This is a genomic window from Janthinobacterium sp. 75, assembly GCF_004365495.1.
Classification (GTDB): domain Bacteria; phylum Pseudomonadota; class Gammaproteobacteria; order Burkholderiales; family Burkholderiaceae_D; genus Janthinobacterium.
In genome coordinates this window covers 3,878,445-3,935,924 of record NZ_SORD01000001.1, presented here as the reverse complement: position 1 = coordinate 3,935,924, position 57,480 = coordinate 3,878,445, and the positions used below count along the sequence as shown (strand labels likewise).

The following is a 57,480-nucleotide window of genomic DNA, read 5'->3' as shown; positions in this document are numbered from 1 at the left end:
GCTGACGGCGGCAATTTCAGCATGGACTTCCTCAAGCCGCGGCGCGACATTGCTCAGCAGGCGCTCGCCTGCTTCGGTCGGCGAAACACTCCTGGTCGTACGATTGAGCAGCCGCACGCCCAGCCGGGCTTCCAGATCCCGAATGATGTGACTGAGAGTGGATTGGGACATGCCCAGCTTGATGGCGGCACGGGTGAAACTGCGTTCGCGAGCGACCTCGAAAAATATAAGAATATCAATAATATTATCTCTGGCCATATGAGTCATTCCTGAAGCCGGCTGTTAAGGGTATCCCGTCGTGGTGCCTGGCAATGGATGATAGCAGTGGAATGAGCGATTTTTAATATAAATATACGTAGCATTCATGGCCTGGGCACATATACCTGTTCGAGATTTCGGTGCGCAGATGCGTTAGCCGCAACGTACGATGTCCGTCAACGCATGCAACGCGCCCCATACCTGACGAACTGGAGAAACAGACATGACCATAGATGATGTCGCACGCCGAGATTTCCTGAAGACTGCTGGCACAGGCATGGCCGTCCTGGGCAGCCTTTCCATTGCCGCCAGTTCCGCGTTCGCCGCCGATAACAATCCAGTACCGGACATGTCCAACAACGCTGACAACTTCTACAGGAGCGCCACAGTCACTGCGCGCAAGGTCAGTTTCAACAACCAGTACCAGATGCAGGTCGTCGGCGAGCTATTCACGCCCAAGGATCTCAACCGCAATGCCAGGCATCCCGCGATCATCATCGGCCACCCGATGGGCGCGGTAAAGGAGCAAAGCTCGAATCTGTACGCGCAAAAACTGGCCGAACAGGGCTTTGTCACCCTGGCCATCGATCAGTCATTCTGGGGCGAAAGCGCCGGCCAGCCGCGCAATGCTGTGGCGCCGGATATCTACTCGGAAGCCTTCAGCGCAGCGGTAGACTATCTTGGTACCCAGCCGTTCGCCGACAGGGAACGGATCGGCGTTCTCGGCATTTGCGGCAGTGGCAGTTTCGTCATCAGCGCCGCCAAGATTGATCCGCGCATGAAGGCGATTGCCACCGTCAGCATGTACGATATGGGCGCCGCCAACCGCAATGCCTTGCACCATTCGCAGACGCTGGAGCAACGCAAGCAGATCATTGCCGAGGCGGCGCAACAACGCTACGTGGAATTTACCGGCGGCGCCATCAGTTACACCGGCGGCACCGTGCACAAGCTCGATGGCAATACGCATCCCATCCAGCGCGAGTTCTACGACTTTTATCGCACCTCGCGCGGCGAGTTCACGTCGGCAGGTTCGCCGCGCGAATGGACGACGCACCCCACGCTGTCCAGCAACGTCAAGTTCATGAACTTTTATCCGTTCAACGACATCGAGACGATTTCGCCGCGTCCCTTGTTGTTCATCACGGGCGACCAGGCGCATTCCCGCGAGTTCAGCGACGATGCCTACCGGCTTTCGGCCCAGCCCAAGGAACTGGTGATCGTTCCAGGCGCCGGGCACGTCGATCTGTATGACCGGGTGAAACTCATCCCCTGGGAGAAGCTGAACGCGTTCTTCCACAAGAATCTGGCATAGGCGCATCCCATGACAGCACCAATAAGCAGCACGCCCCACGTTGGCGTGCAGGAAGGGCATGCTGATGTCAGCACTCAGGCAGCCATGTGGGGCGGGGTCTTCGCCATGACGCTGTGCGTTTTCGCGCTGATCGCCTCGGAGTTCATGCCCGTTAGCCTGTTGACGCCTATGGCCAGGGATCTCCGGGTCAGCGAAGGCCTGGCTGGACAGGGAATTGCCATATCGGGGGCATGCGCCGTGCTCACCAGCCTGTCGATTTCCGTCATGGCTGGCAGCATGAATCGCAAGATGCTCCTGCTGGGGCTGACCGCCCTGATGGCCGTCTCCGGGGCCGTTGTCGCGATGGCGCCGAACTATTTCCTGTATATGGTGGGACGTGCGCTGATCGGCGTGGTGGTGGGCGGTTTCTGGTCCTTGTCGGCGGCCACCGCGATGCGCCTTGTGCCATCCCATCAGGTGCCGCGTGCCCTGGCCATCTTCAATGGCGGCAATGCGCTGGCGACCGTCGTCGCCGCCCCCCTGGGCAGCTATCTCGGTTCCGTCATCGGATGGCGTGGCGCTTTCTTTTGCCTGGTGCCAGTGGCCTTGATTGCCTTTGTCTGGCAGTGGATCAGCCTGCCTTCCATGCCGCCCCAGGCTGCCTCGGCGGGTTCCCGCAACGTCTTCAGACTGCTTCGGGATCCGAAGGTTGCCCTGGGCATGCTGGCTGTCAGCACGTTTTTCATGGGCCAGTTCGCCTTGTTCACTTATTTGCGCCCATTCCTTGAAAACGTGACGCGGGTAGGCATCTCCACCTTGTCGCTGATTCTGCTGGCAATTGGCGTAGGCGGCTTTATCGGCACCACCGTCATCAGCAAGTTCCTGAAGTGGCATTTTTCCCGGACCTTGGTTGCCATTCCCATCGTGATGGCAATGATCGCCGTGGCGCTGACCATCTTTGGCAGCAAACTTGCTGCCGTGACGGTACTGCTGGGCATCTGGGGCGTTGTCGCAACCGCTGCGCCCGTGGGCTGGTGGTCCTGGCTGGCAACAACGCTGCCCCGGGATGCAGAGGCAGGTGGTGGCCTCATGGTTGCAGTCGTGCAACTCGCCATCGCCCTGGGTTCCACGATCGGCGGTTTCCTGTTCGACAAGAGTGGATACCAAAGCACGTTTATCGCCAGCGCGGCCGTACTGCTGCTAGCTGCCTTGCTGACCTCGCGCGCGCAAGCGCTGCGGGCAAGCTGAGCCATACATCAAGGAAGGAGCAAGCAATGGTCACACGCAAATTCGCGGTTCGCAACGGCGCTCGGCATCCAGTAGCCAGCATGAGCGAGTGCCGCCTGTCCGATCGCCTGCATGGACTGGGCCTGTTGCTTGGCTTGCTCTTCCTCGGCGCTTGCGAAGCCCGACAGCAATCTTCCTCCGGGTTCCGCCTCGGCTGAGGCTGCAGCCGCCCTGAAGCCCGATGAGTCGCGCATGTCGATGATCGTTGGAGAACGTCGCTTCGTCGTCACCTTGTCAGACAATGCGACTGGGCGAGCCTTTGCCCAGATGCTGCCGCTGACCCTGGATATGGCCGAACTCAACGAAAACGAGAAGCATGCAGATCTGCCAAAGCCGCTACCGGCTCACGCGACTAGAACGCAGATAATCTGCAATGGTGACCTCTTACAGTACGGTTCGAAGACCTTGGTTGTCTTCTATAAGGCATTTACTTCACCGTATTCCTACTCAAACGTTGGCCGCGTGGACGATCCGGATGGGCTGGCCCATGCACTGGGCCAGCACGGTGTGCGGGTCGAGCTTCTTCAATGTAAATGACCGCCCTCAAGGCTTGTTCAAAGACCGTTTTGGGGTGAAAGCAGACGCACAAATCCGTGACGCGGGCATAAGGCTGGCCGTCCTGTCGGCCGCCGGACTGACGCCCGCGTGGGCCGTTGAGGGATTCCTTGCACGGCGGCACCGATTTCGAAGAACGCGCAGCCGCCATGAGCGATGAGCAGACCTTCAACAAGCGTTCCTTTCGCGCCTTCCGTAGACACGCAGCAAGGTCTTGCCGGGCGCCCTCAGCCCGCCGGCTTCTTCTTTCCCTTCAATAAACTGCCCGCCGCATTTTCCTCGAAGCGCCCCGCCTCTTCTATATAGCCATGCACGGTGCCGTCGTGGCGCCAGCCGCCCTGGCGCTTGATGGCCTGGAAATCAGCGCCTGCCCGGTGCGCACTGGTGGCCATGCCGCGGCGCAGGCTGTGGCTCGATAGTTCCGGCACGTAATCGAGCGCCGCCAACCCGGCGCAGCTTGCCAAGATCGTATTGATGCTGCTCGCGTGTAATCCTTTCATGCTCACGTGGCCCCACTGATTGACGGGGCGCAAGAGCGGTCCTGTGCGGATATGCGCGGCGGCCAGCCAGGCGCGCAGGGCCGTGGCTGGGCAGCAAACGCCGTCGCCAAACGGGATCGCCTTGATGATGCCCTCCCCCAATTGGTCCGTTTTCGAGCGAGGCAAGGTGATCACCATGCCCTGCGGTTCCCAGCTCACGTCTTCCAGCATCAATCCCACCAATTCGCTGCGGCGAAACCCTCCAAAAAAGCCCAGTTGCAGCAGCGCGCTGTCGCGCAGGGCCTTGACGGTGCCCAGCGCGGCCAGTTTGGCGACAATTACTTCCAAATCTTCCAAAGGCAAAGCCTTGGCCTTCTTCTTCGGCTTGCCATGCAGGCGGGCGATGCCGGCCAGGGTCTTGCGCACGGTGGGCGTGGACGCGGGGTCGGCAAAGCCCTGGTACACATGCCATTGCGACAGAGCCGTCAAACGCAGGGCCAGGGTGCGCGCGTTCAGGCTATCCGCATAGGCCAGCAGGTAGCGGATGACGGTGGACTCGTCCGCAGGCAGCGCCCCGCCCCAGCCCTGGAAGTGGCGGATGGCAGAACGGTAGGTGCGGCGCGTATTGTCGGACGTGGCGGCCGCAATAAAAGCCTGGTGGCGCGCGGCAAGCTCGGCATCAATCAGGGTGCCGCGTAATGGCGCAGCGGCGACGGCGGCGCTTTTCGGTACGACAACACGGCGTTTCGGGAGGGGTAAATCAGGCATGGCGGCAGCGAAATCGTGGTTTTGTACTGTGAGGTACGCAGAATAGCATGCAAAACACCCACATAACACGCGATAAGCGACTTTATCGCAACTTATATTTCTAAAAAATATGCAAAATTTCTATCGTAATATAATGCAATATTACGTATCATGTAATACGTTACTAAATTTCGCTCATAGGTGGTTTTATGGCCCGCACCGGCATTTTGTACTCTGATGTTATGAAAGCAGCCCAAATCGTTGCTGCCGATGGGCGCAATCCCACGGTCGACAGCGTGCGCGAAGCACTGGGCAGCACGGGCAGCAAGAGCACCATCGCGCCCCTGCTGAAACGTTGGAAGGAAGAGTTCCAGGGCGCGGGCGCCGTGAAAACGGAGGCAGGCTTGCCGGCCGAACTGATGGAAGCGATGCGCGGCGTCTATGACAAGCAGCAGCGCGACGTGGCGCACCAGCTGGAAACGGGCATGCAGCAAAACCGCGCCGAACTCGATGCGGCGCTGGAAAAGCTGAAGAAGACGGAAAACGAAGGACTGAAACTGACGGAGGCGCGCGCCGCCCTCACCCAGGAGTTGCGCGCCACCCAGCATGCGCTTGCACAACTGAAGGAAGAACACCATTTTCGCGCTGTCACCCTGGCCACCTTGCACAGCGATAACGCGGGCCTGACGCAGCGCCTGGCCGACCGCAGCGAAGAAATCGCCGCCCTCAACCGCCAGCTGGCGCAAGTGCGCTCGCAGTTCGACCATTACCAGGAAGCGGCAGCCGCACAACGCAGCGAGGAACGGGCGGAGGCACAGCAACGGATCAGCCGGCTGGAACAGGACAACGCGCAGCTGCAACAGCGCCTGCAAGGCCAGCAAGCGACCCTGGTGCAGCAAGACATGCGCCTGGCGCAACTGCAGGCGGAACACGCGCATTTATCCAGCGTAGCGACCGCCGACCGCGAAGCGCTGGCCAGCGTGCGTCCCGAGCGCGACCAGTTCGAATTTCAATACTTGCAGGCGGCCGCGTCCGCCGACGCCTTGCTGGCCAAGCTCGACACGGCCTTGCTGGCGCTGAATGACGCCAAGGTCGCGCTCGCCGCGCAAGACCGGCAGCTCGACATGCTGGCGGAAAATACACAGGCATCGCAGCAGAAGATAGAAAGCCTGGCGCAGGAGCGCGATGGTTTGTTGCGCGAGAATGCCGGCATGGCGGCCAGGCTGGCCCTGCTCATGGATAGCAAGGAGAAACGTGATGGTTGAACCGGTTTGCGTGGCATGGGATATTGACGGTGCCAGCCCGGTCGGGCCTGGCCAGCGAACAATGACTGAAAGCGCAGCCAGGCGGCGTGCTGCGTGCAGGCGAAGTGCAGTGTTCACTTTGCGCCACGTCCAATCTGAAGCTAATCTGACGCGTCACTCTCGCTTTCGGATACAAGTGGCAGCCCCGTATTGGCCAGCAACTGCTACAGGCGGCGGTTCAGCACGCTGTCGATATCGTGGCTAGGCAGTTCAAGGTCGACCTTGCCGTCTTGCAGCCAGTAGCCGTCACCTCCCCGTTGCAGCGCATCCATGTCGAGCGTGCCCAGCGCTGGCGGGATGACGCCCGTGAGCATCGCTGCCACGTCATCCCACGCCGCATAGAAAAGTTTCAAATACCAGCCGTCGTCATGGGCAAAGGCGAGAAAGCGGCTGCGCAGGGCCGGCAGCGGCGTGAGGGCGCCGCGATGGTCGAGCATCGCGGCCACGTCCGCCTCAAGGGAAGCAGGCGGCTTGCCCTGGCCATCCTTGTGCCAATCGGCCCAGGCATGGCTGCCGCAGGCGTACAGGTCTTCGTGCGCCATGGCCGGCAGTTGCTGCCGCGCCAAGGTCTGGTAGCGGCCAGGTTTCCTGGGTGTCCCGGCGCTGCCCGTGCGCAGCACGATGCCGTCCGCCTTGCCGAGGGCGGGGATAAAGTCCTTGAACTCGATGCCCGAAGCAACCAGCATGCGTTCGGCCGGCTCGTGCCAGATATACAGATAATGTCTCAAGTAGAAGTCCGTTTTGGTTTTGGCGCCGTATTTGCGGCCACCGCGGCGCGTATCAGCGCCTTGAACGCCGCAGTGTCGAGGTGCTCGCCTTCGTGTATGTCGATGGCCCGGCGCGTGTTGCCGTCCAGGCTGGCATTGAACAGGCGGGCCGGATCGGGCAAGGCGGCGCCCTTGGCGAAGGTGAGCTTGACAGCCAGTTGATAGGTTTCGCCCGTGCAAATCATGCCCGCGTGCGACCAGACGGGCACGCCGCGCCATTTGACTTCTTCGACCACGTCAGGGTCCGCCTCGTGGATCAGTGCGCGCACGCTGGCCAGGGTCTTCCCGCGCCAGTCCGCCAGCGAGGCGATCTTCGCGTCGATCAGACTGGCGGCGGGTCCTGCGTTCGCGGCGTCATCGTCGGGCGGCTTGCCCGCTGCTGCTTTTTTCATGGCTGGTATCTCCTTCAATGCACGTACGCCTTAAGTGCCGTACAGGCCACGCAACTGACCAGGGAGGCAGGCGCTGGTCGAGCAAGGGCTGGTATTGCCCATCCGCCGAAAAGTCACGCGGATCGGCAGGCTGGTTCTGTATGCAGGCGGTGGCGACCGTGCGGCTGGCGGCGTGCAGCAGCCAATACAGACTGATGATACCCGGTGCCTGCGCGATACTGGCGTTATGCAATCCTGGCACTTCCACGCCATCGCGCGCGTCCGTTTCCAGAGGCAGCTGCTGCGGCGGCTTGCCCGTGGCGGCCATTTCCTGCATCTGCGCCACGATGGTCTCGCGGTCGGCGGCAAACTGGCCTTCGGCGCTGCGTTCGATCTTCAGGTTCGCGAAAAGCAAGCTGCTCTTGCGCCTTGACCTTGAACTCGCTGCGATTGATGCATTGTGCCAATGACGCCAAAGGATCTGCCTTGCGGCCTTGCGCCTGGACGCCCGGGGCGGCAAGCAAGGCGGGGATGGCAAGCACATGGCGGCGGTGCATGAAAGGCATCCATCATGGAGTCCAGGTGCCGCGAGCATAACTGTCCATATTACCAGAAGGCAAATGTTTAGTTGTCATCCTCTAAATACCCATGGGGATAGCTTCTTAATATGAACTTCACCTTGCCCGCGTAGCATTCAAACTGGCAAGGCTCTCATTGTGCAGCGCCTGCCATTTCCCGGCAAAACCATGAATGACATCGCTTTAACCTTGTGCCACGGCACCGCCGTGGCGCCACATCGCGCCAGCGGGCACCGCCTGAAAGCGGCGCTGGGCGCCCTCTTCTTCCCCCGCCAGCGCACACGCTGGCAAGCCTTCCTGGGCAGCATGCCCGGCTTGAACTCTCTGGCGCAGCTGCATCCCTGCTTGCGCTTCAAGATTTACCGCCCTTATGCCTCGCGCCAGCTTGCTTGCGCAGATCGCCTGGCCTTGCTGGAAGGGCATTACCGCTTCCTGTGGCAGGCGGGTGCGCGCACGCTGGTCGAGCGGGCCGCGCGCCTGCCCGTGGTGCTGGCCGCGTTCGAAGGCAAGGATGGGGCGCTGTACCGATTGCAGTTGACGGCCATCCACGACAGCTACCGCGAAGGCGAACTGTGCCTACGCTTGATACGCGACGGCGAGCCCCTGTACCTGGCCAGTTTTTTGTTCCTGCCGCGCGCCGATGGCGTTTCCTTGCAGCTGGGCGCGCTGCAAGGCTTGCGCTCGGAGGCGGGCAAGCTGGCCGTCAAGGAAGCCACGCGGGCGCTGCACGGTTGCCGTCCGAAAAACCTGATGGTGGCGGCCCTGCGCGATTTCGGAGATTTTTTTGCCTGCAATAACCTGTTTTTGATCTGCAATGACAACCGCATCGCCCTGAATGCGCGCCGGCGCCGCCGTATCGCCGCCGACTATGACCTGGTGTGGCAGGAATTGCACGCCTTGCGCATGCGCGACGGTAATTATCACTTGCCTTGCATCCCCTACCGGGCACCGGATCTGGCCGATGTGCCATCGAAAAAACGCGCCGATGCGCGCCGACGTGGCGAATTGTTGTTCGGCATGGCCGCCGACATGCGCGCGCAGCTAGCGGCCATGATCACCGCGCCATCTTGCCAAAACGGCCATCTTGTCAATGAAACTGTTATGCTGTATTCCCATCAATCACATACCTGACGGAATCGACGATGCTCCCACGCTTACGCACCCTGCTGCTACCCATGCTGTCCCTGTCCAGCGCCGCCACCCTGGCCGCCCCCGCCCTCGATGCCGCCGTGCGTCAACGGGCAGAAGCATTGGTGCGTGACGGCAAGCATGCGAGCCTGGTCATCGCCGTGATCGACGGCAAGGACAGCGCCGTGTACGGCTTCGGCCGCGCGCGGCCCGGCGACAAAGGCGTGCCCGATGCGGATACCGTGTATGAAATCGGCTCCGTGACGAAAACCATGACGGGCTTGCTGCTGGCCGACGCCATCGTGGCAGGCAAGGCGCAGCTGGAACAGCCGGTGGCCGAACTGCTACCAGCCTACGCCATCCCCGCGCTGGCGAGCCAGAAAATTACTGTAGGCCAACTGGCCACGCACTTTTCCGGCTTGCCCCGCCTGCCCGCCAATCTGGCGCCGGCGGACATGCGCAATCCCTACGGCGACTATGCCGAAGGCCAGTTGCGCACTTTTTTGGCCGGCCATGCGCTGGCGCGCGCGCCGGGCGCCGCGTATGAATACTCGAACCTGGCGTATGGCTTGCTGGGCACGGCATTGGCCACGCAAGCCAATATGTCTTACGAAGAACTGCTGCAAGCGCGTATTTTCCGTCCGCTGGGCATGGCCAGCAGCTCGGCAGTGACGACGCCCGCCCTGCGCGTGCGTCTGGCGCCGGGCCACCTTGCCGACGGCAAGCCGGCCGAGAACTGGGACTTCCAGGCCATCGCAGGGGCTGGCGCCGTGCGTTCCAGCGCCCGCGATATGATTGCCTACATGCAATCGTACATGCGGGCGACCAGTCCCGCGCAGCAACTGGCCGTGCAGCCGCGCCGGGTACTGGCCGGCGAAGGCGATGGCGATGGCGTGAAAAAGATCGGCCTGGCGTGGATGCTCGACCAGGTCAAGGGCCAGCCTTTTGCCTGGCATAACGGGCAGACGGGCGGCTATGCCAGCTTTGCCGGCTACACCCTGGATGGCAAGCGGGGCGTGGTGGTGCTGAGCAGCACGGCACGCGACGTCGATGGGCTGGGTGTGGGCGTGCTGCTACCCGGCAGCCTGCCGCCGCCAAATGCCCCGGCGCGGAAGGAAATCGCCATCGCCCCCGCCGAACTGGCCCAATATGCGGGCCAGTATGCGCTGGCGCCCACGTTTGTCCTCAGCGTGCGCCAGGGTCCGGACGGTTTGCTGGTGGGCGCCACGGGCCAGCCCGAAGCCCCCGTGTACGCCAGCGCGAAAGACACCTTCTTTTACAAGGTGGTCGAAGCGCAACTGGTATTCCAGCGCGACGCCCAGGGCGCCATCACGGGCGTCGTCCTGCACCAGAATGGCCAGGCGATGCCGGGCAAGCGAAAACCCTAAATATTGCCAAATCAGCAAAAGTGGCATAAAACTCAGGCGGCCTTCATGTTGGCGCCGTATCCTTCCCAGCGCATGCCAGCCACCTTATCCAGGCGCTGGCCTGTATTCGGCCCACCCTGGACAAGGTTCCCATGACACCCACTTTCGCCCTTCTCCCCCTTTGCCTCATCGGCAGCAGCGCCCTGGCCGCCCCCACCCTCGACGACGCCGTACGCCAGCGCGCGGAAGAACTCACGCGCACTGGCATGCACGCCAGCATTGTCATCGCCGTGATCGAGGGCAAGGATAGCGCCGTGTATGGCTTTGGCAGCGTGCATGCAGGCAAGAACGCCAAACCGGGTGCCGATACCGTCTACCAGATCGGTTCCGTCACCAAGACCATGACAGGCTTGCTGCTGGCCGACGCCGTCGTCGATGGCAAGGTCACGCTCGAGGAGCCGGTGGCGACATTATTGCCCGGCTATACGGTGCCTGCGTTCGAGGGCAAGACGATCAGCGTGCTCGACCTGGCCACGCATTACTCCGGGCTGCCACGCCTGCCCGACAACTTCGCGCCGAAAGACCCCGCCAATCCGTATGCAGATTACACGGACCCCAAACAGCGGCAGTTTCTCGCCGCCTACCATCTGCCGCGCGCCCCCGGCAGCGCCTTTGACTATTCGAATATAGGCTATGCCGTGCTGGGCACAGCCCTGGCTACGCAGGCGGGCAGCAGTTATGAAGCGCTGCTGCAGTCGCGCATCGCCGTGCCCTTGGGCATGCGCTCGACCTCGAACACGCCCACCCACGGCATGTTGGCGCGCCTGGCGCCCGGCCACCAGCTGTCGGGCGAACCGACGCCGGCCTGGGACTTGAACGTGGTGGCGCCGGCCGGCGGCGTGTATTCGAGCGCGCGCGACATGATCGCCTATCTGCAAGCCTACATGTTCAAGCCGCTGCGTCCGTATGCGCTGGCGATCAAGCCGCAGCGTCCGCTGGCGCCGGACAGCGACACAAAAATCGGCCTGGCCTGGCTGGTGGAGCAGCAACAGGGACAAAGCTACGCCTGGCACAGCGGGCAGACAGGCGGCTACACCAGCTATGCGGCATTTACCACGGATGGCAAGCGGGGGGTAGTAGTGCTGACGAACACGGCGCGCACCGTCGACACCCTGGGCTTGTCCGCCTTGCTGCCTGGCACGCCCTTGCCGCCCCTGAAAAAGCCGCAAGCCGCCATCGAGCTGCCGCGCGCAACGTTGGCTGAATACGTGGCCGACTATGTGCTTGAGCATTCCCCTGAGGAACATTTCACCTTGACGGTGAGTCAGGGCAAGCATGGGCTGGAAGCGGCCGGCACGGGCGTCGGCTCGGCGCCCCTGTTTGCCAGCGCAAAAGACCAGTTTTTCTTCCGCGCCATCGAGGCGGAGCTGACCTTTACGCGCGACGCCACGGGCAAGATCGTCAGCGCCGTGCTCAAGCAAGGCGGGCAGGACGTGGTCTTGGCGCGCAAACAGTAAAACTCAAGCTGCCGGGTCTTGCATGAATTGCTCGACCCGTTCAACAAACGCCGCCTTGCTGCGCGTGCGCCATTCCCCAAGGAACACCTCGCTGCCCTTGACGGCTTTGCCGTGGCGGTCATAGTCCACCTTGCCCATTTCCAGCACGAATTCACCGTCTGGATCGTCTTCCGGCTCGAAGTGCGAATTGAAGCAGTAGCCGCTATCGCGACGATGGCCCCACAGCAGCAGCGCGCTGCTGAACCACTGCATGGTGTCCGGGCTGGGTTCCACCTCGAACAGGGTATTGACGGTGATGTGCCAGCCACCGGGCACGCGCAGCGGCTGTAGCGGATAAGGGAAGTTTGCCTGTTTCATGTGGACGATGGCGCGCGGCGCGCCCGGTAAAAAGTGAGGAATTCTGCAGCCGGCAGCGCTTTGGCAAACAGCCAGCCCTGGCCGAATTCGACTTTGCGTTCCAGCAAATAATCGGCTTGCTGCTGCGTTTCTATGCCTTCGGCCACGATCAGCATGTTCAAGGTGCGGGCCATGGCGATGATGTGCGGCGTGACGCTGCTGGTGGCGGCGTCCGTGCCGATGGTGTCGACGAAGGATTTGTCGATTTTCAGGGCGTCGAGCGGCAGGTTTTGCAAGCTCGACAGGCTGGAGTATCCCGTGCCGAAGTCGTCGATGGCCACGGCGTGGCCGCGTGCTCTCGCCTTGTCGATGGTGGCGCGCGCCGCTTCCACGTTGATGAAGCCCCGCTCCGTTGCTTCCAGCCAGATCTGCTGCGCCTCGATGCCCGTGCCGGCCAGGGCACGCTCGAGCACGTCGAGCACCCTGCCCGTTTCGATATCGCTGGCGCACAGGTTGATGGCGATGTGCAGATCGCGGTCGGCCAGCAGCGCGGCGCGCATGTCGGCGATGACGCATGCGATGACCTGGTCGGTGATGGGCAGTATCAGCTCGCTTTCTTCGGCAACGGGGATGAACAGGTCAGGCCTGATCATGCTGCCATCGGGACGGCGCCAGCGTATCAGCGCTTCGGCGCCCACGCACACGCCCGTGTCGAGCGCGATGATGGGTTGATAGTGGACAAAGAATTCGCGCCGCTCGATGGCGATCTTCAGTTCTCCCATCAGCGACAAACGACGGCGCGACAGCCACACGACGATGCCGACGATGAAGGCGGCCATCAGCAGGCCCAGCGGCAAAAGCAGCAGCTGTTCGCGCCGCAGCCTGTCGTTCAGCTTGCTGCGCGGCTCGATCATGACGGCCGTCAAGCCGTCGCGGTACAGCATGGCATGGATGCTGCCGTCCTCGGTGGCGCCGCCCGCCCCTGGCTGGCCGGCGAGCAAGGCTTGCACCAGCGTGGGATCGGGATGGTGCAAGGTGTCGAGCACGCCACCCTTGCCGATGGCCACGGCCATCTGGATATCGCTGTCGACGATGACGTCGGAAAAGCGCACGGGGTCGATCAGCACTTTATAGGCGCGGTAAGTCAGCCCCACCATGCGCTTGCCGCCACTGACGACGGGGCGCAGATTGAAATCGAGGCCCATGCCATTGTCCAGGATGAAATCGGGGGGCGTGACGGCGATGTGCTCGTCCTCCATGCCCGTGGAGGTGCATTTAAGCAAACCATTCTCGATATAGCCGATATCGTCGATACTGCGCGTGGTGATGGTGATGCGGCGCAGTTGCTGGACATGCGCTTCCGAGCACGGCGCCAGGTCCAGCGCATCGGCGCTGCGCAGGGCCATGCTGGCCGAGGCGATCGAACGGTGGGCACGCTCGAGCGCGTAGCCGGCCAGCAGGCGCAGGCGTTCCTGCTCGCCTTGCTCGGCGCGCACGGACGACAGGTAGAAGGCCAGGCTCAAGGGAGCGGCCACGCCGATGACTGCGACCAGCACGCTGGTGATGATGATGCGTTTTCTGCGCATGCGATTGCCTGTGGTAGTTATATGATTGCCATGTATTTCCTGATGGCATCATATTACAAGCCGAGGCCGTGTACTTGAATATTGCTGAACAGTTACACTTTTCATACTTTCTGTACCGGCCGGGCCAGCACGAAGACCAGCGCCGCCACCACGGCCGCCAGCCCGCCAGCCAGGTAGAGCACGCTGGCAAAGCCATCGATAAAGGCGTGCCGGGCCGCTTCCTGCGCCACGGCCTGCATGGCGGGCGGTAGCTGGCCGAAAGCCTCGGCCGCGTTGCCGGCGACGATACGCCCGATCATCTCGGGCGAGGCCTTCAAGCCGTGCAACCACGCCAGCTTGTCGAACGAGGCAGCCGTGCGCATGGCCAGCACGGCGCCCAGCGCGCCCACGGCCAGGACGATGCCGACAAAGCGCGTGGTGGTGCTGATGCCGGACCCCATGCCCGTGCGCTCGCGGGGAATGCAGGCGAGGATGGCTTTTTGCGTCGTTCCATTGAGCAATCCTGCCCCCGCGCCCGTGACGACCATGCCGGCTGCCACCAGGCCATACTGCAAACTGGCGGCGGCCAAGGCAGTGGCCACGTTGCCCACGGCGACGATCAACAGACCCGTCACCAGGATGCCGCGGTCGTCCAGATGGCGCATGGCGCGTGGCGCCAGCCGGGAAAACACCACCATGGCGACGGCAAACGGCAACATGGCACAGCCGGCCAGCACGGCGGAAAAGCCGAAGGCGTTCTGCAAATACAGGGGCAAGAAGGTCATCATCACTTGCGCGGCGATGGCGTAGCCGAACATGCCCAGCACGGCGCCGACAAACACGCGGCGGCCAAACAGGGACAGATCGACCATGGGCGCGCGCTGGCGCCGTTCCACCAGCACGAACACGGCCAGCAGCGCCGCGCCCGCCATAAACCGCAGCACAGTGGCGTGGCTGGCCCAGCCCGCCACGCTGGCGTCGATCAAGCCCCAGATGATGCAGAACAGGCCAGCCGAGAACAGCAGCGCGCCCAGCGGGTCGAAACTGGCGTTGGACGCATCCTTCGATTCATCCACATGCTTGCCTACCAGCCACATCAGGATGGCGACTACGGGCAGGTTCAGATAAAAAATCCAGCGCCAGTTGATGGCGCTCGTGATCAGGCCGCCCAACAGCGGCGCCACCGTCATGGCCACGCCCATGGCCGCGCCCCACACGGACCACGCCCTCGCCCGCTCCTTTTCCGCGTGAAAGGTGTGGCCGATGACGGCCAGCGCGGACGTGAGCAGCAGCGCGGCGCCCAGGCCCTTGATGGCGCGCGCCACGTTGAGCACGAACGGCGTCCACGCCAGGCCGCACAGCAGGGACGCCAGCGCGAACACGGCCAGGCCAAACAGCATCACCCTGCGCCGCCCCAGACGGTCGGCAATGCTGCCGGCCGGCAGCAAAAACGAGGCGAACGCCAGCATGTAGGCGCTGACTACCCATTCCACGTCGACAAAGCTGGCATTGAGCGAGCGGGCGATCGACGGCAGGGAGACGGCCACCACGTTGGTGTCGAGCATGATCAATGCACACACGCCCGAGCACGTATATAAGGTCCAGTTGGTATTCTTCATGCCTCGATTGTAAGCAAGCTTGTATTATTTCCTGTTATAAGATGAGCGCCTTATAATTCACCCATGGTGAATATAGACAAAGACATGGAGTTGCGGCACTTCCGCTGCGTGCTGGCCGTGGCGCACAGCCTGCATTTCGCGCGGGCGGCTGCCGAGCTTGGCATTTCGCCTCCCGCGCTGACCAAGCAGGTGCAGGAAACGGAGCACCTGCTGGGCACGCGCCTGTTCCAGCGCAGCAAGCGCGCCGTGGCCCTGACGGCCGCCGGAGAATTGTTCGTCATCGAGGCCACGCGCGCGCTGGCGCAGCTGGCGCAGGCGCAGGACGTGGCGCGGCGCGCGGGCCGGGGAGAGCTTGGAAGGCTGGAAATCGGCTACGTGGCCTCGGCCGCCTATTCCGGCGTGCTGCAAGACCAGTTTGCCCGCTTTCGCGCCAGCCACCCCGGCATCCACATCTGTGCGCGCGAACAGGCGATGGATACCCTGCCCGGCTTGCTGGACCAGGGCCGCGTTGACCTGGCGTTCGTGCGCCCGCCCCTGCACCTGCCGGACGGCATAGACATGGTGGTCTTGCTGCGCGACCGCTTCGTGCTGGCCCTGCAGGCAGACAGCCCGCTGGCCCGCCTGGACGTGGCGGAACCGGCCGCGCTGGCGCAGCAGGCCTTCATCGTGCCGGAACAAGAGCTGGGAACACTGGAAGTCAGCCGGCGCGGCGGCTTTGCGCCACAGGTAGTGTCGCGCCCCGGCAGCCTGGTGGCCGTGCTGACGGAAGTATCGCTGGGCGTGGGCTGCGCCATCGTGCCCCACTCCGTGATGGCCAGCGTGCAATTGCCCGGTGTGTGCTTCCGCGACCTGGCAGCGCCGCAGATCAGCTCGGAAATCGCCGTAGCCTTCCGCCGCCACGAACAGGCGCCCGCCGCGCGCGCCTTCATTGCCCAGCTGCGCGCTGCGGCGCTGAATTGAGAAGATGCTGCCTCAGCCCTGCTTCAGCACGACCACGGCATAGGTGCAATCGCTGGCCGTTTCATTCCTGAACACGCAGTCGGCGGGCGGACCCAGTTCCAGGCAATCGCCCGCGTCCAGCACGTGGCGGGTATCGCCTTCGATGAAGACGAGGCTGCCGCTGAGTGACCAGATCAGCTGGCGCCGCGCCACATAGGCGGCGGCCGGCATCGCCACCACGGCGCCTGGCGGCAAGCTAATATGCACGAGGTCGAGCGGCATGTCGGACGCGGGCGACACATGGCGCCGCACATAGTCACTCTGCGGGTCGATCCACACGGGCTGCTCGGCCTTGCGCAGCAAGCGCCCTTCGCGCATCTCCGCGCGGGCGATCAGTTCTGACATGCTCAGGCCGAAGGCGCCGGACAGCCTTGCCAGCAAGGTGGCCGTGGGGCTGCAGTCGCCCCGCTCCACCTTGTGCACCATCGCGCGCGAGACGCCCGAACGGGCCGCCAACTCCGTCAGCGACCAGCCCAGCGCTTCCCGTTCGAGGCGCACCCTGGCGCCGATGCGCTGGTTCAATTCGTCTGGTTTAGTGGACATGGGTCAGATTCTATTCGGATTCTATTGGACAAGGCTTGGACGGCAATCTATGATTTGTCCATTATAGTAGACGACTAGCAAGGAGATCAACATGCACATCCGCGATGCCCATGCGGGCGATATCGAGGCAATCACGGCCATCTATAACGATGCCGTCAGCAATACCCTGGCCATCTGGAATGAACGGACCGTCGATGCGGCCAACCGCGCAGCCTGGCTGGCCGACCGCGAGCGGGCCGGCTATCCGGTGCTGGTAGCCATCGATGCGCAGCACAATGTCGCCGGCTACGCCTCGTTTGGCGACTGGCGCCCGTTCGAGGGTTTTCGGCATACGGTCGAGCATTCCGTGTATGTGCGGGCCGATCGCCGCGGCGCCGGCGTCGGCAAGGCCTTGATGGGGGAACTGATCGTGCGCGCGCGCGGCCTGGGCAAGCACGTCATGGTGGCGGGCATCGAAGCGGGCAACGCCGCCTCGATCGCCCTGCACAAGCAGCTGGGTTTCGAAGAGGTGGGATTGATGCGCCAGGTGGGCACCAAGTTTGGCGCCTGGCTGGACCTGACATTCCTCCAGCTTCAGCTCGATGCGCGCAGCGATCCGGACGGCATCACGCCGTCCAGATAAGGTCAGGCAGGCATCAGGGATCGCGTATCAGAGATCGCGTATCAAAGATCGATATCCGGCGGCGGGCGGCGCAAGGCCATGTGTTCCCAGACGGCCACCAGGACCAGCACGCAACTGGTGATGCAGGCCAGGGTCAACGGCGTGTACAGGCGGCCATAGGCCATCGGGATCAGCGCCAGGATGATCAGGATGCCCAGCAGATGCGACAGCGGCGGCGTGGCGCGGTCATTGCTGACCCATTTGAACAGCGCATTGCCCAGCAGATACAGGATCGGCCCGCCCAGCAAGGCGCTGATGCCGGCGAAGCTCGCTTCATCCGGATGCACGAGCGCCAGTTCGTCGGCCACGGCGCTGACGATCACGCCGCCCACGATCAGCACGTGGATATACGTGTACGCCTTGCGGGCGATGCGGCCCGGGTCCTTCGAGTGGGCGATGCGGTGGTGGCCCGCCTCGGCGCCCGTATCGAAATAAATCCACCACATGGCGATGCTGCCGACCAGTGCCGACAAAAAGCCCAGCCAATTGCCGGCCGTCCATTCCAGCCCCGCGAAGGTGGCGCCCGTCACCAGCAGGGATTCACCGAGGGCGATGATGACGAACAGGCCGCAGCGTTCGGCCATGTGGCTGCCATCGACATCCCAGTCGGCGATCGTCGAGCGGCCCAGGCCCGGCAGGCCGAACTGCATCCATGGGCCGGCCAGGTCGATCAGCAGGGCCGCGCCCCACCAGAAGATGCGCTGCTCGGGCGACGCGAGGCCGCCGGCGATCCAGAAGATGCCGGACAGCACGGCCCACAGCGCGATGCGCTGGAAATTGCGGCGGCGCGCCAGCGCTTCATGGCGCACTGCCCACCAGGCGAACAGGGGCCGGCCCACCTGCATGGCCACGTAGGCGCCCGCAAAGCCCAGGCCCCGCGTGCCGAACGCTTCGGGAATCGAGGCCGACATGATCAGGCCGCCCAGCATCAGCGCGAACAGGCTGATGCGCACGGGAATGCGCTCGGGATCGAGCCAGTTGGTGATCCACGACGTAAAGATCCATACCCACCAGACGGCCATCAGGAGCAGGCCCGTCTGCAGCCAGCCCATGGCGCTCAGGTGCGCCAGCAAGCCGTGCGACAGTTGCGTCACGGCAAACACGAACACCAGGTCGAAGAACAGCTCGATCATGCCCACCTTGCCGCTGTCCTGCCCGCCGCGCGTGCGCAACAGCGATTTTGTCAATTCCATAGATACTCTTTCATTCATGCTAGTAAAACGTTCAATTCGGGCGTTTATGACTTTACCGGCGTCAATAAGGGCAAGCCGGCAAAGTGCGCCGCCAGATTATCGACGACCAGTTGCCCCATCGCATGGCGCGTTTCCACGGTCAGGCTGCCCACATGCGGCGTCAGCACCACGTTCGGCAAGGCGCGCAAGGCGGCCGGCACGCGCGGTTCGTCCGCAAACACATCCAGACCTGCCGCGCCCAGGTGGCCATCCTGCAAGGCGGCAATCATGGCGTCTTCGTCGATGAGGGCGCCACGGGCGATATTGATCAGGGTGCCTTGCGGGCCCAGCGCGTCTAGCACGGTGCGGTCGATAATCTTGCGCGTGGCGGGCGTGCCCGGCGCGCAGACGATCAGATAATCGCATTCCTGCGCCAGGGCCAGCAAGGATTCGGCGCGCGGTACGGATGTGCCGGCAATGGCGCGGGGCTGAAAGTAGCGCACCTGGACCCCGAAGGCGGCCAGGCGCAGCGCGATGGCCTGGCCGATCTGGCCGAAGCCGAAGATGCCGGCCGTCTTGCCGCGCAGGCTGGAGGCGGGGGCGATGGCCTCGCGGCGTTCCCAGCCGCCATCGCGCACGAAACGGTCGAGCGTCACGATGTGCCGCGCGCTGGCCAGCAGCAAGGCCAACGCCACGTCGGCCACGTCATCCGTCAGCACGTTCGGCGTGGTGGTGACGGCGATGCCGCGCGCGCGGGCTGCGTCGAGGGCCACGCCATCGAGGCCCACGCCATTCACGGCGATGATTTCCAGGGCGGGCAGCAAGGCCATGTCGGTGGCGTTCAAGCCCAGCGCGCCCGTCGTCACGACGGCGCGGATGGCAGGCGCGCGTTCGGCCAGCCAGGCATGGCGCTCGTCCGCCGGCACTTGCCAGGCGTGGTGGCAGGTATATTGCTGCTCCAGCTGCGCGTTAACGGCAGCCGAGGGGCTGGGAGCGAGGATGAGGAGTTCGGGTGGCATGGGCGTCCTGGGGCGTGTCGACATAAGGGTGGGAAACAAACGCAGACGCAACTTAGCATATTTGACGCCCAGCCGGGGATGGCTGCCCCGGAATGGCCGTCAATCCCATACCATTGATGCGGTCTTTAGCCAGGGCAAGGCACGCGTTTCACCTTGCCGCCCGTCTTGAACGGGTCAGCGCCAGAGCCAGGATTCTCGGCCATGCCATAGCAGGTGGCGCCGCCGGCGCTGACCACGCGCGTGGCGGGCCGGCCATCAGCCGTCAGGTATTCCTCCACGCGAATGACGGGGCCGCCGCGCCAGGCGGAGGCGACCAGCTTCTGGAAAGCGCTTTCGCTTTTGAGTTCGGCTGCGGCCAGCCACGGCTTGTCTTGCTTGATTTCGCCGCGCAGGGACTTGTCGGCGGCCCCCGCGGCCAGACGGGCGCGCGTGCGCAAGTCTGCGGCGGGCGCAGCTGCGGGCGATTCTTCGGCAGGCACGGTGATGGTTTCTGCTGCAACGGCGGGCGGTGCGAGGATGGCGGGAGGCGTGGCAGGCGTTGCACTGGCGCGCGCACGCGGCATGGGAAACGGCAGCGGCAGCGGCAAGGCCATCGGCGGCGTCTGCGGCGGTGGACGGGGCGGCATCAGGCTCATGAAGGCCACTTCCGTGTATTGCTTGAGCTGGCGCGCCGGCAGCAGGAGGAAATACAGGCCCAGCGCGTGCATGGCGAGTATCAGCGCAACAGCCATGCCTTTCAGGCTCAAGCCCCGCCGGATGCGCAGGGAGGCGGACTGTAGATGGCGGTGCAATGGCATGCGGTTTCCTGTGGGCGCCGGGCGCGATGGCCCATTTTAGCGAAACTTGACCATAGGCATTAATAAATCCATAAGGTATCGTCTGGCGCGCCTTTTTCCGCCAGATTCCAGTGCCTGCCTGCCTGGTGTTGTACGAATGGCGACTTTTTTTATGACATTCTCACACTTATTCACGCCCCGCGCCGCACTGGAATATAATGATAATCATTCTCATTAATATCCAAACAACACCATGCGCCCCTTCCGCCTCGCTCCTACCCCCTTCGCCCTGGCCGCCTTCCTGCTGGCCAGCACTGCCGCCCACGCCCAACATACGTCGCCAGACAGCGATGCGCAAACCATGCCCACGGTGGAAGTGAATGCCTCGGCCGATGCGTCGGCGGAAGGCTTGTCGAAAGCGTATGCGGGTGGCCAGGTGGCGCGCGGCGGGCGTTTGGGCTTGCTGGGCAACGTGGACATGATGGACACGCCCTTCAACAGCACCAACTATACGCAGGCGCTGATCCAGGACCAGCAGGCACAGGGCGTGGGCGATGTACTGCAAAACGATGCTGGCGTGCGCGTGACGCGCGGCTTCGGCAATTTCCAGGAAATGTACATGATCCGCGGCTTCGCCGTGAATTCGGACGACCTCGCGTATAACGGCCTGTATGGCTTGCTGCCACGCCAGTTTGTCGCTTCCGAATTGCTGGAACGCGTGGAAGTGTTCCGTGGCGCGAATAGCTTCATCAATGGTGCGGCGCCCGGCGGTGGCGGCGTCGGCGGCACCATCAATCTGGTGCCCAAGCGCGCCACCGATGCACCGCTGACACAGATTACGGTCGGCACGGAAAGCGGCGGCCAGGGCTATGTGGCAGCCGATATCGGCCGCCGCTTCGGCCCCGACAATAATACCGGCGTGCGCATCAATGCAGTACGACGCGATGGCGACACAGCCGTCGACCGCGAAAAGCGCGAACTGAGCGTATTCTCTGTCGGCGCCGATTACCGCGGGCGCGATTTCCGCCTGTCGGCCGATGCCGGCTTTCAGGAACACAAGCTGCGCAATCCGCGCCCAAGCGTCAGTGTGGCCAGCGGCGTTGCCGTGCCCGCTGCGCCTGACGCCAGCAGCAACTTCGCGCAAGGCTGGACGCACTCCAACGAACGCGATACTTTCGGCACCCTGCGCGGAGAATACGACCTCGCCAAGGACGTCGTGGCTTGGGCTGCCATGGGCTTTCGTAATGGCGACGAGTCGAACGTGCTGGCAGCGCCCACGGTGAACAGTACGTCCGGCGCGGCCAGTTCCTATCGCTTCGACAATACCCGCCACGATAGCGTCCGTACGGGCGAGATCGGCGTGCGCGGCAAGCTGCGCACAGGCAGCGTCGGGCATACCATCAGTGCCACCGTCTCGACCTTCTGGTCGCAATCGAAGAACGCCTATGGCATGAGCGATTTTGTGACAGGCTTTGGCACGAATATCTATGCTCCCGTGCAGGTAGCCGCGCCCGCGCCAACCTGGTTCATGGGCGGCGACCTGGCGCATCCGCTGGTGACGGCACGCACCATGCTGTCGAGCTTTGCCATTGCCGACACCCTGGCCTTTGCCGATGACAAGGTATTGCTGACTGTGGGCGCGCGCCGCCAGACCATCAAGGACGATTCGTACGACTACAACACGGGCGTCCGGTTTGATAGCAGCAGCTACAGCGAAAGCACCACCACGCCTGTGCTGGGCCTGGTGTATCGCCCAGTCAAGGAAGTGTCCGTCTATGCCAACTATATCGAAGGCCTGCAAAAAGGCGCGGTCGCCGCTGGCACCGGGGTGACCAATGTCGGCCAGGCGTTCGCGCCCTACAAGTCGAAACAGAAAGAAATCGGCGTCAAGTATGACGCTGGCCGCATCGGCGCCAGCCTTGCCCTGTTTACCACCAAGCAGCCATCGGCCTATGTGGAAAACGGTATCTTCGGCGTGTTTGGCGAACAGCGCAACCGCGGCATCGAATTGTCGGTCTTCGGTACACCTGCCCGTGGCCTGCGCCTGCTGGGCGGCCTGACACTGCTCGACACGGAGCAGTTGAGCGCCATGAACGCTGCCAACGTGGGCAAGGATGCCATCGGCGTGCCTGCTACCCAGCTGAATTTCGGTGCGGAATGGGATGTGCCCGGCGTACGCGGCCTGGCTTTGACGGGACGCACCTTGTATACGTCGAAGCAATACATCGATGGCGCCAATATGCAGAAAGTGCCGTCCTGGACACGCCTGGACTTGGGCGCACGCTACCTGACCACCATCGCCGACCGCGCCGTCACCTTGCGCGCGCGCCTGGATAACGTGACCGACAAGAACTACTGGGCGTCTGCCGGCGGCGCCTCGGGCGCTGGCTATCTTGTGCTGGGCGCCCCACGCACCGTCGTCGTGTCGGCGTCAGTGGACTTCTAAGCCAGAAGACAAAGCTGCCCGAGGGCAGCTTTTTTTTTCGCGTGCGCGCCTGTGTCGGCACGCCCGATTCGGCGACAATGCCCGCATGAAACGACTCCCCGCCCTGCTGCTCTTGCTCTGTCTATCCCTGCCGGCGGCTGCCCAGAAGCAAGCCGCCTGCCCCTATGCCGCCTGGAAAAGCGGCTTCAAAGGTGATGCGCGGGCGCAAGCCACGTGTTTATTACGTCCCGTCAAGTTGTATGCGCGCCTGGGCGACAGCGCGCCGCTACCGGACATTCTTGCCGCCCACATCGGCCAGCGCACGGGCATCACTCCGGCACGGCTGCGCGCCTGGCTGGCACAGCAGTCGATCAGTGAAGCGGACGTGGGCGGCGCCGTCGACGCACCGCTGTCGCGCGCCGTGGGCCGGCTGGCGGCGCCTATGGCCCGCTATTTTGTCATCCATGACACCAGCTACCCGAATTTCTTGCTGGAAACTATTCCCGACCATATCAACGATGCCAGCTGGGACTTCAACGATTTTAGCTTGCGCAATCCGGCGCTGGGTGGCGGGCCGAAAGGCCATGTGTATGTGAACCGCCTGGGCGCCTCGCTGCAAGTGCGCGACTTTGGCACGCCCAGCTACGCCAGCAAGCTGGAAAAGGACAAGCCGTCGCTGACGGGCCTTTTTCTGCACGTGGAGCTGGTGCAGCCGCGCAATTCCGTGCCGGGCGGCGGCAAGGGCAACGACGGGCTGGCCCCCGATCCGGGCTTTACGCCAGCGCAATACGACCGCCTGGCCCTGCTGTACATCGCTGCCAGCGTGCGCAAGGGCACGTGGCTGATTCCCGCCTTCCACGCCGTGCTCGATACGGGTTTTGCGAACGGTCATGACGACCCGCAGAACTTTTCTCTGGACGAGTGGTCAGCATCGCTTTCCCGCCTGCAGGCGGCTCTGCGGCAAGCCGATACGGGACAATAAGGCGTTTCCCTGGCCGCCGAATTGGCGCATACTATGATGAGCATAGCCATTCCTGTCAGGGAGTTCAGGTGAATATTGCCACGGATCATCAGGCGGACCGCCAGGCGGGCGCGCGCCATCCACTGCAGCGCGCACAGCGCATCTTTGCCATGCGCGACGCCGTCCTTGGCGTCTGGGAACAGCGCGTGCGGGCCAGCGTGCGCGGCGCGGATCAGTTGCTCAAGCCCATACTCACCAACACCCTGCCCGCTTTTTTCGATAATCTGGCCGAAGCACTGACCCCGGGCCACCCGCGCGAAAACGCCGCCAGCAACAGTAACGTGCCCGCCGTGCATGGCAATGAGCGGGCGCGCATGACGAATTACGGGCCGGAACAGGTAATCCAGGAATACCAGATCTTCCGCGACTGCTTTGCCGCCGTCGCGCATGAATCAGGTATCACCCTGCGCAGCAAGGATTGGCATGTCATCAACGAGTCCATCGACGTGGGCATCTGCGAATCGATACGCGAATTTACCAACATGCACGAAGCTTTCCGGCGCCGCATCGCGGCCGGTCTGTCGCACGACATGCGCAACCCCCTCGCTGTTATCAGCACCAGCGCCCAGTTGCTGCTCAGGCCAGTGGACCCGGAACGGGTGGTATTGCTGGCGCACAAGATTGCCGAGCACAGCAAACGGCTCGACAGCATGATCGAGGAATTGCTCGATAGCCTCAGCTACCACCAGGGCCAGCGGCTGCCGCTTGCCCTGAGCCAGTTCGATGTGCTGCCCCTGGTGCACGCCGTGGCCAGTCAGGTCAATCTGCAGCTGCCCGACAAATGCCAGGTCAACGGCCAACCTGTCGTCGGCTGGTGGTGCGAGAACTCGCTGCGACGCGCGCTGGAAAACCTGCTCGGCAATGCCATCAAGTACGGCGACGACGCGCCCATCAGCGTGCACGTGGAAGCGGTCCACGAACGCCTGATCATGACCGTCCACAATGGCGGCCAGGCCATCGCGCCGGAGCAGGCCGAACGCATCTTCGACTACCTGCGCCGCGAGAACGACAGCCCCGCGCCAGGCTGGGGCATCGGCCTGCCTTTCGTGCAGAACGTGGCCGAAAGCCACGGCGGCAGCATCGCCGTCGACAGCGCACCTGAAACGGGCACCAGCTTCATCTTTGACGTGCCCGTCGATTGCCGTCCCTTCGTCCAGCCCGCCGACTTCCCCAAGAGTGACAGTTAGCGCACCAAATCGGTGCGAAGAACGCCGCAACGCCACAAAAGTGGTCATATTTGCACATCTTCGAGGCCACCCTGTTGGCACGCTTCCTGCTGAGCTATACATAGACACGGCTCAAGGGAAATCACAACATGGCAAATTTTTTCAATGAAATGACTGCGGATGAAGTGGGTACGGACAGCAAGGTACGTGAACACTATCGTGAATTTGACAACTGGCTGGCGCAGCAATCCCCCGAGACCATCGCCCGCAAGCGGGCCGAAGCCGACCTGACGTTCCGCCGGGTCGGCATCACCTTCGCCGTGTATGGCGACGATGCCGGCACGGAGCGCCTGATACCGTTCGACACCATCCCCCGCATCATCCCCGCCGCCGAATGGGCGCAGATGCAAACGGGCCTGGTGCAGCGCGTGCAAGCCTTGAACATGTTCATCCATGATATTTATCATGGGCAAAACATCATCAAGGCGGGCATCATTCCTGCCGAGCAAATCTACAAGAATGCCCAGTATCGGCCGGAAATGCAGGGTATTTCCGTCGCCTCCGACATCTACGCGCACATCGCCGGTGTCGATATCGTGCGCGCCGGCCAGGGCGAATTTTATGTACTGGAAGACAATTTAAGGGTGCCTTCGGGCGTGTCCTACATGCTGGAAGACCGCAAGATGATGATGCGGCTGTTCCCGGAACTGTTCGCCCGCAACCGCATCGCCCCCGTTGACCATTATCCGGACATGCTGCTCGACAACCTGCGCTCCGTCGCGCCCATGGGCGTGGATGACCCAACGGTCGTCGTCATGACACCCGGCATGTACAACTCCGCCTACTTCGAACACGCCTTTTTAGCCCAGCAAATGGGCGTGGAACTGGTCGAAGGCAAGGATTTGTTTGTCAACGACAACTCCGTGTACATGCGCACCACGCGCGGCCCCAAGCGCGTCGACGTGATCTACCGCCGCGTCGATGACGATTTCCTCGATCCGCTGGCTTTCCGCTCCGATTCCTCGCTGGGCGTGCCAGGCCTGCTGTCCGTCTACCGGGCCGGAAGAGTCACCTTGGCCAACGCCATCGGCACGGGCGTGGCCGACGACAAGTCCATCTACCCCTTCGTGCCCGACATGATCAAGTTTTACCTGTCGCAGGAGCCGATACTCAACAACGTGCCCACTTACCAGTGCCGCAAATCGGCCGACCTGTCCTACGTGCTGGCGAATTTGTCCAAGCTGGTGGTCAAGGAAGTGCATGGCGCGGGCGGCTATGGCATGCTGGTGGGCCCGGCATCGAGCGCCGCGCAGATCGAGGATTTCCGCCAGCGCCTGCTGGCCAATCCGGGCGGCTACATCGCCCAGCCTACACTTGCCCTGTCCGCCTGCCCCACGTATGTGGACGCCGGCATTGCGCCGCGCCATATCGATTTGCGCCCGTTCGTGCTGTCTGGCAAGACGATTTCCATGGTGCCGGGCGGCCTGACCCGCGTGGCGCTGGGCGAAGGCTCGCTGGTAGTCAATTCCTCGCAAGGGGGCGGCACCAAGGATACCTGGGTACTGGAAGCCACATCCGCTTTTGCAGGAGAAAAAACATGCTGAGCCGCACTGCCGATCATTTGTTCTGGATGGCCCGCTACACGGAACGGGCGGAAAACACGGCGCGCATGCTGGACGTCAACATGCAGACCTCGATGCTGCCCCAGTCCGAGCAGGACGCGGAACAGGGCTGGCGCGCCACCCTGGGTATTTCCGAACTGCAAAGCGCGTATGACCACAAATATGGCCGCTTCCATACGCGCGACGTACTCGACTTCATGGTGCGCGACCCGAACAACCCGTCTTCCATCCTGGCCTGCCTGCCTGACGGGCGCGCGCGAAAACGCCCGCGCCGTGCGGGGGACATTGACGACCGAAGTGTGGGAAATCCAGAACGCCACCTGGCTCGACATGCAGAAACGCCTGAAGAGCAATCTGCTGGAAACGGACCCCAGCCAGTTCTTCGAATGGGTCAAGTACCGCTCGCACCTGTCGCGCGGCGTGACCCTGGGCACCATGCTCAAGGATGAAGCCATCCATTTCATCCGCCTGGGCACCTTTCTGGAGCGCGCCGACAACACGGCGCGCATCCTCGACGTGAAGTTCCACGGCGCGCGCGACACGTCGAAAGACATCACCCAGCGCGACTTTTACTACTGGGCGGCCCTGCTGCGCTCCGTCTCCGGCTTTGAAATCTACCGCAAGGTCTACCGCGACGTGATCACCCCGGCGCGGGTAGCGGAATTGCTGATGCTGCGCGGCGACATGCCCAGATCCTTGCTGGCCTGCATGGATGACGTGGTGGAAAATCTGAAGCATATCCGCAACGATGTGTCGGCCGATACGGAGCGGTTCGCCGGCAAATTGCATGCCGAGTTAAAATTTGGCCATATCGACGACATCATGAAGGCTGGCTTGCACCAAACATTGACGGAGTTTCTGGAAAACATTTATGAGCTGGGCAACCGGGTCAGCCGCGACTTCCTCGTTCCCCTGGCGGCCTGATGCAGCTCACCATCCGCCACGAAACCCATTACGCCTATAGTGCACCGCTGGCCTACACCATCCAGCAGCTGCATCTGACGCCGCGTATCGAGCCGCAGCAGCGCGCCCTGTCCTGGCAGATCACCACGCCAGGCCGGTGCCACGCTTATACGGATGCCTACGGCAATTTGTCGCACATGCTGACCATCAGCGGCAGCCATCAATCCCTGAGCCTGGTGGCGCACGGCGTGGTGGACACCATCTACCCGCACAAGGGACGGCTGAACCTGATCGACACCTTGTCGCCGCTCTTGTTTACCATGCCGACACCCCTGACGCAGGCTAACCCCGCCATCCTTGAACTGGCGGCTGCCAGCCTGCCGGACCGCCGGGTGACGGCCGGCACGGGACATTTGCTGCGCCTGGCCGAGCACATCGTCGGCAAGGTGGCGTATGAAAGCGGTGCCACCATGGTCACCACCACCGCTGGCGATGCCCTGGCGCTGGGACGCGGCGTGTGCCAGGACCACGCCCATCTGTTCCTGGCCTGCTGCCACGCCTGGGGCATCCCGGCCCGCTATGTGTCCGGCTATATCGATCCGGGCACGACGGGCCATGCGGCTAGTCACGCCTGGGTCGACGCCTGGACGGAAGACACGGATTTCGCAGGCTGGGTCAGCATCGACGTCACGCATGCGCGCCTGATGACGGACGCGTATTGCCGCCTGGCCATCGGGCGTGACTATGATTCGGCCGCCCCCGTGCGCGGCGTGCGCCAGGGTGGCGGCACGGAAACGTTGCGGGTCGATGTGCAGATCGTGCCCGTGTAACTGGCAGGAATGAGGCTGGCCGGGCCTTGCCAGCAGGTGGCAAGGCCCGGCTGGTGTAGAATGTCCACCCTTTTGACTTGATTTACGACGATGACTTATTGCATAGGCATGCGCCTCAACGAAGGCCTGGTCTTCCTGTCCGACTCCCGCACCAACGCCGGCGTGGACCAGGTGGGCACCTTCCGCAAGATGAGCGTGTTCGAAAACCCGGGCGACCGCATGCTGGTCCTGATGACGGCCGGCAACCTGTCAATCTCGCAGGCGATCCGCCAGATCGTCTCCGAACACGTGGATGCAGATGGATGCAGTATCTGGAACGTGGCCAGCATGTACGATGCGGCGCGCATCGTGGGCGAAGCCGTGCGCACCGTGCACCAGCGCGAAGCGAAGGCCCTGGCCGAGTGCGGCATCGATTTCAATGTCAGCTTCATTTTAGGGGGCCAGATAGGCGCCGAACGCTGCCGGCTGTTCCAGGTGTATTCGGCCGGCAATTTCATCGAATCGCACGATGAAAACACGTATTTCCAGATCGGCGAAGCGAAATACGGAAAGCCCATCATCGACCGGGTGATCAACCCGGCCACGCGCCTGGACGAAGCGGCCAAGTGCGCGCTGATCTCCATGGATTCGACCCTGCGTTCGAACATTTCCGTTGGCTTGCCGCTCGATCTGCTCGTCTACGAGACGGGCAGCCTGGCCGTCACGCGCTTCGTCACCATCGATGAAAAGAACCAGTATTTCCGCATGATCCGCGACACCTGGGGTGAGCAATTGAAACATGTTTTCGAAGGCATCGTCGATCCCGTGTGGAATGCGGCGCCGGAAACCACGACGAACGTATTGTCGTCGGCCAACATGCACAGCAAGCCCGTGCGCGTGGCCATTCCCGAGCACGTGAGTCGCGGCGGCCTGACGGTGGCGCCCTTGCAATCGCTGGCGCAGCAGTTCGGCGACGACAAACAGCATTGATCTGCCGCGCACCGCCCGCGCGCGGTGCTGGACAAATCGCCACTACCGTGCTTTTATGGCAATATGGCTTGACATTCAATCCAGATTGACCTGAAAGGCAGGTGGCGCATGGACTTGATTACTTCCGCCGTCGTGGCGGCCATCGGACAGGGCGCGCCTGACCACGCGTCCGAAGCCGTTACCAGCCATTTTCAAAGGCTCAAGCGGGCCATCGCCAAGTTCGACAGCGCGGCCTCCATCCTGGCCGCCATCGCCGCCGTGGAGGCGGCGCCGGACCATACCCGGCTGCAACTGGCCCTGTCGGCCGCCCTGTCCAGCGCGAAAGTACCTGATGACATGGAAGCCCTGTTCGCCGCGCAAGGCTTGCTCGATGCGTTGCAGCGGCCTTTCCCCCAAATACCTGAAGTGCAAGCGGTGCCCGCACCTGCCGATAAAAGCGCCGTCGTGTCCAATTATGCGGTGATGAAAGTGTATTTCGCCACGGACCGCCAGCGCGACGTGGGCAAGCCGCCCGCCCAGCGCTTCAGCGGCGAACGCAGTAAAGGAATGAGCAGCGGCAACGGCGGCGGCGATGGCCTGCTCAGCTATGGCAGCTGCGACATCAGCATCCCCCGCGACCACCGCATGGGCCAGCTGGAATCGCCGTCGTTGTGGCGCCTGGAATTTCGCGACGACCCGGCCAAGCATGTCGTGCTGCTGGACGCCGTGGTGCAAGACCGCGAGCTGTTCTTTGCGGCCTTGAAAACGCAGATCCGCGCCTCGGCCGGCAAGAGCGCCTTTGTCTTCGTGCACGGCTACAACGTGAGTTTCGAGGATGCGGCGCGGCGCACTGGGCAAATGGCCTACGACCTGGGTTTCGATGGCGCGCCCGTTTTCTACAGCTGGCCGTCGCGCGGCGACCTGGCCGGCTACACCATCGACGAAAACAATATCGAGTGGAGCACGCCCCATATCACCAATTTCCTGGCCGACTTTCTCGCCAGCACGGAAGCGGCGCAAGTCTATCTGGTGGGACATAGCATGGGCAGCCGGGGCCTGGCGCGCGCCGTGGCCGACTTGCTGGCCGCGCAGCCGCAGCTGGCGCAAAAGATCACGGAAATCATCTTGTCCGCGCCCGACATCGACGCCGCCATCTTCAAGCATGATATCGCGCCGAAACTGGCCGGCGCGCGCAACCCCATCACTTTATATGCCTCGTCGCAAGACCTGGCCCTGGCCGCCTCGCAAGCCGTGCACGGCTACCCGCGCGCGGGCGACAGCGGCGCCGCCATGCTGATCGTGGCGGGCGTGGAAACCATCGACGCCACGGGAGTCGACACGAGTTTCATGAAGCACGCCTACTTTGCGGAAAAGCGCTCTGCCCTGTCCGACATATTCTATTTGATACGCAACCATGCGCGTGCCGACCAGCGTTTTCTCGACCCCGTCGATACAGTAGCCGGCCGCTACTGGACGTTCAAACCATGACGCGGCTTCATGCTAGTGGGCACGCATGCTAAGATACGGCCAAGAGGGTGGCAACGGGCACGGCGATGACGCCGTCAGCCGATCCCCCGCAAGCAGGCCATATCATGTTGACATCATCTTCTACACCGCAAGCCGAATCATTGATCCGCAATACCAACGCCCGCGTCACCAAGACGCGCGTGAAGGTGCTCGACTTTTTAATGGCGCAAAGCCGTTCGCTGACCCACCATGAAATCCAGCAGGCATTGTCGCAGGACAGCGATATCGATTCCGTCACCCTGTACCGGGTATTGGAATGGTTGACGGAAAATGAACTGGTGCACCGCATCGCGGGTGCCGACCAAGTGTGGCGCTTCAGCGCGGGCGCTGGCCACCAGGCGCACGAACACGCGCACTTCCAGTGCACCAAATGCGCCAACGTCACCTGCTTCAATGAAGTCAAGCTGCCACCGCCCGTGCTGTTGCCGGAAGGTTTCAGCGGCGGCGAAGTCGATTATTTGATCAAGGGCCTGTGCCCCCGCTGCAAGTAAGGCACTTCTGACATCACTTGAGCAGCCAGGCCAGGTGATGCTCGTCATAAAAAAATTGCCCACGCGCATAGAGCGCGGCTCCGTGCCATACGGGATAAATCACGGCGATTCATATAATTGCCGTGTGGCATTGTTTTCCGCATTCACGCTTATATATGACTGCAGGGTCCGTCCCGGCCTGTTCCATGCAGGCGTTGACGGGACGCGACGCCCCCCCCTTACCCCGCTGCGCCACATCGACGCAGACGCCCCACAGCAAGGCCTTGTGCCACAGCTGGCGCAGCGGTTCGCGCCGCAGACCGGCAAAGCCCACGAGGCGTTCGCAGTCGAAGGCGCCTAAGCCGCGCTACAGGGCGCCGCCGGCGATGCGCTGCGCGTGTTCTTCTTGCGCGCGCCAGTTCGTCCTCGCGCGAAGATGAAAACGCGCTGGGCGAATCAAGGATGGCGCGCAGGTGCAGTGCGCAGAGGCGGCGGGGTCTGCTGGCGTCAGCAGGCGGATGACGATAGCCGGTGCGTGCCTGATGGAGTTCGGCTTTTTTCCATCCTGCCCACGGCCTGCCCTTACGCAGGCGCGCGGCGCAAGACTAGCAAGGTCCAGCCGTACAGGGCCGCCATCAGCAATACCATGGCCCCGCCCAGTGACGCCATCCAGCTTTCCGGCAGCGACCAGGCGTCGTTCAGCTTGCCGGCGGCCATGCAGGCGGCCATGGCCACACAGATGGCGACGATGGGCCAGCCCAGGCGGCGCCGGAAGGCCCGCACGATATCAATCTTGCCGGTGCGCATGACTTTCGCCGTGACCCAGCCATCGAAGGTATCCGTCACGCCCATGCCCACGGCAAACACCGTACCAGTGAGCAAGGCCGGCTCCATGCCGCCCAGCGCCACGGCCGCATAGCCCCAGGCGGCCGCCTGCACGGCCGTGTCGAACACCAGCGCGAACAGCATGCCGACGAGGATGGCGGCAAGCGGCCCGGACGTGTCCCGCACCCAGCGGGGTAGCAGCCGGGTGCGCACCTCGGCCAGTTGCGCGCCCGCCAGCAAGCTGCGCGCGTTCAGGGCTGCGATGAGCAGCAGCAAGGCGATGGGCAGCCACTCCAGCCAGCCGAACACGGCTTCCGATGGTGAGAAATGCCTTGAGGCCAGCGCGGCGACAGCCACGATGGCCAGCACGCTGACGCCATGCCCCAGCGCAGCCAGTCCGCCCATCCACGGCGCCCAGCGCGGATGGGCGGACTGGCTGCGCAGGGTCAGGCCATCGACGGCGGCCAGATGGTCCGGCTCCAAACCATGCCGCATGCCGAGCAGGAAAATCAGCGCCAGGGCGGGCAAGCCCGCGTCCACGCTCATGCGGCCGCCAGGCTGGGGGCGCTGGTCGCGCCTGCCACGCAGCGGTCCAGGCCCCGCGTCAGCATCTCCTGCGGCAGGTCGCGACCGATGAAAATCATCTTGCTGGCGCGCGTCTCATCGTCGCGCCATGGCGCGCCCAGTTCCGAGCCCATCAGCATGTGCACACCCTGGAAGACGGCGCGGCATGGCAAGTCGGCAACATACAAAATGCCTTTGTAACGTATCAGCTGGGTGCCGAACAGCTGCACCACGGCGTCAAGGAAGTTTTCCACCTGCAGCAAATCGAGGGGCTGGGACTGGTGGTACACGAACGATTGCACGCCGTCGCCATGGCGGTGGCCCAGTTCCCCCAGGAAATCCGGCTCCAGCTCGACGATGGCGTTCAAATTGAAACCGCGAATGTTCAGGATATCGCGCAGCGGTACATTGCCAAAGCGCACTTTCTGTATGCTGGCGCGGCCATTGATGGCGACCAGGCGCTGGCGCAGCGCGGCCAGCTCGTCCTTGCTGACCAGGTCCGTCTTCGACAGCAGGATGCGGTCGGCAAAGCCAACCTGCTCCTGCGCTTCCTTGTGCGCCGTCAATTGCTGTTGCGCATGGCGGGCGTCGACCACCGTCAGGATGGCGTCGAGCATGAAAAACTCGCTGACGGACGGCTCGGCAAAGAAGGTTTGCGCCACGGGGCCGGGCGCGGCCAAGCCTGTCGTTTCGATGATCACGTGGTCAAAGGCGATCATCGCGGCGGCCCGTTTGGCCTGCAATTCGCCCAGGATGCGGATCAGGTCGCCACGTACGCTGCAGCAGATGCAGCCATTGTTCATTTCCACGATCTGCTCGTCGCTATCTTGCACCAGCAAGCCATGGTCGACGCTTTCGGCGGCAAATTCATTTTCGATCACGGCGATGCGCACACCGTGATCGCCCTGCAATATGCGCTTGAGCAAGGTGGTTTTCCCGCTGCCGAGAAAACCCGTAATGATGGTGACGGGGATCAGTTCTGTCATGGTGCGTTCCTATCGATGGTTAATCTTCCAGTTCTTCCATGCGTTGCCATTGGGGAAACGGGTCGGGCAACTTGCGCCAGGCGGCCATGCCCTGGCGCGTTTCAGTGTAGTTGAGTTGACATTTCTTTAAGTCCGCCTCGATGGCGGCCTGGTCCATGTCCTGGCCGATGAAGACGAGTTCCTGGTAGCGGTCGCCATACGTTTCGCTCCAGCCCGCTTTGACTTCCGCCAGCGAGGCCGCATCGGTCGGCCAGCGATCTTTCGGCACGGAGGCCCACCACAGGCCCACGGGTTCGATATTCATCAGCTTGCCTGCTCCGGACAGGCTGGCCACCCATTCGGGCCGGCTGGCCAGCCAGAAATAGCCCTTGCTGCGTACCACGCCAGGTATCGGCCGGGAAACATAGTCATGCAGGCGCTGCGCGTGGAAAGGCTCTTTCGCCCGGTAGACGAAGCTGTGAATGCCATACGTGTCCGTTTCCGGCGTATGGATGCCGGCCAGCTCTTGCGCCCAGCCCGGCATGGCGGCCGCCTGCTCCAGGTCGAACAGGTTTGTGCCCAAAATGGCGTCCAGCGGCACGACGGACTGGTTGGTTTCAATGATGCGCGCTGCCGGATTCAATGCCTTGAGGATGGCCAGCACGCGCCGGCGCGCATCCGCATCGACCATGTCAACCTTGTTGAGGACGATGACATTGGCAAACTCGATCTGTTCCGTCAGCAAATTGGCCAATTGACGGTCGTCGCACTCGCCCGCGATCTCGCCGCGCTGCTCCAGGCTGTCTTCGCTGTGAAAATCCGCCAGCAGGTTGGCGCAGTCGACCACGGTGACCATGCAGTCGATGCGCGCCACGTCGTTCAGGCTGTCGCCGTGCTCATCCTCGAAGTCGAAGGTGGCGGCCACGGGCATGGGCTCCCCTACGCCCGTCGATTCGATCAGCAGGTAATCGAAACGGTCTTCGGCAGCCAGGCGCCGCACTTCCAGCAACAAATCGTCGCGCAAGGTGCAGCAGATGCAGCCATTGGACATTTCCACCAGTTTTTCTTCCGTGCGCGACAGGGCCGCGCCGGCCGCCTCGGCACTGTCCTTGACCAGCGAGGCATCGATATTGACTTCGCTCATGTCGTTGACGATGACGGCCACGCGCTTGCCTTCGCGGTTGCGCAGTATGTGGTTGAGCAAGGTGGTCTTGCCGGCGCCGAGAAAGCCGGACAGGACGGTGACGGGGAGTTTGCGCTGGGTCATGGGTAATCCTTCGGATTGGTGAGTTCGTGATGGTGGACGTAAATGCAGCTTAGTTGCATTTTTAAATTATAATGCAACTTACTTGCATTTGCATGGCAATCGTTACCCACCATGACGAAAGAAACCTTGCTACACACTCGCATTTCACGACATGTCGTGCAGTCAAGGACCACGCTCCTCAAGGTGCTATAGTGAAATTGTGTCGGCCATGCTATCGAAGCAAGCGCATGGCGACTGAACAGTCAAATTCTCACAGTTTCCAAGGAATCGATGATCTTGCGCAGCTATACAATGTTTCTTGCATTAGTTATTTTGATGATGGGCAGTGCGATTGCCGCAGAAATAAAACACCCGATCAAACACTATATTTACTTTAATCACCGCGAACTGAACGGGGAAAACATCACCTCGGATAAAGCACTAAACGATCCCCGTTTCAGCGGCGCGCAAATCGTGTACACGTGGCGCAGCCTGGAGCCGGAACAGGACCGTTATGATTTTGCGGCGATCCGCCACGACATCGCCTATCTCGATTCAATCGGGAAAAAACTGTGGATACAACTGCAGGAAAAATCATTCACGCCACGCTATAACGTGCCGGCCTATTTGCTCAGTGATCCTCGCTACCATGGCGGCATCATCAAGCAAAGCATGCTTTCGGCGCCGGAACGCGACCCGCGCAAGCCGGTGACGGATGATGAGTACGGCTGGTCGCCAAAAATGTGGGAAGCACCGGTACGCGAGCGCTATCAACGCTTGATACGGGCGCTGGGCAAGGAATTCGACGGGAAAATCGAGGGCATTAATTTCAGCGAAAGCTCGATCGACATTGGCGTTGAGGACAGCAAGGGAAATACTACTTTCCCCGATGATTTCAAGCCGCAAGAATATGTGGATGCCATCAAGGAAAACATGCAGGTACTGGCCACTGCTTTTCCCCACACCACCACCATGGTGTACTTAAACTTTCTGCCGGGTGAATGGCTGCCGTGGACCGACAAGGGCTATATGCGCAGCCTGTTTGCGCAAGCGCAAACGCTGCATATGGGCGTGGGCGGTCCTGACCTGATGCCGTATCGAAAAAGCCATATGGGCCAGAGTTACGGCTTTATCAAGGACTACCCTGCGAACCTGGTCAAGGGCATGGCCGTACAGGACGGCAACCTGCGCCAGATCAATCCCCGTACCAGGAAAAAAAATTCCGTGGAAGATTTGCTCGATTTTGCCCGCAATTACCTGGGTCTGAACTATATTTTCTGGGTAGAAGACGAGCCTTACTTTAGCAATGAAGTGCTGAAAAAACTGCCGGCGCATTGATACGCAATCGCGCCATCGCGCGGCAGCGTGTATCCATGCGCCTTGCACGGCTGTCATCGGCGCGTCATATGGCGGCGCTACAGTCGCGTCCTTTGAATCTTTCCGAGGGCGGTAATGAAAACAAATTGGGTCATGCTGGCGGCGCTGGCAAGTGCAGGTTTAACTGGCTGCAACGGCAGCTCGACGACGGCGCAGGTCATTCAAGAAGGGACGACGGTCACCGTGGCATTACTGGAAACCACGGATATCCACTCGAACGTCCTGAGCTACAACTATTACGCGCTGGCCGAAGACACCAGCCTGGGCCTGGAGCGCACGTCGACCCTGATCCAGGCGGCGCGCGCGGAAAACCCGAACAATGTGCTGCTTGACGATGGCGACGTCATCCAGGGCACCCTGCTGGCCGACCTGCAAGCCGTGGCCGCGCCCGTGCCCTGCTCCGGCACTCTGGCCGTGCACAAGGCCATGAACGCGCTGAAATACGATGCGGGCGGCATGGGCAACCATGAATTCAATTATGGCTTGCCCTACCTGAGCCAGATCACCAACACGGATTTCGGCATTCCCGGCGTGGCCAAGCCGACGGGCACCTGCGGCGCGCCCGCCTTCCCTTCCGTGCTGAGCAATGTCGTCGGCGTAGCCAGCGGCAAGCCCATCTTCCAGCCCTACACCCTGCTGCCCCGCGATTTCACCGCCACGGCACCCGATGGCAGCAAGCTGACCGTGAAGATCAATGTGGGCGTGCTGAGCTTTGTGCCGCCGCAAATCCTCGAATGGGATCAAAAAGTACTCGCTGGCAAGGTCAGCGTGACTGGCGTGCAGGAAGCGGCCAAGCAATACGTGCCGGAACTGCGCAGCAAGGGCGCCGACCTCGTCGTGGCCCTGTCGCATGGAGGCCTGGACACCAGCGCCTACAGCCCGAAGATGGAAAACGGCAGCTATCACCTGACCAGCACGGGCATCGACGCACTGATGATCGGCCATTCGCACCTGATCTTCCCGAAGGGTAAAGAAACGGGCGCGGCCGCGCTGGACGCGTCGTTTGCCGCCTTCCCCGCCAGCGCCAAGATCGACGCCGTCAACGGTTTCGTCAATGGCGTGCCCACCGTCATGGCACAAAGCTGGGGCCGCCGTCTGGGTATCATCAAGCTGACCATGGTGTATCAGGGCGGGCGATGGGTAGTACAGCCGGCCAAGACGACGGTGGAATCGCGCGGCTTCAAGTACACGGATGGCACGACCCTCGTGAAAGCCGACCCGGCCATCGCGCCCCTGGTCGCCACCGAGCACGCGGCCACCATCGCCTATGCCAAGCAGCCGCTGGGCATCAGCACGGATTTCGAAATGTCCGCCTATTTTGCGCTGGTGGGCGACGTCAGCGCCATCCAGCTGGTGAACCAGGCCCAGCTCGATTACGTGAAGAACTTCATCGCCACCAGCACGGATGCCACCTTGGCCAGCTACAAGAACATCCCCGTCATCTCGTGCAGCGCGCCTTTCAAGGCGGGCCGCAACGGGCCATCGGACTTCACGGACGTGGCTGCAGGCGCGACGCCAGCCGCACCAATCGGCTTGCAGGTGCGCAATCCGGGCGACTTGTATTTATATAGCAACAACAACCTGCAAGCCGTCAAAATCAAGGGTTCGGACTTGAAGGCGTGGCTGGAAACGTCGGCCAAGCAATTCAATCAGATCGACCCGAGCGCCACGGCCGAGCAAGACCTGGTGCCGTCGTATGGCACGATTTACAACTATGACGTGTTCTACGCGGAAAACAATGCTCTCACATACCAGATCGACGTGACGAAAAAGGTCGGTAGCCGCATCGTCAATCTCACGTACAAGGGCGCACCCGTGGCCGATGGCGATGACTTCATCGTCGCCACCAACGACTACCGCGCCGGTGGCGGCGGCGCCGTGCCGGGCATCGATGGCAGCAAGACCATCATCAAGTCGCCCGATGCGAACCAGGCCGTGGTCAGCAACTACCTGGCGTCGCTCAGCACCAAGGGCGGCAAGGTGACCCTGGCGGCCAATGGCAGCGCACGCAGCTGGAGCTTCGTCAAGACAGCCACGGCCGGCCCCGTGATCCTGCGTTCGGCACCGGGCCATCTGGCCTTGGCGCAAGGCAACGGTATCGCCAACGTGGCGGCTGAAGGCGGACTCGACGCCAGCGGTTTCGCCAAGTACCGCATCGACCTGAGCAAATAAGGTCCATGGGCCGGGACTGCGGTGGTTCCGGCCTGTTTTGATGAAAGGTGATCCAGATGAAACATGCACTCTCCCTCCCCGCCGTCGTGCTGGCTGCCGTCCTGGCCGCCTGCCAGGCATCGCCGCCGCCCACGCCGGCTGAAATCGAAGCCGTGGCCATGCATGCGCGCCAGGCGGGCGACCACCAGGCCGAGCGCCGTGTGCGCAGCTGGGCCACCAAGGACATCCCCGTCGCCGAGCGCGAACTGGCGCTGATTTACCAGCCCCGTCCGGAACGCCGCGCCGAGGCGCTGAGTCTGTTCGAACAGGCGGCCCGCGCCGGCGATACGGAAGCGGCATTCGAACTGGGGCAAATGCTGCGCGCGGCAGCGCCCGGCCAGGCCTGGTTATGGTACCGGCAAGCGGCCCAGCAAGGCCATGCGAAGGCGGCATTGATGCTGGGCTTGCTGGCAGCGAACGGCGAAGGCGTGCCAAAAGATCAAAGCGAAGCGGCGCGCTGGCTGGAAAAATCGAGTGAGCTGGGCAACCCGCACGCCATGTTCCTGCTGTACAACGCCTACCGCGAAGGCCGCGGCGTGCAGCGCGACCTGGTCAAAGGCCATGCCCTGCTGGAAGAAGCGGCCCACCACGAATACCCGCCCGCCATCCAGGAACTGGCCATGACGGTGCAGGCGGACGACGCTCTGCGCGCGGGGCATCTGATGAAGGAAGCGACGGAACACCGGCACAATAACTGGAACAAGTTTTAAGCCAGTTCAATGTCAAGCCGTATTGCTGGATGCCACATATCGCTAGCGCCAGAAAATCACGCTGCGCTTTGGGCCAGGTCAATCGTGTTGGACTGGACATTGCCGAGGGGCTATGATGAACAAGCTGCTTCCGTGGAGGCGGCGGGGCTGTTGCCGGCCCCGAAATAGCACACTGTATTTGCTTTTTAGAAATTTGTTACTCTGGACCAGCCTCGGTGAGCGCGTCGTACGCGTTCAGCCCAGCCAGTGTTTGGGTAGGCCCTGGCTCGTCCGTTGACCTCCCTATAAGAAAGAGTCCAATGAAAAAGCTGACCACCGCCTTTGGCGCGCCTGTCGTCGACAACCAGAACATCCAGACGGCCGGCCCGCGTGGCCCTGCCCTCTTGCAAGATGTGTGGTTCCTGGAAAAGCTGGCCCACTTCGACCGCGAAGTCATCCCCGAGCGCCGCATGCATGCAAAGGGTTCCGGCGCGCACGGCACGTTTACCGTCACGCACGACATCACGCGCTACACCCGGGCGAAGATTTTTGGCGCCGTGGGCAAGCAAACGCCCATGTTCGCACGCTTTTCCACGGTGGCTGGCGAGCGGGGTGCGGCGGACGCGGAACGCGACATCCGCGGCTTTGCCCTGAAGTTCTATACGGAAGAAGGCAACTGGGATTTGGTCGGCAACAACACCCCCGTGTTTTTCATGCGCGACCCGCTGAAATTCCCGGATTTAAATCACGCCATCAAGCGCGACCCGCGCACGGGCTTGCGCAGCGCCAACAGCAACTGGGATTTCTGGACCTCGCTGCCCGAAGCGCTGCACCAGGTGACGGTGGTGATGAGCGACCGGGGCTTGCCGCGCAGCTTCCGCCACATGCATGGCTTCGGCAGTCATACCTTCAGCTTCCTGAATGCGCAAAACGAGCGTTTCTGGGTCAAGTTCACGTTTAAAACCCAGCAAGGGATACAAAACCTGACGGACGCCGAAGCAGAGGCGCTAGTGGGCAAGGACCGCGAAAGCTCGCACCGCGACCTGTACGAAAGCATCGAGAACAAGGATTTTCCCCGCTGGACCCTGTACGTGCAGATCATGCCGGAAAAAGAGGCAGGCACATATCACATCAACCCCTTCGACCTGTCGAAGGTGTGGCCGCACGGCGACTATCCGCTGATCGAGGTGGGCGTGCTGGAACTGAACCGCAATGCCGACAACCATTTCGCGGAAGTGGAACAAGCTGCCTTCAACCCGGCCAACGTGGTGCCCGGCATCAGTTTTTCGCCTGACAAGATGCTGCAAGGCCGCTTGTTTTCGTATGGCGACGCACAGCGCTACCGCCTCGGCGTCAACCACAGCCTTATCCCCGTCAACGCGCCAAAGTGCCCGTTCCACAGCTACCACCGCGACGGCCAGATGCGCGTCGACGGCAACCAGGGCGGAACCCTGGCCTATGAGCCGAACAGCGAACAGGAATGGGCCGAGCAGCCGGATTTCCGCGAACCTCCGCTGAGTATCGAAGGCGCGGCCGACCACTGGAACCACCGGGTCGACGAAGATTACTTTTCGCAACCGCGGGCCCTGTTCCGCCTGATGACCCCGGCACAGCAGCAAGTGTTGTTCGACAACACGGCGCGCGCCATCTCGGGCGCCTCGGAGCAAGTCAAGCAACGCCACATCGGCAACTGTACCCTGTGCGACCCCGCTTATGGGGCGGGCGTGGCCGAAGCGATCGGCCGCCTGAGCAAATAAGGGCAGGCTGAAAGCAGGCAGGCATGAAAGACGGCGGCGCCAGGCCTGGCAACAGGCCTGGCCCGCAACACCGTGCGACTTGGTGGCCAGAGGCGCTTGCCTAGCTGCGCTCGATATCGACCTGGCCCGTGATGCTCGTTTCCACCGGATAGCCATCGACTTGCGACGGCACGCGCCGCCTGACGGACGCATCATGCAGATACACGACGAGGGCTTCGCCGCCGATGGCGGTCTGTCCCAGGCTGACGCCTTCGACCCCATCGATCGCCATCAGCGCCCGCTCGTGGCGCCGCTTTGCCGCTTCCAGCCGGCCAGGTGGCGGGGCCGCATGAGCGAAGCCCGCCACCGCGTGGCCACTGGCCTCGTCCGGCACATATGGCATGGCCCCATCCTCGAAAACGGCGTATGGCGCTTGTACGAATTTACTGTTTGACATGACACATCCTCCCGATGCTGCCCATGGCACGCATGGAACAAGGAGGCACGGCAGCGCCTCTTGCCCGTCAGGCCATGCATGGCAGCCACACCTGACCATCTCATCATCGTGCAAAAGGCCGCGCAGTGCAAGGTAGCATCACGCCGCCACGCCGTTTTCTGTGACAATGATCAAGTGTACAACTCTCGGTTCGTCCCTTGCCGCTGCTGCCCGGCGGGGTGCCCGCAGTCTGCGACGTGCAGCTCCTTGCGCACGCTGTCCATGCGGCGGCCGTGTTCGCCATCCTCAGCCGCCTGCGCGAGCACGGCCGCTTCCAGAAAGTGCGCGCAGCCGTGAAGGCGCACATGGCCGAACTGCTCGCCACGCCGGATCTGATGGCACGCTACCCATGCTGACCTCCTGCGCAACCGATGCGCACCTCAGGCCAGGTCCGCCTGCGCCACATACCAGGCAATGGTCTGCCGCAAGCCCTGCGTCAGGTCGTGCGTGGGCACATAGCCGAGCAGGCGGGCCGCCTTGGCGATGTCCGCCTGCGAATGGCGCACGTCGCCGGCGCGGAATGCGCCATATTGCGGCGCCAGCGGCACGTGCTGCGGGCGGGCGGCCAGCAACATCTGCTGCATGGTGGCGTGCAGCTGCGTCAGGCTGGTGCTGGCGTTGACGGCCACGTTGTAGACCTGGTTCACGGCGGCCGGATCGGCTTGCGTGGCGGCCAGGATATTGGCTTGCACGGCATTGTGCACAAAGCAGAAGTCGCGGCTGGTGGCGCCGTCGCCATGGATGTACACGGCCTGCTCGTCCAGCATGGCGGCGATCCAGCGGGGAATGACGGCCGCGTAGGCGCCCAGCGGGTCTTGCCTGGGGCCGAAGACATTGAAGTAGCGCAGCCCCACCGTCTGCATGGCGTAGCAGCGCGCGTACACCTGCGCATACAACTCGTTGACATACTTGCTCAAGGCATACGGCGACAGGGGCGCGCCGATGTGCTGCTCCACCTTCGGCAAGGCCGGGTGGTCGCCATAGGTGGCGCTGGAGGCGGCGTACACGAAGCGCTGCACGCCCGTGTCGCGCGCGGCGGCCAGCATGTTCAGGAAGCCGCTGACATTGACGGCGTGGCACAGCAGCGGGTCTTCCAGCGAGCGCGAGACGGAACCGAGCGCCGCCTGGTGCAGCACGTAGTCGACAGGACCGCCAGTCCCGGCACGGCCGCAGCCGGCAGTCTCCGCTTCACCGTCGCCAACGCTGGCGGCCTGCGTCGGCGCGCCACACGCGCGCGCGCATGCCTGCGGGTCGCGGATATCGGCTTCGATGAAGGTGAAACGCCGCCATGCCGCTTCGCCCACGCTGGCGCGCACCAGTTCCAGATTGTGGCGGTGGCCCGTCAGGAAATTGTCCAGGCCTCGCACTTCCTGCCCCAGCTGCAGCAAGGTTTCCAGCAGGTGAGAGCCGATGAAGCCGGCCACGCCCGTCACCAGCCAGCGGCGCGGTTCCCTGGCCAGCTGCGCGCAGGCCAGCGCATACGCGCCTGTCGCCGGGCCGCCGGCGGGAGCGCCTTGCGCCATGTTTGCGCCTTGATCGAAGGCATCGGCCGCCATCACAGCCGCCACACATGCAAGCCCCCATCCTCCAGCGGACGGGGGTCGAAATGCGATTTGATGTCGATGAAGCAGCCGTTTTCCAGCACCTTGGCCTGGAAATCGGCCAGCGGGCGGGCCAGCAAGGCCTGGTGCGAGACGGCGCTGATAATGGCCTCGGCACGCGGCAGCTGCTCCCAGCTTTCCAGCGCCAAACCGTATTCTTCCAGCGCTTCGTGGCCATCGGCGACGGGGTCGTGCACATGCACCTGCACGCCATACGATTGCAGTTCGTGGATCATGTCGACCACTTTCGAGTTGCGCAAGTCCGGGCAATTTTCCTTGAAGGTCAAGCCCAGCACATTCACGTGCGCGCCCTTGAGTTTAAAACCGGCGCGCACCATTTCCTTGATGGTTTTTTCCGCCACGAACTTGGCCATGCCGTCGTTGATGCGGCGCCCGGCCAGTATCACATGCGGGTGGTAGCCCAGCATTTCAGCCTTGTGCGTCAAATAATAGGGGTCGACGCCGATGCAGTGGCCGCCCACCAGCCCCGGGCGGAATGGCAGAAAATTCCATTTCGTGCCCGCCGCCTGCAGTACTTCCAGGGTGTCGATGCCGATGCGGTCGAAGATGATGGCCAGCTCGTTCATCAGCGCGATGTTCAGGTCGCGCTGCGTGTTTTCGATGACCTTGGCCGCTTCCGCCACGCGGATGCTCGACGCCCGGTGCACGCCCGCCGCGACCACGCCTTCGTACAGGGCGGCCACCTTGTCCAGCGTGGCGTCGTCGTCCCCCGAGACCACCTTGCGGATGCTGTGCAGGGTATGCGCCTTGTCGCCAGGGTTGATGCGCTCCGGCGAAAAGCCCACATGAAAATCTTCCTTCCAGCGCAGGCCAGAATGCCGCTCCAGTATGGGGATGCAGATTTCCTCGGTGGCGCCCGGATACACGGTGGACTCGTAAATGACGATGGCGCCGCGCCGCATGTGGCGGCCGACGGCCGCGCTGGCGCCGGCCAGGGCGGAGAAATCGGGATTGTGCGCGCTGTCAACGGGTGTGGGCACGGCCACGACAAGAAAATCGGCCAGTTGCAGCTCGGCCGGATCGCAGCCCACGCTCAGCCACTGCGCCGCGCGCAACTGTTCCGTACTCACTTCGCCCGTGGGATCGACATGGTTGCGGTAACTTTCTACCTTGCGTGCCGACAAGTCAAAGCCGATGGTGCGCTGGCGCATGCCAAAGGCCACGGCCAGCTGCAAGCCGACATAACCGAGCCCTACCACCGCCACCACGTCCGCCTTGCCACCTTCCTTGCTATCCATATGCATGTGCTCCCAATGGTTGCGGCCTGAGCAACGCCGTCCGGGAAATTCTACGGTCGCCGGCCCGGTAATTCTTGAGCGGGAACAAGGAACACGGAGCATGGGCAGGCAGGCGCGCGGCCAATCGGCCGCTTGTTGAGCGCAATCAAGGAGAGCTTCGGCCATCTTTTTAAGCTAGGCCATGCCCATCCTTCATGCACGCCGCTACCGGAGACTTCCATGGCCCGCTCCCTGCCCCGTCCTTTTTCCGCCTTGCCGGCCGCTGCGCTGTGCTGCACCCTGCTGCTGCCCGTGCTGACGGGGTGCCACGGCACGCAGAGCAGCGCATCCCTGCTGGCTGACGCGCAGCAGTACCGCCAGAAGGGCGAGGCGCGCGCCGCGATCATCCAGTTGAAGAACCTGCTGCAAAAGGAACCGGACAATGCAGCGGCCCGCTTGCTGCTGGGCAGCATCTATCTCGACACGGGCGAAGCGCTGTCGGCCGAGAAAGAATTGCGCAGGGCAAAGTCGCTGGGCTTAGCGGCGCAGCAAGTGATGCCATTGCTGGGCAAGGCCTGGCTCATGCTGGGCCAGTTCGACAAGGTACTGGCCGAGATCGCCGACGATGCGGCGCAGCCCGCCAGCGTGCTGGCCCTGCGCGGTGATGCCTTGCTGGCCCTGGGCCGTCAGGACGAGGCGCGCGGCGTGTTTGCGCGCCTGCTCGAAACCCATCCTGGCCAGGTCGAGGCCCTGCTGGGCCTGGCGCGACTGGCGGCACTGGAGCAGCTGGTCGCGGCGGCCGAGCTGCTACTGGCGCAAGCCTTGAAAGGCGCGCCCGCCAACCTCGACGCCTTGCGCCTGCAGGGCGACCTGCTGCGCCTGCAGGGCAAGAATGGCGCGGCGCGCCGCGCCTACATGCAGATCCTCAAGCTCAAGCCGGACAATACCCAGGCGCATATCGACCTGGCCAACCTCGACCTCCTGGAAAACCGCTACCTGGAAGCGGCGGCCCAGCTAGCCACGGCGCGCAAGACGGCGCCCAACAGTCTGGCCTTGCTGCAGGCGCAGGCGCTACTCGATTTCCGCCAGGGCAAGAACAAAGCGGCCCTGCAATCCTTGCAACTGGTGCTCAAGGCGGCACCCGAGCACATGCCGTCCGTCCTGCTGGCCGGCGCCGTGCAACTGAAGCTGGGCTCGCTGCAACTGGCGGAAAACTATCTGCAGCGCTTCCTGGCTGCCTATCCCAGACATGTGTACGCGCTCAAGATGATGGCGTCAATCGAACTGATGCGCGGCAAGACGGACGCCGCCCTCGACATGCTGCTACCCGTGCTGTCCGCCTTTCCCGACGACGTGGAACTGCTGTCGCTGGTGGGCGAGGCGCATTTGCGCGCCCGCCGCTACGACAAGGCCTCGGCGTACTTCGAAAGGGCCAATACCCTGGCGCCGGACACGGCCAGGCTGCATGCGGCGCTGGGCATCAGCAGCCTGGGCATGGGAGAGAACAGCCGTGCCATCGACGAGCTGGAACGCGCCAGCATGCTCGACAAGAGCACGCCGCAGGTGGGCACCATGCTGGTGCTGACCTTGCTACGCAACAAGCAGAACGACAAGGCCCTGGCCACCGTCAAGATGCTGGAACAGCAGCAGAAAGGCACGAATCCGCTGTTGCTGAACCTGAAAGGCGGCGTCTACCTGGCCTTGCGCGACTTGCCCGCCGCGCGCGCCAGCTTCGACCAGGCCCTGGCGATGGACCCTGTCTATCTTCCCGCCCTGAACAACCTGGCGCAGATCGACCTGGCCGGAAAAAAGCCGGAACAGGCGAAACAGCGCTTCGAGCGGGCGCTGGCAAAAGCGCCAAAAAATGCCGACCTGTGCGCGGCGTTGGCCAAGCTGGCCGCCTCGCAGGGCAAGACGGACGAGGCGCGGCGCTGGCTGGAACGGGCCCACCGCGACAATCCAGACGCCGTCGCGCCGGCTCTGCTGCTGAGTAACTTTTACCTGCAGAGGGGCTCGCCCGAGAAGGCGCTGGAACTGGCACGCACCCTGCAGGCTGGCCACCCGGGCGACGCCGATGCGCTGGCCCTGCGGGCGCAGGTCGAATACGGCGCCGGCCAGACGCAGGCTGCGCTCGACAGCTACAGCAAGCTGGCCAGCATACAGACGACGTCGGCACCGCTGCAGATGCGCATCGCCAGCCTGCACCTGGCGCTGGGCGACCGCCACAATGCGCTGCAAGCCGTCAAGCGGGCGCAGGTGCTCGATTCCACGCTGCTCGAAGCGCGCGTGGTCGAAGTGACGCTGCTGCTGGGCCTGAACCGCCAGCACGATGCGCTGGCCGTGGCGCGCCACGTGCAGGAGCAGCAGCCGAAGCTCGCGGCCGGCTACAAGCTCGAAGGCGATGTGCTGATGGAGCAGAAACGGCCGCAGGAAGCCGTCAAGCTGTACCAACACGCCCTCCAGCTCAGCAAGATCGGCCCCATGCAAGTGCAGCTGCACCGTGCCTTGCTGGCCGCGGGCCAGGTGCGCGAGGCGGATGCACGCATGGCGGCCTGGCTGAAGGACAAGCCAGATGACCTGGGTGTGCGCACCTATCTGGCCGGCGCCAAGCTGGCCGCAAAGCAATACGGCGCGGCCATCGAACAGCTCCAGCACATCGTTGCCAAGGACACGGCCAATGTGGCGGCGCTGAACGACCTGGCGTGGGCGTATCAGCAGCAAAGAGATCCGCGCGCGCAGGCGACGGCCGAGCAGGCGCTCAAGATGGTGCCGGACAACCCCATCGTACTCGACACCCTGGGCTGGATCGTGCTGGAACAGGGCGACATCAAGCGCGCGACCACCCTGCTGCGCAAGGCGGCCGGCCTGGCGCCGGAGTTGCTCGACATCCAGTACCACCTGGGGGCGGCGCTGGCGAAATCGGGCGACAAGCCGGGGGCGCGCAAGCAACTGGAACAGCTGCTTGCCGCCAGCAAGGATTTCCCGCAGCGGGCCGAGGCGCAAGCCTTGCTGACCCAGCTCTAGGCCATGCTGGCGCATGCAGCCCTGCCCGGCCTGGCAGCGCGGCTGCTGGCCTTGCTGGCGGGCGCGGCCTGCATGCTGGCCCTGCGCCATTATCCGCTGGACCACGGCTGGCCCGCCCTGCTCTTTGCCACCCTGTTGCCCACCTATTTCCTGCTGCTGTGCTGGCGTCCCGCCTGCTGGCTGTTCTGCCTGCCGGCCTTGCTGCCCGTGCTGGACCTGGCGCCGTGGACGGGCTGGTTCTTCTTCGAAGAAATCGATGTGCTGCTGTTGCTGACGGTGGCCTGCGGCTATTGGCGCCTGGGCGGGCGGGCCCGGCCTGCAGCGGCGCAGCTTTCGCCCGCCTCCCGCGCCTGTCTGCTGCTGTGCAGCCTGGCCTGGCTGGCGGCGCTGTTGCGCGGCGTCCTGCCGCTGCCACCCCCAGCCGTGTATGCCTGGGATAATTACTTGAACCCCTACAACAGCTTGCGACTGGGCAAGGCCTGGGCCTGGAGCATGCTGCTGCTGCCGCTGCTGCTGCGCGACGGCAACGCAGCCGCCCTGCGCCGCTATGCGCTGCCGGGCATGTTGGCCGGGCTGGCCATGGTGTCGCTGTTCGCGCTGTGGGAACGGGCCGTGTTTCCCGGTGTGATGAACCTGTCCAGCGACTACCGCATCACGGCGCCGTTTTCCGCCATGCACACGGGCGGCGCCGCGCTGGACGGCTATCTGGCCCTGAGCCTGCCATTTGCGGGACTGTGGCTGGCACGCGCGCGCAGCCGCTGGCCAGCGGCGCTGGCCATGCTGCTGCTGGCACTGGCCCTGCACGCGGCATGCGCCACTTTTTCACGGGGCCTGTACGCGGCCGTGGCGGCGGCCGTACTGCTGGCCTTGTGGCACGTCTTGCGGACGCCCCCCGGCGCGGCGCGGCGCCCGGCCGGCCCGCTGCCAGCGGGGGGCATGTTGCTGAGGCTGCTGCTGGCCGGCTTGGGCACTGTACTGCTCGTGACCATGTTCAGTCTGGCCGGCTACCGGGGCTTGCTCGCCGCTGTGGTCATGCTCGCAGCCAGCTTCGTGCTGGCGGCGCGGTCCTTGCCGTGGCGCTTGGCGCCAGCCACCGTGCTGTGCGCGCTGTGCCTGCAGGGGCTGCTGGCCGGCTGGTGGCCGGAACCTGCCGGCCAACAGGCTGCCGGCTGGCTGAAAGGCCCGTATTTCCTGTTCCTGCTGTCCGCCATGCTGCTGGCGGGCGCGCTGTGGCCGGGCGGTGCTGCCAGCAAAAGCCCAGCCAGGCTGGGCCTGGCAATGATGGCGTGGACCATGCTGGCGTGCAATCTCGTCTGGATAGGCTGGCACTGGGCCGGTGCTCCCGCCCTGATGCCAGCCGGGCTGGTCGTGCTGCTGGCCATGCTGATGCTGTGCAATGGACGCTTGCGCCCTCCGTTGTGGCGACTGGACCGCGCAAGCCTGAGCATGGCGGGCGCGGCCGGTATCGTGTTGCTGCTGGCCATACCCGTCTCGGCCAGCTATTACGCCACAGAACGTTTCGCTACCACCGCCTTCGACATGCAAGGCCGCTTGCGCCATTGGCGGCAAGTGCTGGCCATGCAGCCATCCGACTGGGGCGATCAGCTGTTCGGCATCGGCATGGGCAGCTTTCCCGCCACGTACTACTGGCACAATCCCCAGCGCGAGGTGCCGGCCAGCATCGCCTATGCCGAAGAAGTGGGCCAGCCTGGCAATGCCGGCAACACCTATGTGCGCCTGGCCAGTCCCGGCTACAGCGCCGGCTACGGCGAACTGCTGCGGCTGCTGCAACGCCTGCCGGTGCAGCCGGCCACGCGCTACACCCTTGCGCTCGACGCGCGTAGAAGCGGCACCATGCCCGTGCTGCTGGTGCGCCTGTGCCAAAGACAATTGCTGTACGCACAAAATTGCGTGCCTATCCCCCTGCGCCTGCGCCTCCCGCAGCCAGGCGAGCCGGCCGGCACGTGGCAGCACTATGAAGTAGCGTTCGACAGCGCATGGCTGGGTGCGGGCGCCTGGCTGCTGCGCCCGCCCGTGCAACTGGAACTGGCGGCCAGCGGGACGGCCGCCTCATCCGTGATCGAGCTCGATAATCTGAGCCTGCACGCACCGGGCGGCGAGGAATTGATCGCCAACGGACGTTTTACGCAGGCCAATAATTACTGGTTTTTCAGTAGCGACCACCACCACTTGCCGTGGCATATCAAGAGCCTGGCGCTGCAACTGCTGGTGGAAACGGGCTGGTGCGGCGCACTGTCCATGCTGGGCCTGCTGGCCCTGGCCGGCCTGCGCCTGCTGCGCCAGGCGGCGGGAGGCGACCAGGGCGCGCTGGCCTGCGCCGCCGCCCTGCTGGGTTTTCTCGTCGTCGGCCTGTTCGACAGCCTGCTTGACGTGCCACGCATTGCCCTGTTGTGCTATCTGATGCTGCTATGCGCGCTGCTGCAGCCCCCGCCATCTCCTCCTGCTGAAAGTACGCCGCCATGAAAGCCCTGCCGCAGACGCTCTCCTCCGCCCTGATGTCCTGCCTTGCCTTGGCCCTGGCCCTGGCAAGCGCACCCTGCCGCGCCGACGATGCGCTGGCGCAAGTCATTGCGCGCGTGAAACCGTCCATCGTCGGCGTGGGCAGCTGGCAAAAGACGCGCACGCCGCCCATGCATTTCATTGGCACGGGCTTCGTGGCGGGCGACGGCTTGAGCGTGCTCACTTGCGCCCATGTGATCCAGAAGCTGCTAGACGCCAATCCGGACGAAGTCATCGGCATACTCACGGGCCAGGGCGAGGCGACGCAATTTCGCCCCGCCAAAGTCCAGGTGCTGGACACGGAACACGACCTGGCCCTGCTGCGCTTGGCTGGCGCGCCGCTGCCTGCCTTGGCGCTGGGCGACGCGGCCACGGTGCGCGAAGGCCAGGCCATGGCCTTTACGGGATTTCCTCTGGCTACCTTGCTGGGCTTATATCACGTCACGCACCGCGCCACCGTGTCGTCGCTGACGCCGGTGGTCACGCCCAGCGACAATGCGCAGCGCCTTGACCCACGGCGCCTGGCGCAACTGAAAAAAGCACCGTACATCGTGTTCCAGCTGGACGCGACGGCGTATCCGGGCAGCAGCGGCAGCCCCCTGTTCGACCCCGAGACTGGTCTCGTCTACGGCATCGTCAACATGGTGTATGTCAAAGGTTTGAAAGAAGCGGCCATCAGCACGCCCAGCGGTATCACCTACGCGATTCCGGGCAGCCACATGCAAACGATCCTGCTGAAAGATAAATGCGTCAGTTGCGTCCCTGCCTCAGCCGGTCGGTGATGCCAGGTTCATCCCATGTCGGGAAAAAATAGGGGTAAAACGATCGTTCACCCCCATGCTGCTCCATCATGCCGCCGTACTCGCGGATCCTGGCCCCCATGTAGTCGAGGTCCAGACGCAGCAGCACGGCCGGCGCCCCTACGCGCGTGCACTCTCGCTGGCCGCCAAAATCCTTGAAACCGAGCATGCGCTTGTAAAACACCACATGCCGTGGATTGACTTCGATCACATAATCCGTAAAACCGTGAATATTGTGGGCATAGATATACGAAATATGAATCAACGCCGCAAACACGCGCTTGCTCACGCCCTTGTCGATGGCCAGGCGCGATGGTTCGCAAAGACGCCGCCCCTCTGCGCGCAGCGAGTCGAGCTTGTCGCGGAAGTTTTCATCGGCGGGCAAGCCCGTCTCTTCATTGTCCAGGCACAAGGTCATGGTACCGACGGTGGAGCCTGCCGTTTCCGCAAACAGGGTGATTTTGTTCAGGGCATGCGCGATGCCGGGATCGACGGCATAGCCGCGCCAGCCGTACATCTTGCGGATCAGCAAACTGGCCGCTTCGCGCCGGCCACGCGAATTGGCCATGCGGATATGAAAGCGCTGCAGGTCGAGCTCGTGCTCCATGGCCGGGTCGATCTGTCCCTCGCCCACCACCAGGTCACTGAAGGTGCCTGGCGTGTCGAAGGAAATAATGGGTTCATCTTTCACGCTCATCTTGTCCTCACGTTCATCGGCCGCCATCGCGACGGATTGAAGCCAATGCATTGAGACAAGAAAAAGTCGAGAAAAGTTCCCAATTCCAGACAAATAAACAGAAGATGGTGCCTTTGGATGGCAACATTGCGCGCTGAAATTTACTGAAGAGTACAAAAAGACAAATGTCACTGCGGTTTTAATATTGCTGAGTTCGCTACTAAAAGAAGCTCTCCGGTATCAACAGCACGTCACCCGGCCGCATCATGACGTTGGCGGAAATATCGCCACTCTTGAGCAGGTCATCCAGGCGCACACCCAGCTGCTGCTGCCTGCCATCGGTCGTGCGGATGATGCTGGCCTTGTTGCCAGCAGCAAAGTCCGTAATGCCGCCCACGGCGATGAGCACATCCATCAGCGACATGCCCAGGCGGTACGGCAGCGCCTGCGGCTTGGCCGCCTCGCCGATGACCCGGATCTGCTCGCCGTACGGGCCGGAGAAATTGGTGACAATGACCGTCACCACCGGTTGCTGGATGAACTTGCCCAAGGCGTGCTCGATGTCGCGCGCCAGCTGGGTCGATGTCTTGCCGCTGGCGGCCAAATCCTCGACCAGCGGCGTCGTGATCTTGCCGTCCGGCCGCACGGCCACCGTTAGCGACACTTCCGGATTGCGCCACACAACGATGTTGACGGAGTCGCCCGGGCCGATCAGGTAATCGTGCATGGGGGCGCTGTCGTCGGCGGGCGCCAGCGGATAGCGTGCGCGGCAGCCCCCCAGCAAGCTCGCGCTACAGGCCAGGACCAGCGTGTGGCAGACAAATGCACGGCGAAACGGATTCATGCGGGGCCTCTTCGAGTCGATGGCGCGTCCATGGCAGTTCCCGCAGAACCAGCCTGGGCCGCGAACTTCCTATGATTATTAAAACCCGGCAAGTGAACCTTGAGGCGTATCAAGAAGCAATCATCTTGGGAAATCTTGCCCGACAGGCGCTCTATACTTTGCTTACTCAACAGGCAAGCATTCCTTGCAAGACGCCGTTGTCCGCGCCGCCCAGCCATCGACCGTGCAGCACCGTCACCTGAAGGAAGCGACATGGAGCAATTGATACAGCAACTGCTTTCCAGCCTGAAGGGCATCTGGAAATACCGCTGGCATGCCGTGCTGGTGGCATGGCTGGTGGCGATCGGCAGCTTCATCAGGGTGATTACGCTACCCGACGACTTCCAGACGTCGGCGCGCGTGTTTGTCGATACGCAAACCATCCTCAAGCCGCTGCTGGCCGGCATGACCAGCGTGCCGAACACGGAGCAGCAGGTGGCCATCATGAGCCGCACCCTGCTCAGCCGCCCGAACGTGGAGCGCGTCATGCGCATGGTCGACCTCGATCTCGATTCGAAGACCGTGCGCGAACATGAAGCCCGGCTCGATGAGCTGATGAGCCGCATCAAGATCACCGGCACCAACGCCTACGATATCTACACCATCAGCTACAGCGGACGCGACCCGAAGCTGGTGCGCGACGTGGTGCAAAGCCTGCTGACCATCTTTGTCGAAGGCAGTTTCCAGGGAAAAAAAGGCGATTCGCAGAAAGCCGTGCAATTCATCGACGAGCAGATCAAGAATTACGAGGACAAGCTGAGCGCGGCGGAAAACCTGATGAAGGAATTCAAGATCCGCAACAATCTGCTGCTGCCGCGCCAAGGCATCGACTATGGCAGCCAGTTGCAGATGTCGTCCGATAGTCTGAACAATGCGAAGCTGGAATTGCTCGAGGCGGAGCAATCGCGCAAGGCCATCCTGAGCCAGATCGAGGGCGACGAGCCCGTGCTCGACCTGGAGCCGAACGCGTCGGCCATCACGAACCCGGAACTCGACGAGCGCATCGCCTCGCTCAACAAGAATCTGGACAGCCTGCGCATGCAATTTACGGAGTTGCACCCCGACATCATCGCCTCGAAGCGCCTCATTGCCCAGCTGGAAGAGCGCAAGGTCGAGGAAAGCAAGCTGAAAGCGGCGTCAGGCGACCCGGGCAAGAACTACAGTCCCATGCTGCAGCAGCTGAAGGTGGCGCTGACGGACGCGGACGCCAAGGTGGCCGCCATCCGCGCCCGCGTGCAGGAATACAAGGCGCGCAATGAGCGCCTGCTGGCGCAAAGCAATGCCGTGCCCGAGGTGGAATCGCAACTGGCGCAACTGAACCGCGACTACATCATCAACAAGGAAAACTATGAAAAGCTGATTGGCCGGCGCGAAGCGGCCAAGCTGTCGGGCGAACTCAGTTCCACCACCGAGATGATGGCCTTCAAGATCATCGATCCGCCCACGGTGCAATATGCGCCCGTCGGCCCGAACCGTCCGCTGCTGTTCAGCGCGGCGCTGGGCGCAGCCCTGGTGGCCGGCATCGCCACGGCCCTCTTGATCAGCCAGGTGCGCCCCACCTTTCTCAGCCCCGCCGAACTGCGCGATGCCACGGGCTTGAACGTGCTGGGCACGGTATCGATGAACTGGACGCCGCTGCAGCAGGTGCGCCGTCGCCGCGCCCGCTATGGATTTACCGCCTGTCTGGGCAGCCTGTTTTTGCTGTACAGCGGGGTCATGACGGCCGCCCTGCTCAAATTCTAGACCACGCCACGGGAGCGACGATGACCAGCAAGGAGTGCATCAGCAAGGACAGCGGCAGACAGGATGGCCTCATCCCGGGCGTGGCGGAAACCCCCATGCCGTACGCAGCGGACGACGCCGATGATGCCGACAGCGCGGACACCCTGGCGGCGGCCAGCAACCCCCAGTACCGCGCCCTGAACCTGGCCAGGCTGGCGGAGCAAGGCATGCTCACGCTGGAAGGCGGGCGCAGTTCGGTGGCCGAAGACTTCCGCATCATCAAGCGCCCGCTGCTGCGCCAGGCGCGCGCCAGCGGCGCCGAGGCCATCCGCCACGGCAACCTGATCGTCGTCACCAGCGCCATGCCAGGCGAAGGCAAAACGTATTGCGCCGTCAACCTGGCCATGAGCATCGCCATGGAAATGGATATCACGGTGCTGCTGGTCGATGCCGACGTGGCGCGCCCGTCCGTGCTGAAAGTGCTGGGCCTGTCGCCCGAGCCGGGGCTGATGGACGTGCTGCTCGACCCGCAGCTGGCCATGGCGGACGTGATCCTGAAAACCAACGTGGCCAACCTGAGCATCCTGCCTGCCGGGCGCAGCAACAAGCATGCGACGGAGTTACTGGCCAGCCGGGCCATGAGCCGGCTGCTGGCCGAGATCGCCAGCCTCTACGCCGACCGCGTCGTCGTCTTCGATTCGCCGCCCCTCTTGATCACCAGCGAAGCGCACGCGCTCGTGGGACAGATGGGCCAGGTGGTGATGGTGGTCGAGGCGGAAACGACGACCCAGCACGCCGTCAAGGAAGCGCTGCGCCAGATCGAATCGTGCGAACACATCCATTTAATCTATAACAAGACCAAATCGTTTCCCGGCAACGACTACTACGGCTATGGCTATTACGACTAGCCGCCGCACGCCGCCGGCGATGCCGCTGCTGCCCTTGCTGTCCCTGCTGCTGCCCGTGCCGGCCCTGGCTGTCGACTGGCTGGTGCAACCCTCGCTGCGCCAGCGTGTCAGTTATACGGACAATGCGCTGCGCGCGCCGCCCGGCAAGGCGCAATCGGATTACATCACGGAAATCGCACCCGCCATCGCCCTCATCGGCACGGGCCCTCGCCTGCGCGTGGACCTCGATTACAGCTGGCACAAATCCCTCTCGGGGCAGCGCGGCAATAGCGAAGACCACGACTTGCGCGCTGCGGCCGACGCCGAACTGGTGCAGGACTGGTTCTTCATCGATGCCAACGCCAGCGTGAGTCGGCGCAACATCTCGCCATTCGGCCAGCAACTGATAGCCGATCTTCTGGACAAGGACAATGCCAGCACGGTGCGCACCACCGGCATCAGCCCCTACCTGCGCCACCGCTTCCGTGGCCTGGCCACAGCCGAACTGCGCTACACGCGCAATTCGGTCGACAGCGGCGGCGACCTGCTGTCCGTACACAGCGACGAGCTGGAATTGCTGCTCGGCGGCGAGCCGCGCAGCCAGGGCTGGACCTGGAACGCCAGCCACGACGTGCGCCGCACGCAGGACAGCAAGCTGGCGCCCGTGCGCATGCAGCGCAGCAGCGTGGGCCTGCGCTATCCGTTCGGCAGAAAATGGGCGGCCACGGCCAGCGGCGGCACGGAAAAGGAAGGCTATATGTCGAGCACCGGCAAGGCGCCGGAAGGCCGTTTCTGGTCGCTGGGCGGCGTGTGGACACCGTCGCCGCGCACCAGCCTGGCCTTCAGCACGGGCAAGCGCTTTTTTGGCAACACCTACAGCCTCGATGCCACGCTCCTGCAGCGCCATACCAACTGGCAACTGAGCTACAGCGAAAAAATTACCACCCTGCCCACGCAGTTTGCGCGCCTGAGCGACCGCGACGCGGGCCAGTTGCTCGATCAATTATGGCGCGCAATCCTTCCCAATGCGCGTGACAGGCGCTTGCGCATCGCTGCCTTCCTGCGCTACGCCAACAAGCTGGGGCCGGAACGGGGCGCCATCAATTACTTCAGTCACCGCTATTTCCTGCAAAAACAGCTGCAACTGACGATGGCGCGCGCCACGGCGAAAAGCGCGATGGTCGTCGGCGTCACGGCCGTCGACCGCACGGCGCAAACGGCCAGCGGCATCGACAGCGCCTTACTGCCTGGCATGACATTCGGCAGCGAAGACCGCATGCGCCAGGTCGGCGGCAATCTGGGCTGGAGCTGGCAAGCCAGTTCGCGCAGCAGCGTGAATGTCGATGCCGGTTACGCCAGCGTGCGCTCGCTGAGCGTGCCGCGGCGCGACAACAACATCACCGTGACGGCGGGCTATACGCGCATCCTGCAGCCGAACATGACGGCCAGCATCGACGTGCGGCACGTGCGGCACACCAGCAACCGGGGCGGCGACTACCGCGAAAACGGCGTCAGCGCCACGCTCACCATGCAATTCTAAGGAGGCTGCAGCATGTCCGACCCTGCCCTTTCATCCGGCGCGCCCGCGCACCTGCTGTGCGTGGTGGCCGCGCGCCCCAATCTCACGAAAATGGCGCCCATCCTGGCCGCCCTGGCGCGCCAGGCGCCTGCCGTGCGCGTGACCTTGTTGCATACTGGCCAACATTACGACATGGCCATGAACGGACAGCTGTTTGCCGACCTGGGCATGCGCGCGCCCGACATCGCCCTCGACGTCGGCTCCGGCAATCACGCGCAGCAGACGGCCGAGATCATGCGCCGCTTCGATGCCGTGCTCGACGCCCCTCCGCCGCTGGCGCCCGACGCGGTGCTGGTGGTGGGCGACGTCAATTCCACCTTGGCGTGCGCGCTGGTGGCGGCCAAGCGCGGCACGCCCGTGATCCATGTGGAGGCGGGCTTGCGCAGCGGTGACCGGCACATGCCCGAGGAAATCAACCGCGTGCTGACGGACCAGTTGTCCGACTTGCTGCTGACCAGCGAGGAAGGCGCGCGCGCCAACCTGCTGCGCGAAGGCATCGCCCCCGAACGCATCCACTTCACGGGCAACGTCATGATCGACAGCCTGCGGCAGCAACTGCCGCGCGCAGTCAAGCCCGCCACCACCCTGCGCGCCCACGGCCACGCCTGCCCGCCCGCGTATGGCCTGTTGACCCTGCACCGGCCATCGAACGTGGATGACGCAGTGCGGCTGGAAGCACTGCTGCGGGCGCTGGGGCAACTGGCGCGACAGCTGCCGCTGCTGTTTCCCATCCACCCGCGCACCCGGGCCAGCTTGCGCCTGGCGGGCATGGAAGCGTTGCTGGCGCGGCAAGCCATCGTCTGCCTGCCGCCGTTGGGCTACCTGGAAATGCTGGGCCTGATGCAGGGCGCGCGCCTGGTGCTGACCGATTCGGGCGGCATCCAGGAAGAAAGCACGGCCCTGGGCGTTCCCTGTCTGACCTTGCGCGCCAGTACGGAGCGGCCCGTCACGGTCAGCGATGGCACGAACACCCTGGCCGGCACGGACCCGGCCGCGATCCTGGCGCTGGCACGCGCCATCCTGGAGACGGGCGGCAAGCGTGGCCGCATCCCCCCCCTGTGGGATGGCCACGCGGCCACGCGCATCGCCGCCGTCATCGCGCCCTGGCTGGCGGCGCGCCGGGGAGCGCCATGACGCCGCCAGCCATACTACGCAACGCCCTGACCATTGACGTGGAAGATTATTTC

At 63.3% G+C, this 57,480-nt stretch carries 50 protein-coding genes and 1 pseudogene (2 of these 51 running past the window's edge); 31 read left to right on the top strand and 20 right to left on the bottom strand.

Annotated elements, in window-relative coordinates:
• On the bottom strand, window positions 1-258 hold the 5' end (the start) of the coding sequence (locus C8C89_RS17940) for a LysR family transcriptional regulator (RefSeq protein WP_133991498.1). Its footprint begins 636 nt before the window's first position; 258 of the gene's 894 nt are visible here — the first part of the coding sequence; its start codon is at window positions 256-258; its stop codon lies off the left edge, out of view.
• A 223-nt stretch (window positions 259-481) separates the two neighbouring features.
• Here C8C89_RS17940 and C8C89_RS17935 point away from each other — a divergent pair, with 223 nt between their 5' ends.
• From C8C89_RS17935 to C8C89_RS17925, 3 genes are all read left to right on the top strand, one after another.
• Window positions 482-1,573 (top strand): alpha/beta hydrolase, encoded by a 1,092-nt coding sequence (locus C8C89_RS17935; protein ID WP_133991496.1) that lies wholly within the window; start codon window positions 482-484, stop codon window positions 1,571-1,573.
• Window positions 1,574-1,657: 84 nt separating this feature from the next.
• A complete protein-coding gene (locus tag C8C89_RS17930) occupies window positions 1,658-2,800 on the top strand; it encodes an MFS transporter (RefSeq protein WP_347876606.1) in 1,143 nt (380 codons plus the stop codon).
• 231 nt (window positions 2,801-3,031) lie between these two features.
• A complete protein-coding gene (locus C8C89_RS17925) occupies window positions 3,032-3,376 on the top strand; it encodes a cyclophilin-like fold protein (protein WP_133991492.1) in 345 nt (114 codons plus the stop codon).
• Between the two features lie 245 nt (window positions 3,377-3,621).
• Here the strand turns inward: C8C89_RS17925 and C8C89_RS17920 are convergent, their stop codons facing one another.
• Entirely contained in the window at window positions 3,622-4,641 is a 1,020-nt protein-coding gene (locus tag C8C89_RS17920; protein WP_133991490.1) for a tyrosine-type recombinase/integrase, read from the bottom strand.
• A 221-nt stretch (window positions 4,642-4,862) separates the two neighbouring features.
• On the opposite strand from C8C89_RS17920, the gene C8C89_RS17915 reads away from it, so the two are divergent.
• Window positions 4,863-5,885 carry a DNA-binding protein gene (locus tag C8C89_RS17915; protein ID WP_243858067.1) on the top strand — a complete coding sequence of 341 codons (1,023 nt, stop codon included), beginning with the start codon at window positions 4,863-4,865 and terminating at the stop codon, window positions 5,883-5,885.
• A 203-nt stretch (window positions 5,886-6,088) separates the two neighbouring features.
• Here the strand turns inward: C8C89_RS17915 and C8C89_RS17910 are convergent, their stop codons facing one another.
• The 3 genes from C8C89_RS17910 to C8C89_RS17900 are packed head-to-tail and all read right to left on the bottom strand — an operon-like array spanning window position 6,089 to window position 7,477.
• The gene (locus C8C89_RS17910; protein WP_133991486.1) at window positions 6,089-6,652 is read right to left on the bottom strand and encodes a hypothetical protein; all 564 of its coding nucleotides are present in this window, start codon (window positions 6,650-6,652) and stop codon (window positions 6,089-6,091) included.
• Entirely contained in the window at window positions 6,649-7,083 is a 435-nt protein-coding gene (locus C8C89_RS17905) for a DUF1801 domain-containing protein (RefSeq protein WP_133991484.1), read from the bottom strand. Before C8C89_RS17905 ends, C8C89_RS17910 begins: the two co-directional genes overlap by 4 nt.
• On the bottom strand, window positions 7,046-7,477 hold the full coding sequence (locus tag C8C89_RS17900) for a hypothetical protein (RefSeq protein ID WP_133991482.1): 432 nt from the start codon (window positions 7,475-7,477) through the stop codon (window positions 7,046-7,048). The genes C8C89_RS17905 and C8C89_RS17900 overlap by 38 nt, the downstream gene beginning before the upstream one ends.
• A 331-nt stretch (window positions 7,478-7,808) precedes the next feature.
• Between C8C89_RS17900 and C8C89_RS17895 the strand changes: the two genes are divergently transcribed.
• From C8C89_RS17895 to C8C89_RS17885, 3 genes are all read left to right on the top strand, one after another.
• Window positions 7,809-8,771 carry a DUF535 family protein gene (locus C8C89_RS17895; protein WP_133991480.1) on the top strand — a complete coding sequence of 321 codons (963 nt, stop codon included), beginning with the start codon at window positions 7,809-7,811 and terminating at the stop codon, window positions 8,769-8,771.
• An 11-nt stretch (window positions 8,772-8,782) separates the two neighbouring features.
• The gene (locus C8C89_RS17890; protein ID WP_133991478.1) at window positions 8,783-10,156 is read left to right on the top strand and encodes a serine hydrolase; all 1,374 of its coding nucleotides are present in this window, start codon (window positions 8,783-8,785) and stop codon (window positions 10,154-10,156) included.
• Window positions 10,157-10,287: 131 nt separating this feature from the next.
• Window positions 10,288-11,652, top strand: a complete 1,365-nt coding sequence (locus C8C89_RS17885; protein ID WP_133991476.1) for a serine hydrolase — start codon at window positions 10,288-10,290, stop codon at window positions 11,650-11,652.
• Window positions 11,653-11,655: 3 nt separating this feature from the next.
• Here C8C89_RS17885 and C8C89_RS17880 read toward each other — a convergent pair whose 3' ends face one another.
• The 3 genes from C8C89_RS17880 to C8C89_RS17870 form a co-directional block, all read right to left on the bottom strand.
• On the bottom strand, window positions 11,656-12,009 hold the full coding sequence (locus C8C89_RS17880) for a hypothetical protein (protein ID WP_133991474.1): 354 nt from the start codon (window positions 12,007-12,009) through the stop codon (window positions 11,656-11,658).
• On the bottom strand, window positions 12,006-13,574 hold the full coding sequence (locus tag C8C89_RS17875; RefSeq protein ID WP_133991472.1) for an EAL domain-containing protein: 1,569 nt from the start codon (window positions 13,572-13,574) through the stop codon (window positions 12,006-12,008). Before C8C89_RS17875 ends, C8C89_RS17880 begins: the two co-directional genes overlap by 4 nt.
• Window positions 13,575-13,675: 101 nt before the next feature.
• Complete coding sequence (locus C8C89_RS17870) at window positions 13,676-15,172, bottom strand: MFS transporter (RefSeq protein WP_133991469.1); 1,497 nt, start codon at window positions 15,170-15,172, stop codon at window positions 13,676-13,678.
• Window positions 15,173-15,244: 72 nt separating this feature from the next.
• On the opposite strand from C8C89_RS17870, the gene C8C89_RS17865 reads away from it, so the two are divergent.
• On the top strand, window positions 15,245-16,132 hold the full coding sequence (locus C8C89_RS17865) for a LysR substrate-binding domain-containing protein (RefSeq protein WP_166674885.1): 888 nt from the start codon (window positions 15,245-15,247) through the stop codon (window positions 16,130-16,132).
• Window positions 16,133-16,144: 12 nt separating this feature from the next.
• Here the strand turns inward: C8C89_RS17865 and C8C89_RS17860 are convergent, their stop codons facing one another.
• Window positions 16,145-16,714, bottom strand: a complete 570-nt coding sequence (locus C8C89_RS17860) for an XRE family transcriptional regulator (protein ID WP_133991467.1) — start codon at window positions 16,712-16,714, stop codon at window positions 16,145-16,147.
• A 91-nt stretch (window positions 16,715-16,805) separates the two neighbouring features.
• Between C8C89_RS17860 and C8C89_RS17855 the strand changes: the two genes are divergently transcribed.
• A complete protein-coding gene (locus tag C8C89_RS17855) occupies window positions 16,806-17,336 on the top strand; it encodes a GNAT family N-acetyltransferase (protein ID WP_101481282.1) in 531 nt (176 codons plus the stop codon).
• Between the two features lie 41 nt (window positions 17,337-17,377).
• Here the strand turns inward: C8C89_RS17855 and C8C89_RS17850 are convergent, their stop codons facing one another.
• The 3 genes from C8C89_RS17850 to C8C89_RS27060 all read right to left on the bottom strand — a co-directional run bounded on the left by C8C89_RS17850 (window position 17,378) and on the right by C8C89_RS27060 (window position 20,363).
• Window positions 17,378-18,568: a low temperature requirement protein A gene (locus C8C89_RS17850; RefSeq protein ID WP_133991465.1), complete on the bottom strand. Its 1,191-nt coding sequence runs from the start codon at window positions 18,566-18,568 to the stop codon at window positions 17,378-17,380.
• 44 nt (window positions 18,569-18,612) lie between these two features.
• Entirely contained in the window at window positions 18,613-19,566 is a 954-nt protein-coding gene (locus tag C8C89_RS17845; protein WP_101481284.1) for a 2-hydroxyacid dehydrogenase, read from the bottom strand.
• A 125-nt stretch (window positions 19,567-19,691) separates the two neighbouring features.
• Complete coding sequence (locus C8C89_RS27060; RefSeq protein ID WP_166674783.1) at window positions 19,692-20,363, bottom strand: hypothetical protein; 672 nt, start codon at window positions 20,361-20,363, stop codon at window positions 19,692-19,694.
• Window positions 20,364-20,595: 232 nt separating this feature from the next.
• On the opposite strand from C8C89_RS27060, the gene C8C89_RS17835 reads away from it, so the two are divergent.
• From C8C89_RS17835 to C8C89_RS17795, 9 genes and pseudogenes are all read left to right on the top strand, one after another.
• On the top strand, window positions 20,596-22,788 hold the full coding sequence (locus C8C89_RS17835; RefSeq protein WP_133991463.1) for a TonB-dependent siderophore receptor: 2,193 nt from the start codon (window positions 20,596-20,598) through the stop codon (window positions 22,786-22,788).
• A gap of 85 nt (window positions 22,789-22,873) precedes the next feature.
• Window positions 22,874-23,749 (top strand): hypothetical protein, encoded by an 876-nt coding sequence (locus C8C89_RS17830; RefSeq protein ID WP_133991461.1) that lies wholly within the window; start codon window positions 22,874-22,876, stop codon window positions 23,747-23,749.
• 68 nt (window positions 23,750-23,817) lie between these two features.
• Window positions 23,818-24,975: a HAMP domain-containing sensor histidine kinase gene (locus C8C89_RS17825; protein WP_133991459.1), complete on the top strand. Its 1,158-nt coding sequence runs from the start codon at window positions 23,818-23,820 to the stop codon at window positions 24,973-24,975.
• 128 nt (window positions 24,976-25,103) lie between these two features.
• Window positions 25,104-26,558, top strand: a complete 1,455-nt coding sequence (locus C8C89_RS17820) for a circularly permuted type 2 ATP-grasp protein (protein WP_101481288.1) — start codon at window positions 25,104-25,106, stop codon at window positions 26,556-26,558.
• Window positions 26,552-27,500: pseudogene (locus tag C8C89_RS17815) on the top strand (alpha-E domain-containing protein). The gene C8C89_RS17820 and the pseudogene C8C89_RS17815 overlap by 7 nt, the downstream one beginning before the upstream one ends.
• Complete coding sequence (locus C8C89_RS17810) at window positions 27,500-28,309, top strand: transglutaminase family protein (RefSeq protein ID WP_133991457.1); 810 nt, start codon at window positions 27,500-27,502, stop codon at window positions 28,307-28,309. Before C8C89_RS17815 ends, C8C89_RS17810 begins: the two are co-directional and overlap by 1 nt.
• A gap of 90 nt (window positions 28,310-28,399) precedes the next feature.
• Entirely contained in the window at window positions 28,400-29,278 is an 879-nt protein-coding gene (locus C8C89_RS17805; RefSeq protein WP_133991455.1) for a proteasome-type protease, read from the top strand.
• A 108-nt stretch (window positions 29,279-29,386) separates the two neighbouring features.
• Window positions 29,387-30,745, top strand: a complete 1,359-nt coding sequence (locus C8C89_RS17800; RefSeq protein ID WP_133991453.1) for an alpha/beta hydrolase — start codon at window positions 29,387-29,389, stop codon at window positions 30,743-30,745.
• A 104-nt stretch (window positions 30,746-30,849) separates the two neighbouring features.
• On the top strand, window positions 30,850-31,275 hold the full coding sequence (locus C8C89_RS17795) for a transcriptional repressor (RefSeq protein WP_034787417.1): 426 nt from the start codon (window positions 30,850-30,852) through the stop codon (window positions 31,273-31,275).
• 561 nt (window positions 31,276-31,836) lie between these two features.
• Here the strand turns inward: C8C89_RS17795 and C8C89_RS17790 are convergent.
• From C8C89_RS17790 to zigA, 3 genes are read right to left on the bottom strand one after another with little or no spacing between them, the layout of a single operon-like run.
• Entirely contained in the window at window positions 31,837-32,625 is a 789-nt protein-coding gene (locus tag C8C89_RS17790; RefSeq protein WP_133991451.1) for a hypothetical protein, read from the bottom strand.
• Window positions 32,622-33,629: a GTP-binding protein gene (locus C8C89_RS17785; protein ID WP_133991449.1), complete on the bottom strand. Its 1,008-nt coding sequence runs from the start codon at window positions 33,627-33,629 to the stop codon at window positions 32,622-32,624. The genes C8C89_RS17790 and C8C89_RS17785 overlap by 4 nt, the downstream gene beginning before the upstream one ends.
• Before the next feature lie 19 nt (window positions 33,630-33,648).
• On the bottom strand, window positions 33,649-34,875 hold the full coding sequence (gene zigA / locus C8C89_RS17780; protein WP_133991447.1) for a zinc metallochaperone GTPase ZigA: 1,227 nt from the start codon (window positions 34,873-34,875) through the stop codon (window positions 33,649-33,651).
• 276 nt (window positions 34,876-35,151) lie between these two features.
• On the opposite strand from zigA, the gene C8C89_RS17775 reads away from it, so the two are divergent.
• From C8C89_RS17775 to C8C89_RS17760, 4 genes are all read left to right on the top strand, one after another.
• Window positions 35,152-36,192 carry a hypothetical protein gene (locus tag C8C89_RS17775; RefSeq protein WP_208327721.1) on the top strand — a complete coding sequence of 347 codons (1,041 nt, stop codon included), beginning with the start codon at window positions 35,152-35,154 and terminating at the stop codon, window positions 36,190-36,192.
• A 114-nt stretch (window positions 36,193-36,306) separates the two neighbouring features.
• Window positions 36,307-38,403: a bifunctional 2',3'-cyclic-nucleotide 2'-phosphodiesterase/3'-nucleotidase gene (locus C8C89_RS17770; RefSeq protein WP_133991445.1), complete on the top strand. Its 2,097-nt coding sequence runs from the start codon at window positions 36,307-36,309 to the stop codon at window positions 38,401-38,403.
• A 56-nt stretch (window positions 38,404-38,459) separates the two neighbouring features.
• Window positions 38,460-39,152, top strand: a complete 693-nt coding sequence (locus C8C89_RS17765) for a tetratricopeptide repeat protein (protein WP_133991443.1) — start codon at window positions 38,460-38,462, stop codon at window positions 39,150-39,152.
• Between the two features lie 299 nt (window positions 39,153-39,451).
• Window positions 39,452-40,888 carry a catalase gene (locus C8C89_RS17760; protein WP_133991441.1) on the top strand — a complete coding sequence of 479 codons (1,437 nt, stop codon included), beginning with the start codon at window positions 39,452-39,454 and terminating at the stop codon, window positions 40,886-40,888.
• A gap of 100 nt (window positions 40,889-40,988) precedes the next feature.
• Here C8C89_RS17760 and C8C89_RS17755 read toward each other — a convergent pair whose 3' ends face one another.
• Window positions 40,989-41,324 carry a hypothetical protein gene (locus C8C89_RS17755; protein ID WP_133991439.1) on the bottom strand — a complete coding sequence of 112 codons (336 nt, stop codon included), beginning with the start codon at window positions 41,322-41,324 and terminating at the stop codon, window positions 40,989-40,991.
• 236 nt (window positions 41,325-41,560) lie between these two features.
• On the opposite strand from C8C89_RS17755, the gene C8C89_RS27055 reads away from it, so the two are divergent.
• Window positions 41,561-41,719, top strand: a complete 159-nt coding sequence (locus C8C89_RS27055; RefSeq protein ID WP_166674782.1) for a hypothetical protein — start codon at window positions 41,561-41,563, stop codon at window positions 41,717-41,719.
• Between the two features lie 24 nt (window positions 41,720-41,743).
• Here the strand turns inward: C8C89_RS27055 and C8C89_RS17750 are convergent, their stop codons facing one another.
• Window positions 41,744-42,886 (bottom strand): SDR family oxidoreductase, encoded by a 1,143-nt coding sequence (locus C8C89_RS17750; RefSeq protein WP_133993482.1) that lies wholly within the window; start codon window positions 42,884-42,886, stop codon window positions 41,744-41,746.
• 32 nt (window positions 42,887-42,918) lie between these two features.
• Window positions 42,919-44,223, bottom strand: coding sequence for a nucleotide sugar dehydrogenase (locus tag C8C89_RS17745; protein WP_101481302.1), 1,305 nt, complete (start codon window positions 44,221-44,223; stop codon window positions 42,919-42,921).
• Between the two features lie 219 nt (window positions 44,224-44,442).
• Here C8C89_RS17745 and prsT point away from each other — a divergent pair, with 219 nt between their 5' ends.
• Genes prsT through C8C89_RS17730 form a run of 3 tightly spaced genes read left to right on the top strand, consistent with a single transcriptional unit; the run spans window position 44,443 to window position 50,528 of the window.
• Window positions 44,443-47,226: an XrtA/PEP-CTERM system TPR-repeat protein PrsT gene (gene prsT, locus C8C89_RS17740; protein ID WP_133991437.1), complete on the top strand. Its 2,784-nt coding sequence runs from the start codon at window positions 44,443-44,445 to the stop codon at window positions 47,224-47,226.
• A gap of 3 nt (window positions 47,227-47,229) precedes the next feature.
• Entirely contained in the window at window positions 47,230-49,710 is a 2,481-nt protein-coding gene (locus tag C8C89_RS17735; protein WP_133991435.1) for a hypothetical protein, read from the top strand.
• A complete protein-coding gene (locus C8C89_RS17730; RefSeq protein WP_133991433.1) occupies window positions 49,707-50,528 on the top strand; it encodes a serine protease in 822 nt (273 codons plus the stop codon). Before C8C89_RS17735 ends, C8C89_RS17730 begins: the two co-directional genes overlap by 4 nt.
• Here the strand turns inward: C8C89_RS17730 and C8C89_RS17725 are convergent.
• Entirely contained in the window at window positions 50,497-51,243 is a 747-nt protein-coding gene (locus C8C89_RS17725; protein WP_243858066.1) for a long-chain N-acyl amino acid synthase, read from the bottom strand. The genes C8C89_RS17730 and C8C89_RS17725 overlap by 32 nt on opposite strands.
• Before the next feature lie 199 nt (window positions 51,244-51,442).
• Complete coding sequence (locus C8C89_RS17720; RefSeq protein WP_101481307.1) at window positions 51,443-52,066, bottom strand: XrtA/PEP-CTERM system exopolysaccharide export protein; 624 nt, start codon at window positions 52,064-52,066, stop codon at window positions 51,443-51,445.
• Window positions 52,067-52,318: 252 nt separating this feature from the next.
• Between C8C89_RS17720 and C8C89_RS17715 the strand changes: the two genes are divergently transcribed.
• The 5 genes in view from C8C89_RS17715 to C8C89_RS17695 are tightly spaced (at most 20 nt apart) and all read left to right on the top strand, a layout consistent with a single transcriptional unit that may run on beyond the window.
• Window positions 52,319-53,848 (top strand): XrtA system polysaccharide chain length determinant, encoded by a 1,530-nt coding sequence (locus C8C89_RS17715; protein ID WP_133991431.1) that lies wholly within the window; start codon window positions 52,319-52,321, stop codon window positions 53,846-53,848.
• Window positions 53,849-53,868: 20 nt separating this feature from the next.
• On the top strand, window positions 53,869-54,735 hold the full coding sequence (locus C8C89_RS17710) for an XrtA-associated tyrosine autokinase (RefSeq protein ID WP_133991429.1): 867 nt from the start codon (window positions 53,869-53,871) through the stop codon (window positions 54,733-54,735).
• Window positions 54,719-56,254 carry a TIGR03016 family PEP-CTERM system-associated outer membrane protein gene (locus C8C89_RS17705; protein WP_133991427.1) on the top strand — a complete coding sequence of 512 codons (1,536 nt, stop codon included), beginning with the start codon at window positions 54,719-54,721 and terminating at the stop codon, window positions 56,252-56,254. The genes C8C89_RS17710 and C8C89_RS17705 overlap by 17 nt, the downstream gene beginning before the upstream one ends.
• Window positions 56,255-56,266: 12 nt before the next feature.
• On the top strand, window positions 56,267-57,427 hold the full coding sequence (gene wecB / locus C8C89_RS17700; protein ID WP_133991425.1) for a UDP-N-acetylglucosamine 2-epimerase (non-hydrolyzing): 1,161 nt from the start codon (window positions 56,267-56,269) through the stop codon (window positions 57,425-57,427).
• Window positions 57,424-57,480, top strand: the 5' end (the start) of a protein-coding gene (locus C8C89_RS17695; RefSeq protein ID WP_133991423.1) for an XrtA system polysaccharide deacetylase. It continues 795 nt past the right edge of the window; only the first 57 of its 852 coding nucleotides appear in the window; it begins with the start codon at window positions 57,424-57,426; its stop codon lies beyond the right edge, outside the window. The genes wecB and C8C89_RS17695 overlap by 4 nt, the downstream gene beginning before the upstream one ends.

Coding starts and splice junctions, on each gene's coding strand:
- C8C89_RS17935 (WP_133991496.1), top strand. CDS start 482: ATGACCATAGATGATGTCGCACGCCGAGATTTCCTGAAGACTGCTGGC.
- C8C89_RS17930 (WP_347876606.1), top strand. CDS start 1,658: ATGTGGGGCGGGGTCTTCGCCATGACGCTGTGCGTTTTCGCGCTGATC.
- C8C89_RS17925 (WP_133991492.1), top strand. CDS start 3,032: ATGTCGATGATCGTTGGAGAACGTCGCTTCGTCGTCACCTTGTCAGAC.
- C8C89_RS17920 (WP_133991490.1), bottom strand. CDS start 4,641: ATGCCTGATTTACCCCTCCCGAAACGCCGTGTTGTCGTACCGAAAAGC.
- C8C89_RS17915 (WP_243858067.1), top strand. CDS start 4,863: ATGAAAGCAGCCCAAATCGTTGCTGCCGATGGGCGCAATCCCACGGTC.
- C8C89_RS17905 (WP_133991484.1), bottom strand. CDS start 7,083: ATGAAAAAAGCAGCAGCGGGCAAGCCGCCCGACGATGACGCCGCGAAC.
- C8C89_RS17895 (WP_133991480.1), top strand. CDS start 7,809: ATGAATGACATCGCTTTAACCTTGTGCCACGGCACCGCCGTGGCGCCA.
- C8C89_RS17890 (WP_133991478.1), top strand. CDS start 8,783: ATGCTCCCACGCTTACGCACCCTGCTGCTACCCATGCTGTCCCTGTCC.
- C8C89_RS17885 (WP_133991476.1), top strand. CDS start 10,288: ATGACACCCACTTTCGCCCTTCTCCCCCTTTGCCTCATCGGCAGCAGC.
- C8C89_RS17880 (WP_133991474.1), bottom strand. CDS start 12,009: ATGAAACAGGCAAACTTCCCTTATCCGCTACAGCCGCTGCGCGTGCCC.
- C8C89_RS17875 (WP_133991472.1), bottom strand. CDS start 13,574: ATGCGCAGAAAACGCATCATCATCACCAGCGTGCTGGTCGCAGTCATC.
- C8C89_RS17870 (WP_133991469.1), bottom strand. CDS start 15,172: ATGAAGAATACCAACTGGACCTTATATACGTGCTCGGGCGTGTGTGCA.
- C8C89_RS17860 (WP_133991467.1), bottom strand. CDS start 16,714: ATGTCCACTAAACCAGACGAATTGAACCAGCGCATCGGCGCCAGGGTG.
- C8C89_RS17855 (WP_101481282.1), top strand. CDS start 16,806: ATGCACATCCGCGATGCCCATGCGGGCGATATCGAGGCAATCACGGCC.
- C8C89_RS17850 (WP_133991465.1), bottom strand. CDS start 18,568: ATGGAATTGACAAAATCGCTGTTGCGCACGCGCGGCGGGCAGGACAGC.
- C8C89_RS17845 (WP_101481284.1), bottom strand. CDS start 19,566: ATGCCACCCGAACTCCTCATCCTCGCTCCCAGCCCCTCGGCTGCCGTT.
- C8C89_RS27060 (WP_166674783.1), bottom strand. CDS start 20,363: ATGCCATTGCACCGCCATCTACAGTCCGCCTCCCTGCGCATCCGGCGG.
- C8C89_RS17835 (WP_133991463.1), top strand. CDS start 20,596: ATGCGCCCCTTCCGCCTCGCTCCTACCCCCTTCGCCCTGGCCGCCTTC.
- C8C89_RS17830 (WP_133991461.1), top strand. CDS start 22,874: ATGAAACGACTCCCCGCCCTGCTGCTCTTGCTCTGTCTATCCCTGCCG.
- C8C89_RS17820 (WP_101481288.1), top strand. CDS start 25,104: ATGGCAAATTTTTTCAATGAAATGACTGCGGATGAAGTGGGTACGGAC.
- C8C89_RS17810 (WP_133991457.1), top strand. CDS start 27,500: ATGCAGCTCACCATCCGCCACGAAACCCATTACGCCTATAGTGCACCG.
- C8C89_RS17805 (WP_133991455.1), top strand. CDS start 28,400: ATGACTTATTGCATAGGCATGCGCCTCAACGAAGGCCTGGTCTTCCTG.
- C8C89_RS17800 (WP_133991453.1), top strand. CDS start 29,387: ATGGACTTGATTACTTCCGCCGTCGTGGCGGCCATCGGACAGGGCGCG.
- C8C89_RS17795 (WP_034787417.1), top strand. CDS start 30,850: ATGTTGACATCATCTTCTACACCGCAAGCCGAATCATTGATCCGCAAT.
- C8C89_RS17790 (WP_133991451.1), bottom strand. CDS start 32,625: ATGAGCGTGGACGCGGGCTTGCCCGCCCTGGCGCTGATTTTCCTGCTC.
- C8C89_RS17785 (WP_133991449.1), bottom strand. CDS start 33,629: ATGACAGAACTGATCCCCGTCACCATCATTACGGGTTTTCTCGGCAGC.
- zigA (WP_133991447.1), bottom strand. CDS start 34,875: ATGACCCAGCGCAAACTCCCCGTCACCGTCCTGTCCGGCTTTCTCGGC.
- C8C89_RS17770 (WP_133991445.1), top strand. CDS start 36,307: ATGAAAACAAATTGGGTCATGCTGGCGGCGCTGGCAAGTGCAGGTTTA.
- C8C89_RS17765 (WP_133991443.1), top strand. CDS start 38,460: ATGAAACATGCACTCTCCCTCCCCGCCGTCGTGCTGGCTGCCGTCCTG.
- C8C89_RS17760 (WP_133991441.1), top strand. CDS start 39,452: ATGAAAAAGCTGACCACCGCCTTTGGCGCGCCTGTCGTCGACAACCAG.
- C8C89_RS17755 (WP_133991439.1), bottom strand. CDS start 41,324: ATGTCAAACAGTAAATTCGTACAAGCGCCATACGCCGTTTTCGAGGAT.
- C8C89_RS17750 (WP_133993482.1), bottom strand. CDS start 42,886: ATGGCGCAAGGCGCTCCCGCCGGCGGCCCGGCGACAGGCGCGTATGCG.
- C8C89_RS17745 (WP_101481302.1), bottom strand. CDS start 44,223: ATGGATAGCAAGGAAGGTGGCAAGGCGGACGTGGTGGCGGTGGTAGGG.
- prsT (WP_133991437.1), top strand. CDS start 44,443: ATGGCCCGCTCCCTGCCCCGTCCTTTTTCCGCCTTGCCGGCCGCTGCG.
- C8C89_RS17735 (WP_133991435.1), top strand. CDS start 47,230: ATGCTGGCGCATGCAGCCCTGCCCGGCCTGGCAGCGCGGCTGCTGGCC.
- C8C89_RS17730 (WP_133991433.1), top strand. CDS start 49,707: ATGAAAGCCCTGCCGCAGACGCTCTCCTCCGCCCTGATGTCCTGCCTT.
- C8C89_RS17725 (WP_243858066.1), bottom strand. CDS start 51,243: ATGAGCGTGAAAGATGAACCCATTATTTCCTTCGACACGCCAGGCACC.
- C8C89_RS17720 (WP_101481307.1), bottom strand. CDS start 52,066: ATGAATCCGTTTCGCCGTGCATTTGTCTGCCACACGCTGGTCCTGGCC.
- C8C89_RS17715 (WP_133991431.1), top strand. CDS start 52,319: ATGGAGCAATTGATACAGCAACTGCTTTCCAGCCTGAAGGGCATCTGG.
- C8C89_RS17710 (WP_133991429.1), top strand. CDS start 53,869: ATGACCAGCAAGGAGTGCATCAGCAAGGACAGCGGCAGACAGGATGGC.
- C8C89_RS17705 (WP_133991427.1), top strand. CDS start 54,719: ATGGCTATTACGACTAGCCGCCGCACGCCGCCGGCGATGCCGCTGCTG.
- wecB (WP_133991425.1), top strand. CDS start 56,267: ATGTCCGACCCTGCCCTTTCATCCGGCGCGCCCGCGCACCTGCTGTGC.